The following is a 57,098-nucleotide window of genomic DNA, read 5'->3' on the forward strand; positions in this document are numbered from 1 at the left end:
CCACTTACAGGGCCAACTGGTCGCCGTGCATCCCGCTTGCGACGACTTATTCGATGATTTCGCGCCTGTTGAGCTACACGGCAAGCCGCAAGAGCGTACCGAGTGGGCCATTGAGCAGCTAAAACTGGCTGCCAAAGCCAGCCAACGGCTTGGCTTAACGGCCCACGCGACGTTCTCCGGGGCGCTGCTATGGCCCTTTGTTTACCCCTGGCCCCAACGTCCTGATGGGCTAGTCGAAGAAGGTTTTAACGAGCTGGCCCGGCGGTGGCGGCCAATTCTGGATGCCTTTGACGAGGCAGGCGTTGACCTGTGCTTTGAAATTCACCCTGGCGAGGATCTTCACGACGGCGCGTCCTTCGAGCGGTTCCTGGCGGCAGTGGACAACCATCCACGGGCGAAAATTCTTTATGACCCCAGCCACTTACTGCTGCAGCAGTTGGATTATCTCGAGTTTATCGACCGCTACCACGAGCGTATCGGCATGTTTCACGTTAAAGACGCTGAATTTAACCCCAATGGCCGCAGCGGCGTTTATGGCGGTTACCAAGGCTGGGTAGAACGACCCGGCCGCTTCCGTTCATTAGGCGATGGGCAGATTGATTTCAACGGGATTTTTAGCCGCCTGACGCAGTACGGATTTGATGGCTGGGCGGTGCTTGAGTGGGAGTGCTGCATTAAAGACGCCGCCCAGGGTGCTGCAGAGGGCGCTCCCTTTATCGAGGCACATCTGATTCAACCCGCCGGTCGCGCTTTTGATGATTTTGCCGGTGTCACCGCCAGCCCTTCACGCAACCGCCGAATTCTTGGCCTTCCTTCACACCGCTAATTGACGGTTTTAAATCAAGACAGCAATCACCAACACACAACCACAACAAAGGATCACGTCATGGCTATGATACGCACACGACTCAGCATCATGATGTTATTGCAGTTCTTTATTTGGGGCGGCTGGTTTGTCACCCTGGGCACCTTCCTGGCCAACAACCTCAACGCCAGCGGTGGCCAGATTGGCATGGCATTCTCCACCCAGTCCTGGGGAGCGATTATTGCCCCTTTCATTATTGGCTTGATCGCTGACCGTTATTTCAACGCCGAGCGCATTCTCGGTGTTCTGCACTTGGCGGGCGCTGCGTTAATGTACGGCCTGTATGTCGCCAGCGACTTCAGTACGTTTTACCCGTTGGTGTTGATGTATATGATTATTTATATGCCAACACTGGCGCTGGTTAACTCAGTCTCCTTCCGCCAAATGAGCGACCCAGGCCAGGAGTTCGCTAAAATCCGCGTATGGGGAACCATTGGCTGGATTATCGCCGGTCTGGGGATCAGCTACTTATTCGCCTGGGACTCTTCGCAAGGCATCGCCGACGGTATGCTGCGTAACACCTTCTTGATGTGCGCCATCGCGTCTTTAGCCCTTGGCCTGTATAGCTTTAGCCTTCCCGCGACGCCGCCTAAAGCAGACGGCCCGGTGGGCTTAAAAGAAGTGCTAGGGCTAGATGCGCTGGCCCTGCTAAAAGACCGCAACTACGCCATCTTCTTTATCGCCTCTATTCTGATTTGTATTCCGCTGGCGTTTTATTACCAAAACGCCAACCCCTTCCTCGCCGAGATCGGCGTGACCAATCCAACTGGTAAAATGACCCTGGGTCAGGTATCAGAAGTGCTATTTATGCTGCTGCTACCGGTCTTTATTCACCGCTTTGGTATCAAGAAAACCTTGCTAATCGGCATGCTCGCCTGGGCGTTGCGCTACGCGCTGTTTGCGTTCGGTAACGCCGATGAAATGGTGTTTATGCTCTTGATCGGTATTGCACTGCATGGCGTGTGCTACGACTTCTTCTTCGTGACCGGCCAAATCTACACCGATGCCCGTGCGGGAGAGAAATTCAAAAGCTCTGCCCAGGGCATGATCACACTGGCCACTTACGGGGTAGGCATGCTGATAGGCTTCTGGGTCGCGGGTCAGATTACCGATCACTTCTCCACCAACGGCGCGCACGACTGGCAAGGCATCTGGATGTTCCCAGCCGTATTTGCTATCGCGGTGCTGGTGTTGTTCTACCTCACCTTTAAAAACGATAAAAACGTAACGGCTAAGCCTGAACTGTAAGGGTATAGAGCATAAAAAATAGCCGGGTGTGTGGGCGGCGCCCGGTTTACTAAGCTTTGTACGAAAACTGTCCTAGCAGATACAGCGCCAACACAATTAACGCAAGCAAGCCCACTACTGCACACCAAGTGCCGTCGGCTCGACTCCTGTGATCATCGAGATATATCACTTTAGAAGCCGAAGGATATTTTCCCAAAGTAACTAGCCTGCAGATTGGCCAGCCAACCCAGTAACAAATTGTTCTGAAGAATATCTCTGCCAGTATGTAACCTATTCCCCTAAAAAACCCCCTGCCTATATCTTCAAAAAAGCCGTCCATAAAACTCCTTTTCGGTTAAACGTAACAAGGTTGTAGAGCAAACGCATAATGCACGTAAGTCAGCGCTTGCCGCGTCTTCTACCATATTTCGATAGTCGGGTTGAACTGCCCTGGCTTACCGGAATGACTTGTACGCATATGGATTCTGGATGGGACAAAGCTATTCCCCTTATATTCAGGCTCGGCATTTAAGTTGTCTATGAGCCCCTCTTCAACAAACCTGATCAATGTGCCAATAATTTGTGTTTGAATGTCTCGTGTTTCAGGTGGCACATAAACCGTGTTCTGTGAAGCTTCTGGGCCACCAAGCTCTGCGGGAAACAATAGAATGGGCACGAGTCTACCTTCTTCCACTAGCCTTATTGCCTTCTCTTTCGAATCAACGTCCGTAAAGTTATGTGGATTTTCAGCAAACGCCATGGCAACTCCCAGAAGGCTAAATAATAGGATTATAAATTGCTTCATTGAAGTTTCTCACTTTAGATGTAACGCCATTACCGATGATACAACGGTAGTGAAGCGGAGATTGCGCATTGGTTGCTTGGCCTGTTTATAATCCAATGTACCTAAAGGCCACATCAGCTTCACTATAATCTCGAATCGACTGAGGGCTAGAAATGCGATTTCCGACTGAGACGAAATTGTACCCCAGAGTTTCAGATGCTTTCTGATCCCAAGGCCCGTCTCCAAAATAGGTTATAGAGTCGTAATGACCGTTCCCCGCACGCCTTTCTGCAAATCGCATAATCTCTATCCTGCTAAAGTGATCCGAAGACGAAGCCAATGGTATAGACGAAAATTTGATACCTGCAGCTTCAAGTTTCATCCTCGCGGATTCACTCCAGCCACCAGTAGCAAATGCTACCGAGACATCCTGACGAGCAACGAGCTGCGATAAAAACTCATAAGCTCCAAAGATAGGGAGTACATCGTGAAATGAGATGTAATCCGCTACTCGACTTACGAACCGCGCCTTCACCTCCTTCGTGATTCTCTCGCTGTCACTTTGAAGATGCAGTTCTTCAATCACCTCAGCGAGAATCCCAGAATCAGTTACATGATTATAGCGGCTCCAATCAGGGCCAACGGTCACACCCAATATATCCTTGGTTGCTGCTTGAAAGCATTCTGTATCGAAATCGTATGACTGGACTAGCGTTCCATCTATGTCGAATAAGACTAGGTGCACAATCGCCCCCTTGGCTTATAAAAGTAATTATACCGCGCATCTAATTATTGAATAATGGGGGTGATTAATTTTACCTAATAGTATTGTATGGAAAAGCAACGTACAAAAAACTAACCCGAGATGAAACGTCAACAGGCCCTAGTGACAACATCTATAACGCAAAAAAACCCAGCCCCCGATACTGTCTAGCATCAAAAGACTGGGCTTGCTCGCTTTGGGTACTTAAAAGCGTTTTGCTATAACTCTCTTACCCAGACGTTTCGAAAGCTGACGTCCGCATCGTGATCTTGCAGGTAAATGGGGGCGCAGCCGTGGGCTTCTTCGTAATTGGGTTCGCCAATCCACTCGGTGGTGCCTTGCACTTCAGCATGGTGCTGAACCACGACACCGTTATGCAGCACGGTGATGTAGGCAGGCGATTCAAGGGCGCCTTCACCATCAAAACGCGGTGCAGTGTAGAGGATATTATAGCTCTGCCACTCACCGGGCTGGCGCGATGCATTGACGAGTGGGATATGCTGTTTATAGATGGAAGCCGCCTGGCCGTTGGGATAGGTCGGGTTATCGTAGGAATCCAGCACCTGAACTTCATAACGCTCCTGCAGGAAGACGCCGCTATTGCCACGATCTTGGCCATCCATGCCATCGATATCGGCCGGTGATCGCCACTCCAAGTAGAGCTGCACGTCGCAGAAATCCTGACGTGTGCGTATACCGCCCGCGCCGCGATTCACCGTCATCACGCCGTCTTCCACGTGCCATTCAGCCTGCCCGCCCTCTTCGGCTTCCCACGCGCCTAAATCGGTGCCATCGAATAGCACGATGGCATCGGAGGGAACGCCTGTATCAGGCACTGAAACCGAAGGGGGCACAGGCTCCCAGACTTCAGTTTTGGCGGATTGCTGTTCGGGTGTCAGCGCCTCGTTCGAGGCACTTTCCTGTGCCACGCTGTCGAATGCCAGCAGACTGCCGCAGGTCAATAGGCAAAGTGTCTGAGCACAGGAACGCAACTTTAGTCCACGTATGTGTTGAGTCGTCATAGATGCTTTCCTTTCCATTATGTGGCCCATGCAGGTTCGCCGTTGTATGGCGCGCAGCCCTCGTAGCGGCCTGGCACCGCTTCGTAACGCAAGACTTCCGTCGCGCCAACTTCTGAGGTGAAGAAGCCGAACAGCGTTAACTGCTTCATCATGGTGAAGTAGTGTGGAAGCGCTTCATCGCTATTCGCGTGCTCCTGTGATGACTGGGTTTCCGCCGTTTGATTTTGCGCGGTCTGGGTCTCTGCAGTCAGTGCTTCAGCAGGGGTTGGCTGCTCTCTGCTAGCATGTTGCTGGGCGTGCGCCATCGCTTCGCGATCCAACTCGGTTATAAGCGCTAATCGCTGCTCGCCATTTAACGCCATAAAATCGCGCCCATAAGCAGCCCGGCTGCGCGCTTCAAGTTGGGCTAAACCAAAATAAAACACCTCTCTTTCTGAGGGCGTATAGCAGTCGCTGACGAACAGGGCCATAAACTCCCCGACACCAGCATCTTTGGCGCCTGGGGTATCGGTTCTGGGCAGAATGGTTTCGGCAAGTTCGTCCAGTCGCTCTACATCGCGGCTGCTAAAGGGATGGTTTGACTGGCCAGCATCGCTAAAGGCAAATAGGGATTTACCTCCAATCATCGCGGTACCGGTCGTCAGGGCGATCATTTTGAGTAATTCGCGACGATTCATGACAAATTCCCCCGCTTGAGCTCTTCCACGGCATAGTCCACCGCCCGAGCGGTAAGCGCCATATAGGTCAGAGAAGGGTTCACGCAAGAGGATGACGTCATGCAGGCGCCATCGGTAACGAAAACGTTGGGCGCATCCCATACTTGGTTATGGCTATTCAGCACTGACGTTTTCGGGTCACGGCCCATACGTGCAGTGCCCATTTCATGGATCCCCATGCCCGGCGCGTAATCGCCTACCTCGCCTTTGACGTTCTTCACGCCCGCGGCCTCAAGTAAATCGACCGCATCTTGAACCATGTCCCGACGCATATCGCGCTCGTTTTGCTTGAGTTCAACGTCGATCGATAGCACCGGCAGCCCCCATTTATCGCGAACGCTGTGGTCAAGGGAGATGCGGTTATCGTGATCGGGCAGCATTTCGCCGAAGCCTGTCATACCGATCGTCCAACCGCCTGGCTGGCTAAGTGCTTGCTTTAAATCAGTGCCGATATTGAGCTCAGCAATTTCGCGATCCCAGCCCTCGCGGCTCGCCGCTCCTTGATAACCAAACCCGCGCACGTAGCTTCGCTGCTCATCGCCTACGTTGCGAAAGCGCGGAATGTAAAAGCCCGCAGGACGACGTCCGAAGTAGTATTTGTCGAGATAGCCTTCCACTTCGCCACTGGCACCGCAGCGGAAGTGGTGATCCATCACGTTGTGACCCAGTTCGCCACTGCTACTGCCCAAGCCCCCTTCCCAGACATCGGTAGCGGAGTTCATCAAAATCCAGGTAGTGTTGAACGTAGACGCATTGAGGAAGATGACATCAGCGGTGTACTCATGGACTTCATGGGTCTCAGCGTCAATCACCTCAACGCCCCGCGCCCGCTGGCGGTCTTTGTCATACAGCACCTGGCTGACAATCGAGAATGGCCGCAGGGTCAAGTTGCCAGTAGCCACTGCAGCCGGCAAAGTAGCTGATTGGGTACTGAAATAGGCGCCAAAAGGACAACCCAGCCAGCACTTATTGCGGTATTGGCAGTTGACGCGATTTTGTTCCGGCTTTGGCTGGGTAATATTGGCCACCCGGCTGTGGATAAGATGGCGCTGCCCACCAAAGGCCTCATTAATACGCTTGGCGGCATCTTTTTCCACACAGTTAAGCGGTATCGGCGGCAGAAACTCACCATCGGGAAGAATATCTAGCCCTTCCTGGGTGCCTGCAATACCGGCAAAGCGCTCTACATAGTCATACCACGGGGCGATATCTTCATAGCGAATCGGCCAGTCGATGGCGATGCCTTCACGCTGGTTGGCCTCGAAGTCCATGGGGCTGAGCCGATAGCTTTGCCGACCCCAAAGCAATGAGCGCCCCCCTACGTGATAGCCGCGAAACCAGTCAAAGCGCTTCTCTTCTACGTAGGGATTGGCCTGCTCATCCGCCCACATGCCCATGGTGGCTTCATTAAGGGGGTAGTCGCGCTTGAGCACGGGGTGTTTAGCGATCATCTCCTGGGTCGGCTCATTGCGGTGGGGATAATCCCACGCCTCTTTATTGGCATTGTGGTAATCCTTCACGTGCTCAATATTGCGCCCACGCTCAAGCAGTAAAACCTTCAAGCCTTTTTCAGTGAGCTCTTTAGCGGCCCAGCCACCGCTAATGCCTGAGCCAACCACGATGGCATCGTAGTGATTATCTGGCATGGTCATTTTCCTTATTGTGTTGTTGTTCGCGCCGAATCACACATCGCAGCGCTGAATAGCCGCTTGTAGTGATTCTATTTTTGCCTGTTGGCTAGTACGGTCAGGGAGAAATTCTTGGGCGATATAGCCCTGAAAGCCGGTATCTCGAATAGCGCGGCAAATTGCGGGGTAGTTAAGTTCTTGGGTGTCGTCTATTTCATGGCGCCCGGGCACACCAGCAGTATGGTAATGGCCGAAAAAGCGATGGTTTTCACGGATAGTGCGAATAACATCGCCTTCACTAATCTGCATGTGATAGATGTCATAGAGCAGTTTGAAGTTGGGCGAATCGAGGCGACGGCAAAGCTCGATCCCCCATGCAGAGTTGTCGCAAAGGTAATCAGGGTGGTCGATTTTGCTGTTGAACAGCTCCATCTGTAGCACCACGCCTTTTGCCTCTGCCTGGGCAAGAATCTGCTTTAGTCCCGTTTCGGCATTTTGCAAACCCTGTTCAGGGTTCATACCTCGGGCATTGCCGCTAAAACAGATGAGATTGGTGTAACCCGCTTGGCTGACCAGATCGATATGTTGAAGGTATCGCTCAATCAGCGCTGAGTGAAAGCGGGTATCGCCCCAGCCATCTTCAAGACTCAACTCAGCGCCATTACACATGGAGGAGTCGAGTCCATACCGCTGAAGCACAGGCCACTCTTCTGGCCCCACCAAATCAATCGCCGTAATGCCCAGCTCGGTTGAAAGCTGGCAAAGCTCTTCCAGAGACAGAAAATCAAATGTCCAACGGGCGACCGAATGATGAATATTGCCTTTTAGTGCCTGCTGAGCAGGCGCATCGTCAGCTAGGGCTCGAGATCCAAGCTGAGGTAGCGCCGCCAGACCAATAGCACCGGTAACGCTGTGGCGCAGCAGGCTACGCCGATCAAGAAGGTAGCGCTTCATAAAGTATCCTCGCGTTCGTCACCTAAATGAGATGGCCTAGGCGTGCATTACTCTTCTCGAAGCGCTGTCAGTTTTTCCTGCAAGAAGCTGTTGCCCTCGGTAATCACCGCTTCTGCGTCGAGTGGCATATCGTGTTCGATGATGTACCACTCAACATCAGCGGCCTCGGTGGCGGGCAAGATGGCATCCCAATCCAGTACACCTTCCCCGAGTGTCGCGAAACCGCCCTCTTCTTCAGCGGTGCCTTCTGGAGCATTATCTTTGGCGTGAACGGCAAACAGTTGCCCATCGAAGCGCGAGACATACTCAACCGGGTCAAACCCGCCACGTGCCACCCAGGCGATATCCAACTCTGCCAGCAGATCAGATCCAGCCGCATCAAACAGATGCTCTAACGCGGTTTTACCGTCATACACTTCCATCTCGAAATCATGGTTGTGGTACGCCAACCGGAAACCTTCGGTATCGAGCTCAGCGGCAATCTCACCTAACTCTTCACCCAGCGCCTGCCAGCCCTCGACATCGCTAGGCCGTGCATCCTCGGCTAGATAAGGCACTGTTAAGGTGTCATTACCCACCGCCTGATTAAACTCCACCGTTTCATCTAAGCGATTGCGCAAATCGTCTAGCTGTACATGACTTGAGATCACCTCAAGCGCGTGTTCTTCTAACAAAGCGTTGAGTTCTTCGGCTGATACTTCCTGGGTTCCGACCGTCTCAATGGCAGAGATTCCCGCCCGATTTACGGCGGCTAACTGCTCCTCCAAATTGCCAAAATCACGCAGCGTATACATTTGAACAGCAATGGGTAATTCTGCTGTGCTGCTTTGTTGAGCTTGAGCAACGCCAGGCATACTCAGCACTGACAGCGTCACTGCGCTAGCAGCCAGCAGAGCCTGTGTGCCCAAACGTTTTGGGCGTAGCGGGGTATCCATATCCACCTCATTGTTGTTGGCTTGTTATGCGTTGTAAAAGTGCCGACGCCAAAAATGTAATCGGTTACATTTTTTTAGAGCATCACCGAAACATATGCAAGAAAAGGCTGATTTATTGGTCTTCGATGAGTGGATGATAACGTTATTAAAACGTCAATTAAGGAGTAAATTATTGATTATAAAGTTTTAAATATTGTTAAAAAGAAACTTTAAACTTTGGTATGACGCACTACAACAACACAGTGGAACCGTAGTGTTTTGCATTATTTTTGCAGTCACCCGAGCTGCTATAATGAGCATCTTTTTTCATCTAGCCATGGATATCACCGTGCCACTACGCGACCTGTTGTTAGGCCTATTTGTCATCGCCATTTGGGCGCTGAATATTATTGTCATAAAGGTGGGGGTGGCGGAGCTACCGCCACTACTAATGACTACCCTGCGCTTTGCGCTGGTCGCTGTCCTATTGGTGCCTTTCTACCCTGTCGCTCGCGCTCAGCTGCCTTTTTTGCTCTTACTCTCTTTCACGTTTGGCAGCCTGCATTTTGCGCTGCTGTTTATCGGTTTAGGCCAAGCAGAAGCAGGCACTGGTGCACTGTTGGTACAGATGGGTATGCCGTTTGCCACGCTACTGGCAGTGGTATTTCTTAAAGAAAAACTGGGAGCAAAGCGCATCGCGGGGCTGCTGTTCTCTTTCGCGGGCATCATTGTGCTCGCAGGCGGGCCAACGTTGCCCTCGCCACTGCCGCTGACGATTCTTTTGTTAAGCGCGTTTGGCTGGGCAGTTTCCCAACTGTTGATTAAGCGCGGTCCGCCTATCGCTCCCTTAGCACTGGCAGGCTGGGTAGCGCTGTTTGCGGTTCCTCAGGTCGCGTTAGGGTCTTGGCTATTTGAAACAGGCCAGTGGCAGGCCATTCAGCAAGCAAGCTGGCGCGGATGGGGAGCGATGATTTACACCGCGGTAATGTCATCAATTGTTGCTTATGGCATTTGGTATGCCTTACTACGCCGTCATCCTGTGAATCGCGTGGTACCAATGACCTTACTGGTACCGGTACTTGCTGTTGGCTTGGGCGTGCTATTGATGGGCGACAGCTTAGGAATCCATAAGCTGGCAGGCGGGGGGCTTGTGGTAGCCGGTATTGCTCTGATCGTGCTCAACGTTGGTAAGCGTCGTCCAGCAAAGCCATTGTAGTACGCCGGTGTCGGCGTACTGTTTCTAAGTGCCTGTTATAAGTGCTATGCATCAGGGCGGCAAAACCCAGCCAAAGCAGGGACTGATACACAGTCGCCCACCTGGATACCACGCTCAGCGAAGTAGCCTGCGTTAACTTCCAGCGCAGCATGATAAGACGCACCTGCGGGGTATGCGGGGCACTCACGAGGGCTATCGGACGCGCAGGGTTGCATGGTGTTGATCGCCACAATCCGCCCTTCGCCGTTGATAAAAGCAATATCCAAGGGGATTAACGTGCGGTACATCCAAAAGGCGTTGCCAGCGGGCTGTTCGCTCTCGAACCGGAACAGCATGCCACGCGCTTCCGGCAGGTGCTCGCGTTCCATTAAGCCGCGCTGTCGCTGAGCGGCGGTCTCGGCAACTTCAACGTCTAATCGATGAGGGCCTTCCTGGCTGTGAACCGCTAATGGCAATGTCGAGGCTTGGCGAGATTCATCAGCCCAAGCGCTCAACAGCGGCAACGGTAAGCTCGCCGCTAGTGAAACTCCCAAAGACGTCTTCAGTAGCTGACGGCGAGTAACAGTCATGGCAGGTTCCTTTTATGGTGAGAGGGCATGTTATTAGCGGACTGGTTATTTGAAGCTAGGTTATTTGAGGATATATGGCGTGACGACATAGCCACATGTTTTCCTGACATAATATGAATGCCTTCAGCAAGCAGCGACACATATACCGGCTCCCCCAGTGCTAGCTGGTTGCGCCTAGCAGCATGGGTGGCAATATCGAAACGTAGCATATCGCCATGCAAAACGCGCAGCGAGATTGAGGTGATACCGCCGAGAACGATCATTTCATGCACAATAGCGGCCACCGGGTTTTCACGCTCACCCTGTGAAGGCCGACCACGGCGATGCAACACAATATCGGAAGGCGGTAAGTACCACGTCACTCTCTCACCCAGCGGCAGACCAGAGAGGCCTGCGGCAACCTCTAAGTATCGATCCCCCCACTGCAGCCGTTTGTGACCATTAACACTGGTTACTTCACCCTCAAAAATATTGTGGCGATCTAAAAGCCTTGCCACCAGCGGCGAAGCAGGCCGCCGAAATAGTGCTTCCGGGCTCCCCTGCTGAAGACTTACGCCGTTATGCAGCACGCAGATTTGATCTGCTAGCGCAGTGGCTTCTTCTAAATCGTGGGTAACCAAGATAATGGGAATCGATATTTGCTGACGCAACAGCGCCAGTTCTCGCTGCAATCGGCGTCGGGTCACCTGATCAACGGCTGAGAAGGGTTCATCTAGCAACAATACCTGCGGTTCACGAGCTAAGGCGCGTGCCAGCGCCACTCGTTGGCGCTGGCCGCCAGAAAGCTCGTTAGGAAAGCGCTTTTCCAGCCCCTCCAAACGCACATTGGCAAGCCACTGCTGCGCACGGAGCGGACGTTCAGAATAAGGAAGATGTCCCAGGGCAAGCTGGACATTCGCTAGCGCACTGAGATGGGGAAACAGCGCATAATCTTGAAATACGATGCCGATTTTTCGCTGCTGGGGGGTAAGCGAGTAGCGCCGCTCCGTTGCTAACCAAGTGCTGCCCAAACATGCCACATGGCCCTGCTCTGGCTGATACAGGCCAGCGATAGTACGCAGTAACGTGGTTTTGCCACTGCCGGACGGGCCTACCAGTGCTAGAAGTTCGCCCGCAGGACAGCTAAATGTCGCATCCAGCGGTATCGGACCGCACTGCTTAGCCATTACCTCCAGCCCACTGCCCGTATTCACTTTAGCCACGTCCCCACCTGCGCTTGCCTGCAAGCCCGTATACCAGACCTAGGGTCGTTAACGACACCAATAACAACAGCGCTGACATACGTGCGGCCCCCTGCTCATCGAACGCCTGGACCCGATCATAGATAGCAATCGCTAGCGTGCGGGTTTCCCCATCAATCGCACCACCGACCATTAAAATCACCCCAAACTCTCCCAACGTATGGGCGAATGTTAATGCGAGAGCGGAAAGAATGCCCGGCCATACCAGCGGTAGTTCAATGCGCAAAAATGTTTGCCAAGGGCTCAGCCCGCTGCACCAGGCAGCTTCACGCAGATTAGTTGGCACATTCTCAAACGCACGCTGAATAGGCTGAATTGCAAAAGGTAAATTAGCGATTAGTGAGGCGAGCAAGATACCGCTAAAAGTAAAGTTGAGCCCGCCTCCTGTTAACAAAGCCCAAACACTTCCCAGGGGAGCGTCACGGCCAAATTGTTGTAGCAAGTAAAAGCCAAGCACGGTGGGTGGCAACACTAACGGTAACGCCACTAGCGCTTCGCATAGCCCTTTGCCGCGAAAATGTGCGGTAGCCAATGCACGGCCTAGCCACACCCCAACGGGCAGCAAAAAAAGACAGGTCAAGCCTGCTAAGTGCAGCGATACCGAGAGCGCTGTCCAGTCCATTAATCTGTATTAAAACCGTACTGTTGGAAAATAGCCTGCGCGTCTGCTTGCTGAAGCCATGCATAAAAAGCCTGAGCCACCTCTCCTGCCTGAGGTGTAAGTACCATACGTTGACGCAACGGTGTGTGCCACGCTTCGGGAATCAATACAAACTCACTTCGCTCGCTGAGGGTTGGAGCCAGCACTAATGAGTACGCTACTAACCCACCCCGGGCATCATCCGACAGAGCAAACTGCAGCGTTTGCGATACATTTTCGCCTTGAATGCGCAATGGCTCGCTAGCTTCCCACAGCCCAGCCTGTAGCAATACCTCTTGAGCAGCAACTCCGTAAGGCGCGTGCTCAGGGCTGGCAATCGCGATACGCTGACGCTGCCCCTCCTCAAGTGCGGCAATAGCTTCATAAACACCAGCAAGCGGCGTGTGTGCCTCAGGTGGTGGGTACTTTCCTTTAGGCTGCGCCCACGCTAGCCGACCACGAGCGTAAATAACGCCCTCGTTATCGACGTGGCCTTGTTGATAAAGCGCTTGTACAAAAGATTCGTTCGCCGAGAGAAATAGCTCAAAGGGAGCCCCTTGAGCAATTTGGCGGCGAAAATTTCCGGAGGAACCAAAATTGAGGCGCAGGGCATGGCCCGTTTGCTGGGTAAAGCGTTGCGCAGCCTCTTCCAGTGCAAACTGCAGATTAGAAGCTGCTGCAATAATAGGTGCGCCTGCAAACACAGGCGCAGTAACAAACAGTAAATACGTTAATAGCAGGATTCGCATCAATCAGCGCTGCGCTTGCTCAATATGCTGTTCGGTAATTGCCATGATCTTCATGGTATTAGTGCCGCCATGAGCGTTCATATGATCACCTCGAGTCAGTATCACATGATCGCCAAGCTTAACAACACCCTGCTTAACCAACAGCGTCAGTGCTTCGTCATTCAACTCTGTGGCGCTCATTGCTGAGGTATCAAACGGCAGTGATACAACACCACGATAAAGCGCCATACGGCGTTGAGCAATGGGGGTGTGGGCAAGTCCTACGATAGGTAAGCCTGAACGAATACGCGAGGCAATTAGCGGCGTATAACCCGAAGAGGTCATACAGGCAATCGCAGTCACGCCTTTCATATGGTTAGCAGCATACATTGCCGAAAGTGCAATGGTTTCGTCTGGCCGTGAGAAACCTTCATGAATACGGTGTCCTGACTCTTGGGCAGTTTTCTCACGCTCGGCGCCTAAGCATACTCGTGCCATCGCCTCAACGGTTTCCAGTGGGTAATCACCTGCAGCCGTTTCGGCGGAAAGCATTACCGCATCACTGCCATCCAGCACCGCGTTGGCAACGTCGAATACCTCTGCACGGGTAGGCAGCGGCGCAGAAATCATGCTTTCCATCATTTGCGTGGCGGTAATCACAGCGCGGTTAAGCGAACGTGCGCGCTTGATCATGCGCTTCTGCACGCCGACCAACTTGGCATCGCCAATCTCGACCCCTAAATCACCACGCGCCACCATGACCGCTTCTGATGCTTCAATAATGCCGTCAAGGGTTGTCTCATCCGCTACGGCTTCAGCACGTTCCACCTTGGCAACTAAGCCAATATCTTTACCTGCTTCACCGAGTAGACGGCGCGCCTCTAACATATCTTCCGCATGACGAGGGAATGAGATAGCAAGGTAGTCGACACCAATCTCAACAGCGGTTTTTAGGTCAATTTTATCTTTCTCGGTCAACGCGGGAGCAGAAAGCCCACCGCCCTGTTTGTTAATACCCTTATGGTTGGAGAGCTTACCGCCCACCACCACGTCGGTGTGTACCTGTTGGCCATCTACTCGTGTGACATCCAGTACCACACGACCATCATCTAGCAGTAGGCGGTCACCGGCCGTCACATCTTGCGCCAAGGTTTTGTAGTCGCAGCCCACTTGGTGCACATCGCCCGCATCACCATCAAGCGCCATATCGAGAATAAACGGCTGGCCCTCTTGAAGAACCACAGCGCCCTCTTTGAAGCGCGCGATACGAATTTTAGGGCCTTGAAGGTCACCCAGCGCTGCGACACTTCGGCCCAGCTGAGCAGCAATCTCGCGCACGCGCATTAAGCGTCGACGATGATCATCCGCGGTGCCATGCGAGAAATTTAAACGCACCACATCAACACCCGCCGCTAACATGGCTTCTAAGACACCTTCCCGGTCGCTGGCGGGGCCCAGGGTGGCGACAATTTTAGTACGACGGATCGAAGAGAAGTGCAGTGCGTTCATAATTTTCCTAATTATTAATAGAATGAGAATAAAAACTTAATAAGCGTTCATCAGCGTGGGGACGACTACCTCTGGCGCGTCACCACTCACAGGGTAACTACTGTGCCAACGCCTGCTGGATGAACAGCTCGCAATGCTGCCGTGCAGGACGGTTTTGCAGCCCCGCCCAGTAATGTTCGAATTCAGGACGGCGTGGAAGAGTTCCAAACTGCATTCCCCATCCAATGTGGGAACCGACATAAACATCGGCGGCGCTAAAAGCATCACCAGCGATGTAGCGGCGTCCATTAACGGCCGCAGCCAGAACCTCAATCACCGTCGCAAAGTCGCCAGAACCTAGCCGCATACGCTGCTCTGCATCAGGTTGGAAGCCCAAGCTATTAAGCGAGGCAGCGGCTTCTAGCGGCCCAGCAGCGAAGAATAACCAGCGATAATAGTCGCCTCTTGCTGAAAGCGGCGGTGCCAAACCAGCCTCGGGGAAAGCATCGGCAAGATAAGCACAGATAGCGGCAGCCTCCGTGACCACTCGCTCACCGTGGCGAATAGCTGGTACCTTGCCCATCGGGTTGATGGCTAAATAGTCTGGCGAATGCATTGTGGACCCATACTCCAGGACCACTAAGCGATAAGGCACACCAAGCTCTTCAAGCATCCAGTGCACAATGCCTCCCCGCGAAAGGGGATGCGTATAGAAAACCAGTTCGTCAGACCGTTCGGCGGCTGGCTCACTGAGCGTTGGGGGAGGTAATTGAGCGCTAGGCGGGAGAACATAGCCTTGGCCTGGTTCACTAACAATCTCGACCCCAACGGCTCTAAGCACAGCAATATCTTTGTAGAGAACACTCAGCGGTATACCTAGCGCTTCAGCCAGATCCGCACCGCTGACTGGGTCGTCGTAGTGACGCAGCATTTTGAGTAGTTTTGGCAAACGGTGGGCTTGTGACATGCTGGTCTCCTACGCGCAATGTGCGCTCTATTTTTCTCGTTCAGTCAAAAGCTAACCTGAGCAAGATGACAACCGTATGCTGTTAGCGCAAGTTATTCGCCTAGAGTAACGGTAATATCAAGCGAATACTCATCGCAGTTATTGCCATCACCTCCCCTATCTACCACTAAAAACTCGCCCTCACGCTCAAGCACCGACTGAATAGCATGCCAAGTGCCTGCCCGGTAATTGACGCCCTGACGGCCATCAGTAACGAACGCGCGTACATCTGCAGCGTTAATGGTGTCACCAGGGGGGGCTACCACCACAATAAAGCGCTCTTGATGCAGCGGCATAAAGGCTTGGCTACCCTGAGGGTGACGCTCTAAAAAGGTTAATTCCAACGGTAGCGTAATCGGCTGGCTGACAAAAATATTAATCAGCGCATGGGCGTTGTCGCCTAATGTCTCAACGCTCGCCAGATCATGATGGCGCTGGGTACGACCAGCATTAATGGGAAACGACGCTGATGTGCGGGCATCTATCACATCGCCAAAAGGCGCAAACGCCTCGGCTGTTAGTGGTTCGGCTATCAATTTAATCATTATAAAATCCTAAAATAGGCTGCTTCTCCGAATAACAACACAGCGAAGCAGCCAACGCCGGAACTTATATACCAGAACTTGTATACCAGAACTTAAACGCCTGAGCTCAATGCTAGAGCTTGAGTGCGGCGTGGCGGTTGACGTCTTTGTACAGTAAGTAGCGGAATGGCCCCGGACCACCGGCGTAACACGCTTGAGGGCAGAATGCGCGAAGCCACATAAAGTCGCCTGCCTCTACCTCAACCCATTGCTGGTTAAGGTGATACACCGCCTTCCCTTCCAACACATAAAGCCCATGCTCCATCACGTGAGTTTCATCAAAAGGAATCACGCCACCTGGCTGAAAAGTCACGATATTGACGTGCATGTCGTGGCGCACATCAGCAGGATCGACAAAGCGCGTGGTTGCCCAGCGACCTTCGGTTCCCGGCATTTCGAGGGGAGCAATGTCTTGCTCATTGGTGACAAAAGCCTTCGGTACGTCTAGTCCCTCTACAAACTGATACGCTTTACGCACCCAGTGAAAACGTACGGGCGCAGATGACTCATTGCGCACTTGCCAGTGGCTACCTGGGGGAAGAAACGCATAGCCACCGGGGCGCATCGTGTGGCGCTCACCCGCCAGAGTAAGCGTTAACTCACCTTCCACAATGAACAGTACGCCTTCGGCCTGGGGGTCTAACTCCGGCTTTTCACTGCCGCCCTCAGGCTGTACTTCCATAATGTATTGCGAGAACGTTTCAGCAAAGCCTGAAAGCGGACGCGCCAGCACCCATAACCGAGTGCCTTCCCAGAAAGGTAAGTTGCTGGTGACGATATCGCGCATCACGCCTTTGGGAATCAACGCATACGCTTCTGTGAACACGGCACGGTCAGCGGTTAGCTGTGTTTGTGGCGGATGCCCCCCGGTAGGGGCGTAGTAGTTAGCTGGCATTTTAGAACCTATATGACTTAGTGAAGACACAATACTCTCATATTGTATACAAGATTAACGAGCCACAATAAAGCGATTTAACGAAATACTTATGAAACAATTCTCCCAAGAGTAAATTATTTGGCAACTTTCGTTTCATAAATCTAAAACTATACGGATATGCCCATATACAGCAACTTTGGTCGACCTGCTCGTTGCTTCCACAGACCATGTCGTTGCTCCAGGTAAGTATTAATAACAATAGCCGTCATCTATGGCGGTCTTATAACGCGAGGCATAACATGTCCCAACGTCCCCTCTCTTCGTCTTCCTCTGATAGCCCTGCGGCTAAAAAAAGCTGGTGTCGGATCCCTGATATTTACGTGGTTCTGTTCATTTTTATCGGCTTAGCAGCAATAGCGACGCATTTTGTGCCTGCCGGGCAGTTCGAGCGTGTTCCTGGCCCCAATGGTCGTATCACTATTGACCCGACCTCTTATGAACAGATCGCCTCCTCACCGATTGGTATCATCGACTTTATGCTGGCGATCCCGAATGGCTTGATGAGTGCCGGTGAAGTCGTCTTTTTCACCTTCATGATTGGCGGTATGTTCATGGTGCTAAGGCGCACCGGTATTATTGAAATAGGCGTTGATAAGCTGACGCGTCGCTTTGCACGACAGAGCCTGCTCACTATCCCCGTATTAATGACGGTATTTGCACTGATCGCGACGGTTATCGGTACCCAGGAGTTGGCGCTGGTCTATGTGCCGGTTATCTTGCCGCTAATGATTGCCTTACGTTTCGATTCAGTCACTGCAGCGGCAGTGGCACTTTGTGCCACCACCGTCGGTTTCACGACAGGGGTACTCAACCCAATCAATACCGGCCTCGGGCAGCAACTCTCAGATCTTCCTCTCTACTCCGGCTATGGCTTGCGCGTCATGGCGTTTGTGGTGATGTTAGCCGCGGCCATTTTCTTCGTTATGCGTTATGCCCGCAGGGTGCACCAGACTCCTTCGCTTAGCCTGCTGAGCAGTGACACTAGCGAATCCGAAAAACGTACGCTTTACCAGCATGCTGACAATAGCCCTGCCTTAATCGCCACCGCTCGCCAGAAACTGGCTGCCGTTGCCACCTTCGCCTTCTTCGCGGTACTCGTCTATGGCGTGCTGCAGCAAGGCTGGTTCATGATGGAGATGGCAGGCCTATTTATCATCATGGGGATTGTAGTGGGCCTAATCGCAGGCCTCGATACCGACGAAATATGCGCTGGCTTCAACCAGGGCTTCCGCGATGTACTAGTTGGGGCCATGATCGCCGGCGTCGCGCGGGGTGTTGCGGTGATGCTGGAAGATGGCCAAATCATGGACACGCTGGTGTTTGGGCTTGGCAACCTCGTCGGAGGCCTGCCCACCCTGCTCTCAGCGATTGGCATGTTCTTCGCCCAGCTAGGCTTCAATTTCATTGTCCCCTCCGGCAGCGGTCAAGCGCTGGTCACCATGCCGCTGATGGCACCGCTCTCCGACATCATCGGCGTGACCCGCCAAACGGCGGTGCTGGCGTTCCAGTTGGGTGACGGTATCGGTAATATCATTTACCCAACCTCGGGCTACTTTATGGCGACCCTGGCGCTGGCGGGTGTACCGTGGCAAAAGTGGGTCAAATTCTTCTTCCCACTTTTTTGCGTCTGGATAGCGATTGCCCTGGGCTTTCTTATTTTCGCTCAGGCAACACAGTGGACAGGTTAGCGCACGGCAGAGATGGGTTTGTAAGTGAGCATTTTGATCGGACTCGCGCACGAGGCTATTTTTAACGCCATATTGTCGAGCGCAGACAGTTTTCGTGCAAAGCCTACTGGGCGCCCCAGTCCACGCTGGTGGGCGCTTCCAACTCACTAAGCTCAGCGTAAACATCGCTGATCGCGCTGATGCGCTCTCGCCCTTCTGCAAGGCGCCGATGCAGTACGCCGTTGGCGATCAAGCAGATCAGGCTATTGGCGGCGGCGTAGCTATCGAAAGCGGAGAGACTTTCCAGCGGCGCTTCAAAAAACCAAGTTACCTGTGAGGCAAAATTGATCGCGGTGGGGTCAGCCAGTAAGGCTACCTTGGCAGGTGTTCGCTCAAGTGCATCAATTAGCGAAGCAAATGCCGCTGGGCGGCGGCGAAAACCAAATAGCACCACCACGTCTTGCTCGGTGAGATCAACAATCTCTTCCGCTAACGACTGATTTGGGTGAGGAACCACCCGCACCTGGGTACGCGCCTGAATCAACTGCTGGCGAAAATGCAGCGCTAGCGGGTAGCTGTTACGAAAGCCGATCACGACCACATGACGCGCGCTATCCAACCGCTCTACCAGTGCCGCAAATTGATCCGCCTCAATGCCGTTTAAGCAGCGCTGTAGATTATCCTGCTCCCGCTGCAAATGGCGCTGAAACGGTGCCCCGGCCTCTTCCTGCATGGCGTTGGGGTCGATCACCAAAGGCACGCCCAAGTTACGTAGCTGGCGGGCGTGGTCTTTAACGGTGCGGTAGCTCTCAAACCCCAGCCGCTTGAATAGGCGGCTAACCGTCGATTTGGACACCCCAGTCAAACGCGCCAAATCAGCGGCGCTATACACCGCCAGATCATCAAAGTGATCGAGGATAAAACTCGCCACCCGCTGCTCCTGGGCAGTTAGCGCGTCAAACTGGGCGGTAATCCGCTGTCCGATATGCGGCGTCATAGCATCCTATTAAGCTGCTTAATTAACGAGTTGCAGGGTGATGTTCCGCCCAGTGACGGGCGATATCAACCCGCCGGGCCACCCAAACACGGTCGTGGCTTTCGATGTAATCCAAGAAGCGCTGTAGGGCGCGGAAACGCCCAGGGCGACCCAATAAGCGGCAGTGCATGCCCACCGAGAGCATTTTGGGCGCCTCCTCTCCTTCTGCGTAAAGTACATCAAAGGCATCGCGCAGGTAGGTAAAGAAGTGATCCGCAGTGTTGAAACCTTGCGGCGCGGCAAAGCGCATATCATTGCTGTCCAGCGTGTAGGGCACAATCAGGTGGTTGTGGTCACTTCCCTGACTATCGGTCACCTGCGTCCAGAAAGGCAAGTCGTCGCCGTAGTAGTCGCTATCATAAAGGAAACCGCCTTCGTCTAGCACTAAGCGCCGGGTGTTGGGGCTATCGCGCCCGGTGTACCAGCCTTGTGGCTTCTCACCGTAAAGACGCTGGAAAACCTCCATGGCTTTCTGCAAGTGCTCTCGCTCAACGTGCTCGGGCACTTCCTGATAGTGAATCCAGCGGTAGCCGTGACAGGCAATCTCGTGACCTAACTCTTTAAATGCCTGGGCGACATCAGGGTTACGCTCCAGCGCCATGGCAACGCCAAACACCGTGAGAGGCAAATCACGCTTTTCAAATTCACGCAGAATGCGCCACACCCCGGCGCGGGAGCCGTACTCGTAGATAGACTCCATGCTCAAGTGGCGATCCGGGTAAGCCGGTGCGCCGATGATTTCCGACAGGAACTGCTCTGACCCTGCGTCGCCGTGAAGGACGCAGTTCTCCCCGCCCTCTTCATAATTCAGCACAAACTGAACAGCAATTTTCGCCTTGCCTGGCCAATTAGCATGAGGGGGAGTGCGACCATATCCCACCAGGTCGCGAGAGTAAGCATTCGATGGTCGATTAGATGAATGAGGCATTCAACGGCTCCTTTTATACGATTGTAGATAGCTGGTTGCAGAGCATTTTATTGAAATTAAAGATCTACAATACAGAAAATAATTGTATACAAAATAGCGACTTTATAGAACAACCGCAATCCAACAACCGCTTAATTAGCTGAGATGGCTAGCATTTTAAAGTAGGCAAGTCGCTAACCTGTTGAAACTTGAACATTTGGTCAAGCGACGCCGATACTTTAAGCGCATAAAAAGGCTTGCGATCCACGCAAAACCGCCCTATTTTCGTATACAATATGCTCAATTTTGTCTACCAGCGAGCGATTCAACATGCATATACGCATTATCAATCCAAACACAACAGCCTCAATGACGGCTGCCATTCATCAAGCCGCCCAGCGGCAGGCAGCGGAATCGACAACGGTTACCGCCACCCAGCCCGATGCGGGGCCGGTGTCCATCGAGAGTCATTTTGACGAGGCCATTAGCGCGGTAGGCGTTGCCGAAGAAGTTCTTAAAGGAGAGCGTGAAGGCGGCATCGATGCTTACGTGGTGGCCTGCTTTGGCGATCCTGGCTTACTCGCAGCCCGAGAGTTAACCCGCGCCCCCGTCATCGGCATTGCGGAAGCCGCCTTTCATTTAGCCACGCTGGTCAGCACCCGCTTCTCGATTGTAACGACGTTAGGACGCACTGGCATTATTGCAGAACACTTGCTGGAGCAGTATGGGTTCCGCCACCACTGCCGCCGCATACGCGCTGCAGAAATTCCGGTTCTCGATCTTGAACATCACCCTGATGCCGCCTTTACCCGCATTGTCGAAGAGTGCTGCCGCGCCCGCGATGAAGACGGCATTGGTGCCATCGTTTTAGGGTGTGGCGGAATGGCGAATTTGACTGAAGAAATCACCCGCGAGGTTGGCTTACCGGTGATAGAGGGCGTTAGCGCCGCATTAAAACTTGCCGAATCGTTGGTTAGCCTAGGTCTCCACACCAGCAAACATGGCGACCTGGACTACCCGCGCCCGAAAGCATTTACCGGCAAGTTCTCTGCACTCTCCGACCTTCACCTCCCCTTACCAAGGTAAATATCACTAAAAAACACGTAGTAGCCATGACTTAAAAGATTGGCCTTAAAAACAGGTCTTAAAAACAGGCCTTAAAAACAATAACTTCAAAAATAACTGTACTCCCGTTAGCACGCCATGCCGCAAGCATCGCTTGGGCGCGTAATGCGCTCAGGCTGCCAATAACACCGATAATCTTGCGAGGACGGAAACATGAGCAACTCCAACCCTGCTCTTACGTCAGAAGAACCATCCGTTGCGAACACCGCAATAGCTGACAAAGCCATCGGCGCAGAAAGCCTAGCACCGCAAAGCACGCGAATCATGGGGCGAACGTCCTACTTTTTAGCCTGGTTTGGTGGATGCGTCTCAATTGGTACCTTTGCCATGGGCTCAAGCGTGGTGGGCACCTTAAACCTACTACAGGCAACACTCGCGATAGCGATTGGCTGCTTTGTGATCGGTATTGCGCTGGCAGTTAATGGCGCAGCTGGCTACAAATATGGCATTCCCTTTATGGTGCAAGCGCGTAGTGCCTTTGGCTTTAGTGGCACCCGCATTCCTGGCTTGGTAAGGGCTGTGCCAGCGGTGGTGTGGTACGGCTTTCAAAGCTGGATTGGCGCAGGCGCGCTAAATATGGTGTCTGCCACATTGTTCGGTTTCGATAATCTGATTTTCTACTTTATTACCTTCCAATTTTTGCAGATTGGTTTGTCAGTGCTGGGCTTTCAGGGGATTAAATGGCTTGAGAATATAGGCAGCGTCTTTATTTTGCTTTCGCTGATGTATATGTTCTACGCCACGGTGCAACGCTACGGCGATGAGCTGTCGGCCAGCATCTTGACCATGGAAGGCTCTTGGGGCTTGCCGTTCTGGAGCGCTACCATGCTGTTTCTGGGCATCTATAGCACCATGATGCTGAATGTTAGCGACTATTCACGAGAGCACAAGAAAGGCACCCGCCAGAGCTTATTAACGACGATCTATGCCATGTCTATTCTGCCCTGTACGCTGTTTATGGGCTTGATTGGCTACATGGTGTCAGAGGCGACAGGCACAGCAGACCCCATTCAGGTATTTGCTAACGCTGTAGACAACACGCCACTGCTAATGACCACGCTGCTATTCATCGCCTTTGCACAGGTAACCACGAACGTACTTAATAATGTGGTGCCCCCCACCTACGTATTAATGGACGTATTCAAACTTAAGTTTCCGGTCGCCACCGTTATTGTAGGCCTACTGGCATTTGCCACTTTCCCATGGAAACTTGTTCAGCCTGAGTCGGCTGCTGGTCTGCAGCTATTCGTACAAACGTACTCAGCGTTTCTTGGGCCTATCTTTGCCATTCTCGTCGTCGATTACTACATCATCCGCCGCCGCACACTGGACATTAGTAAACTATACGACCCTTCTGGCCCCTATCAAGGCGTCAACAAAGCCGCCTTAATTGCCACGGTAGTCGGCATTGTGGCCGCGCTGACATTCTCTTCGATCTCATGGTACTCCAGCCTTATTCCTGCCGGGTTGACCTATTACCTACTGATGAAGCATTGGCCTGCCTGCCAACGTTTTACCCAGTAACCATGATGCGTGTCTGCCTGCTCACGGTGCGTGGCAGGCAATCGTTTCCGACAAGAGAGCGTTAACCATGAATAAGCAGCCGTCCAGCAGTGATCTCGATATAAAGCAAATTGATCCCACTCTTTACAATGAAGACCTTGCGCCCTTAAAGCCCCAAGACCGTAACTGGGGCGCGTTTGAAATCTTCAACGTGTGGTCGAATGATATTCAAAGCCTGTTTGGCTACACCTTAGCGGCATCGCTGTTTCTGTCCTACGGCCTGAATGGCTGGGCAGTGATGGCAGCCATCATTCTTGCCGGTGTCATTGTCATGTTCCTGGTCAACCTAACCGGCAAACCAAGCGTCAAATACGGCATCCCTTTTCCTGTTATGGTTCGCGCCAGCATGGGGGTACGGGGAGCTAACCTGCCAGCGTTGTTACGCGCAATCGTTGGTATTTTTTGGTACGGCGTACAGACTTACTTTGCCTCAACGGCTGTGGCGCTGCTCATCACAGCCCTGTTTGGGGCTGGCAATGGCAGCACTTTTCTGGGCCTTTCAGGGGTCGCTTGGCTGTCTTTCGTGATTGTTTGGTTATTTCAAATCGCCATTTTCTGGCAGGGCATTGAGCGCATCAAACACTTTCTAAACTGGGCTGGGCCGCTGGTTTATGTGGTGATGGTCGTACTGATGATCATTGTATGGTTCCAGGCCGGAAGTGAACTGCTACCCGCAGTGAGCACTATTTTTAGCGGTAGCGGTGAGCAAAGTGGCAGTAGTCTTGGGGCGTTTCTGGCAATTGTTGGCACCATGGTGGCCTACTTTGCAGCGGTAGTGATTAACTTTGGCGATTTCACGCGTTTTGTCAAAACCGAGCGCCAAATGAAACTTGGCAACTTGCTGGGATTGCCATTAAACGTCGCCTTTTTCTCGTTTATTGCGTTAATCATTACGGCTGGCACATTGGTACTGTTTGGCGATGCACTGACCAATCCCGCCGACATTGTTGAGCGTGTTGATTCACTACCATTGACCATTGTGGCTGCCCTCACCTTCTTCGCGGCCACCGTAGGCATCAACTTGGTCGCTAACTTTATTCCACCGGCTTACGACTTGGCCAACCTGTTTCCCAGCAAAATTAGTTTTAAAATGGGTGGCCTGATTACCGCAGTGATTGCGTTCTTTGTCGGTGCGCTATGGATTTCAGTGATCAGCCAAATCGGCGTACCCGGCTTCGTGAACGCCTTAGGTGCCATAGTAGCGCCGTTTTACGGCATCATTGTGGTGGATTACTATCTGATCAAACGCCAACACCTCAATATGCAAGAGCTATTCTCCTCAGCGCCCAGCAGCGCTTACTACTACGTTAATGGCTGGAATAGCCGCGCCTTGATTGCTTTCGGCGGTGCAGCGTTATTCTCGCTCTCTACGGTCATCGTGCCCGCGTTCGAAAGCCTTGGCGGCTATGGTTGGCTGATTGGCGCAGGATTAGGTGGGCTGCTCTATTATGGTTTAATGCGCCAGTTTAAGGCCGTCCCAGCACCTGCGGTGTAAGCACTCACACAGCATTTAACTTCCTACCTTCACAAAAAAGCCCAGGCCTTTAGGCCTGGCTTTTTCACTGCTTATATTTCACTACTTAACCTGCTTAACCACCAAAAATCTGCTGCAGGTCTGGCACATTCTCTTCTTCTTCAACCATCGAAAGTGAGGCTTCAATCGCTTTGAGATGGCGGCTCATAAACGCTTTCGCACGCTCGCCATTGCCCGCTTCCAGATAGCCGATCAAATCATCGTGATCGTGGGATTCGCAGCCTAAGTGACCACGATGACCGTAAACCGCCAGAATCAACGACGAGCGTGAGCACAGACGCTCAACAAACTCCGCAAGCGTTGCGTTACCCGAAAGCTGGGCAAGGCGCACGTGAAAGTCAGCAGACAGGCGGATAGCGATGCTCTGTTGGCCATTGCGCAGCGCTTGACGCTCTTGACGAGCCATTTCCCGTAGTTCAGCGGCTTCTTTCTCTCCAATCCGCTTTGCTACATCAGGCATCAGCCCACACTCAATCATCTGGCGTGCGTCGAACACATCCTTGGCCTCTTCGGCAGTCGGCCGTGTTACGCTGGCTCCCCGCCGTGGCGTGAGCGTCACCAACTGTTCTAATGCTAAGCGCTGCAAGATTTTACGAATACCGGTACGGCTGATACCAAAGACGTCTGACAAGGCGTCTTCGCGCAGCCGAGCACCCGGTTTTAGCCGCTGCTCTACAATGGCGTCGCTAACCGCGCGATAGATTGACTCGTGACGCTCCTCGCCTTCTTTTTCTACGGGTCTTTGCTTTAACGCCGCCTGCGCATCACTCATAGGGTCTCCTGTCTGCGACTTTAATCACTCCTCCCACGCGGCAATAATATCGCGCTCTTCATCACTCATGTTGGTGATGTTGCCAAGTGGCATATATCGACTCGCGACAACTTGCTTAATTTGCGCTTGATGTCCCAGGATTTCATCCCAAGTATCAAACGCGTAGCCTGCAGGCGGTGCTGAAAAACCGGCATGCTCAGGGTTGCGAGCATGGCATTGACTACAATGCTGATCAATTAACCCTGAAATTTGGGCTTGGCTGGGCGCACCAGACGCGCTCGCATTACCAGCACTAGGGCTTGGTGCGGCTACCCAAAACGCTAATAGAATAAGCCCTATCCCTACGGCAGGATAGGCTGGCTGTGTTTTCCCTGCGTGCATTAATACAAAGAATTGCCTAATAAGGGCACCGGCAAAAATAAACAGTACCATGACCACCCAGGAAAGCTCATGGGAGTAGATGAAAGAGTAGTGGTTACTCACCATCAACAGTACTACCGGCAACGTAAAGTAGGTGTTATGTACCGAACGCTGCTTGCCTCGCTTGCCATCCAATGGATTAGGCGCTTCGCCTGCCTTCATGGCTTTCACCATGCGGCGCTGGCCGGGAATAATCCAAAAGAACACGTTAGCTGACATGGCAGTGGCCATCACAGCCCCGGTTAATAGAAAGGCGGCACGCCCTGTGAACATCTGGGTGCTTAAATAGGCGACCACTATCATCATCACCGCAACGGCAATGCTTAGAAGACCGTCGCGGTCCATGTTAGGGCTTATGCGTTTACAGAGCTCGTTATAAACCACCCAACCACCGAGCAAGAAGGCCAGCGCCAGTAGATTGGCCTGCCAGCCTGTCATACTCGCCGCCCACGCCCAGTTGCTGTTGGGGTTAACTAGATAGAAGCCCGGGTTTGCCATATACAGAATAACGAACAAGGCAAAACCCGATAGCCACGTCGTATAGGCTTTCCAGAACGACCAATGAAGATCATTCGGCAGCTTGGCAGGCGCAGTAGCATACTTTTGATTATGGTAGAAACCACCGCCATGCACGGCCCACATCTCTCCAAATACGCCTTTTTCACGATCTTCGGCTGCTTTCGGCGTTCTTAAGCCATTATCCAGCATAACAAAATAGATCGACTCACCGATCCAGGCAATGGCTGCTATGACGTGCAGCCAGCGTAACAATAAGTTAGCAAAATCAATAATATATGCTTGCATAAACAAGTCCTAGCAGGTTTACCTGGTAACTCAGCGAGCGAACGTCAGGCTAGGCAAAAATCGGCGAAAAGATAGCCAAGCTCTAGCTACCGCGGTAGGTAGAGTAACTATAAGGGGATAGCAGTAACGGCACATGGTAGTGCTGGCTGGCATCTGCAACGCCAAAACGTAAAGGAATCACGTCCAAAAAGCGCGGCTCTTGAGAAGCGATGCCTTGGGCGCGCAAGTAGTCACCCGCGTGGAAAACCAGCTCGTACTCGCCTACCGTGAGGGCATCACCCTCTAAGATAGGCGCATCACAACGACCGTCGCTGTTGGTAATCACACTGCCCAAGTGTTCGCGCGTGGTGCCTGCTAGGCGGAACACGTCAATGGTAATCCCCTGGCCAGGCTGTCCTTTAGCGGTATCGAGTACGTGAGTCGTTAACCGTCCCATAGCAACTCCTTAATAATCACAGTTGTTGTTGACTGTTGTTGATAATAGTTGTTGGTAACTGCTGTTGATAGCAGTTGACCGACTTAACCTATCGGTCAAAGAGTACCGTTGATACCATTTATTGTATACAGTATTCCCATGATTAAACATACTGGAGAAATTTAGTGGCTACCTCAACATCACTTACCCTTTCACCCGCTCCTAGCACATGCAGCTTAGAAAGCTTTACCCAACATTACGGCGATGTATATGAGCACTCTCCCTGGGTGGCGGAAGCTGCCTGGAAAGAAGGGTTAAGTAATGCGCATGACGCGCCGGATGCGCTAGCTGACCTGATGGGACTTATGCTGCAGCGGGCCACACCTGAACAGCAAATTGCGGTTATTCAGGCCCACCCTGACTTAGCAGGCAAAGCGGCGATGTCGGGTGAGCTGACCCAAGACTCTACACGCGAGCAAGCAGGCGCTGGGCTAGATCAATGTACGCCTGAAGAGTTTGCCCGCTTCGAACAACTTAACGCCGCTTACAAAGAAAAATTTGGCTTCCCCTTCGTCATTGCGGTGAAGGGGCTTGATCGCCACGCCATTTTGGCGGCGTTTGAAGCACGCTTACACAATGGTTTAGCTGAAGAGCGTGAAACAGCAATTAAGGAGATTATTCGTATCGCCCGCTTCAGGCTGAACGTCCGGGCTGAACAGCCGTTGTAACGGGCAATCACCACGAAAACGCCAGCGCTACAGCCTAATGCCAGTCAGTTAAGGCTGACTGGCTTTTTTCTTTCTGAACGCAAAAAAAACCGCCGATTGGCTTTGTTTAATAAGTGCCTGACGATGACTCCACCCCAGCCCTCCGAGCCGCCCTCGTCATTCCCGCATGCCCTTAGCGGGAATCCATGTTGACCTGGGATTTCGGGCTGCTGCGGGCCAAGGTCAAGGTCAAGGTCAAGGTCAAGGTCAAGGTCAAGGTCAAGGCCAAGATCAAGGTCAAGGTGGATTCCCGATAACCCCACTCGGGAATGACGGTGCGGTGACTCGGGAATGACACTTTCCGTTCTGTCATTCCCGCATGCCCTGCCACTTCGTCATTCCCGCAGGCCCTTAGCGGGAATCCATGTTGACCTGGGATTTCGGGCTGCTGCGGGCCAAGGTCAAGGTGGATTCCCGATAACCCCACTCGGGAATGACGTGCGGTGACTCGGGAATGACGTGCGGTGTACGCCTTGGGAGGTGGCCGCTTTGCTATATGGGGCTAGGGGGCAATACTAGTCAGCCTTAACTGACTAGTATTACAGCGCTACAGCCACTCTTTTTTGCTTGCAGAAATAACGTCTTACAACGCGTTAAATGCATATAGACAAAAAATGCCGCACCTAACGGTGCGGCATTTCATCGATCAATTAACAGTGTCTGATCGTTTACTATCAATCATTTACCTAATGAAAAATAGGTTACTGCTTAGCGGTTTCCACGGCTTTCTTAGTGGTCTCTTCCGCCATTTTCTGGCTCTCTTGCATAAAGTTTTGGCTAATGGAGGTGACTTTTTCAGAGTCTCCTTTCATACGCTCCATTAGGTCAGAGGCTGTTTTTTGCTGGCTTTCCATGGCTTTTTTAAAGCTGTCGGCATCTTTAACGTCTAACCATGTGCGTGCTTGAGCAACCGTCATGTCAGAGTATGCACGTGCTGCATCCATTTGCGCGCTGACGACTTGCTGATAATAATCAAGCGCTGCCAGGGTATAAGAGCGCATTGGCGATACAAAGACAGACTCAAACTGCTGGGTGGATTTCTCTGCGGCCTTGTTCATCACATAATCTCCTTAAGTGAGCTAGCGATTCGACACGCATCGATAAGCGGTCGATGATCAGGCGGTTGCCTTTACTAACAACAAAGCTAGCAGCGCCTTTTGTGCAGCGCAACATTATTTTTTTAATAATATTGCTGCTAGCGATTGAAGGCGGCAACCTCATCAACCAATCAGTGACTACTTAGCGATTGCCAGACAAGTAGTTACGTGCCTGCTCATCTATTTCTCCCCCCGCCTGCAGATTGACGTCTTCGATCAAAGAATAAAAAAGTTTAGCTTCTTCAAGCATGATGGAGATTTTGTGGCCATTGGGAGTTGTCCAGTAATACAGATCAATCATTGCCATCTCCTCTCACACATACGACATAAGTCGTTTGTGTGGCTTTCCTCGTACATACGATGGATACAGGCGGCATTATTGCCGCCTGACACATTATAGATCACGAATAGTAATGGCCTTACCCGCGACCGCTTCGTGCACCTCCAGCATACGCTTAAACCACTCATCAACCGGATCATTAGCGTCAACTAATGGCTCAAGTGACACTGTATATGCCCACATCATGCTGCCAAATAGTAGGTAATCTGCTCCACTGGGTGCTTCGCCATCTAAAAATGGGCTACTCCGAAGCTGATCACGCACAGGAGCCAACAGTTTTTTCAGCTGTGCTCGCCCCTGCTCTGGATTATTGACGTCCTCTAAACGCATACCAAAACGGGCTTCGCGGGTCTCTCTGAAGTAGGCACGGTCGTCAGGATGTATGGCCGCTAATAAATCCAGCGCGACCGTGCGAAAAAGTGCCGGGGTCACGCTACGCTCAATATAGAGCTTAAAAAAGTGGACTCGTTGATAGCTCACCCCCTCTCCCAATACTGGATTGGCAGGGTAGGCCTTATCTAAGTAGCGCATGATCTCGAAGCTATCAGTGACAACCGTGTCACCATCGGTTAACACCGGCACTTTGTCGTAGTCGGCAAAAGCAAGTGCCTCTTTATCAAGAAAACGCCAAGGAACAGTCGTATATTCCAACCCTTTGTGTGCCAGTGCCATACGAACGCGCCAGCAATAGGGAGAAAAGCGTAAGCGCTCATCGCGTCCGCATAAGTCATAAAGAGTTATTGCCACTGTGACGGCCTCCTTGTAATTAGAAACGTGGTTAAAACCAAACACACGCTGACAACAATGGGCTTAAGCCACCAAGGACGCAAGTAACGGGTTTTACTTGCTCTGAACCCACCCCGAAGGTCTTCATATCAGCTAAGTAAGCGAGCGACTTTTGCTCCATTCATTTGCCCTGTACTGCCTTTTCAGATGGAAACTGTACTGTCTATTAGTCTAATGGGTTGCAGGCAGCCCTACTGCATTGTGGAAATTTAAAAGCAAATAAAAACAATTCGTTAAATTTAAAAGAGTGGTTCAACGCCTATACATACAACCACTCTTAATTGGTCTTACCAATTATCCAATATAGCCATTTTTCCTACCTAACCGTATCTTTCGCACTGATCCAACCAGCATTGCCACGACCGCTGGCATCTGCCGAGCACACCAAATCAATAACAAGGGGCCATTCCTAAAATGAATGAAACTACACTTGCACTTCTGGCATTTCTGCCGCTGCTGCTTGCCGGTATTTTGCTCATTGGTTTTAAAATACCCGCAAAAATAGCGATGCCGATTGTTTTCCTGACCGCAGCCGTCATTGGTCTGACCGCTTGGGATATGTCGTTTAGCCGCGTTGCCGCGTCTACCATTCAAGGGCTGATTCAAACAGCAGGCCTTTTATGGATAATTTTTGGCGCCATCTTGCTGCTAAATACGCTTAAGCATTCTGGCGGCATCACTGCGATTCGTAACGGTTTTTCAGGCATTAGCCCTGACCGTCGCGTTCAGGCGCTAATTGTTGCTTGGTTATTCGGCTGCTTCATTGAAGGGGCTTCTGGCTTTGGTACCCCCGCAGCAGTAGCCGCACCGCTCATGGTAGCGCTTGGCTTCCCTGCACTGGCAGCCGTTGTTGTCGGCATGATGATTCAGTCCACTCCGGTCTCTTTTGGCGCCGTCGGCACCCCAGTTGTAGTGGGTGTCGGTAGCGGGCTGGATCGCGCTGGCATCACTGCCCAGTTGGAAGCTAGCGGCTCTACGTGGGACGTTTTTTTCCAGCAAATTACTAGCTCTGTGGCTATTACTCACGGCATCGTAGGCATATTAATGCCTCTGATTTTGGTATTGATCATGGTGCGCTTCTTCGGTGCGAACCGCTCCTGGAAAGAAGGTCTATCCATTGCACCCTTTGCGATCTTTACTGGCATTTCGTTCGTCGTGCCTTACATGCTGGTCGGCGTTCTCTTAGGTCCAGAATTCCCGTCAATGATTGGGGCAATGGTGGGCTTAGCGATTGTAGTACCCGCTGCTCGCAAAGGCTTCTTGCTACCGAAAGACACCTGGGACTTTCCTGAATCAACGTCTTGGCCAGACGAATGGATCGGCAACCTGCAAATCAAGCTAGATGACGTTGCTGGTAAAGCGCCAATGTCGACCTTCAAGGGCTGGATTCCTTACGTCCTACTCGCGGTATTCTTGGTTGCTTCACGCATCGTTGAACCGCTGAAAGCTGCGCTGACCTCCGTTAACCTAAGCTGGAGCAACATTTTAGGCGAAGCCGGTATCAGTGGCGGCGTACAGCCGCTGTATTTGCCAGGCGGCATCATTATCGCGGTGGTTATTGTCACCTACTTCTTGCACCGCATGAACCCGCAGAAAATCAGCGCTGCCGTGTCTGAATCTACTAAAACCATCTTCGGTGCTGGCTTTGTCTTGATCTTCACCGTTCCCATGGTGCGCATCCTGATTAACTCTGGCGTGAATGGTGCTGATCTTGTGTCAATGCCCGTCATGATGGCCCAGGCGGTAGCTAACAGCGTGGGGGGTATCTATCCCTTCTTTGCACCTGCGGTTGGGGCTATGGGTGCCTTTATTGCCGGTTCAAATACCGTTTCTAATCTGATGCTAGCGGAATTCCAATTTAGCGTTGCCGAAACACTTGGGCTGTCCACCGCGATGATGGTCGCGCTACAAGCCGTTGGTGCCGCAGCGGGTAACATGATTGCGATTCACAATGTTGTCGCCGCATCAGCGACGGTGGGCCTACTGGGTCGCGAAGGTACAACGATTCGTAAAACAATTATTCCCACGATCTACTATCTGATCTTTACTGGGATCATTGCCCTTATTGCCTTTTATGTGATTGGCATTACCGACCCACTGATGTAACGGGAAAACGTTAATCAAAAGTGAGTCACCCCTGCTGGGTAGCCTAAGGGCAACCCAGCAGGCCGCTTCACAAGGAATTGCTGCCCGACAGCCTCAGCAGAACCAGTAAATCACCAACGCGTTATTAGCATTTTCACTGTATGCAAAAGTTTTCCAGCACTGAACTGGTTATTTATGGAAAGATTTTTCATAAAGTGATTAGATAATTTTCTGCTCTCCTCACCCACAGGAGCTAACATGAACTTTCTTTTCGATGAACGCCTCGATGGCGAATTCATTCACCGCGATAAAGCAGATGTTTTAGATGATCTGCAAAACGCAGTGCCGTCTTTAACGCTGCTGCACCGTGAAGAGGACTTGCATCCCTTTGAGTGCGACGGCCTTGCCGCTTATCGCATCCTGCCGATGCTGATTGCATTACCCGAGACGCTGGAACAGGTAGAAGGCCTTTTAAAACGCTGCCACGCCTTGGGTGTTCCGGTGGTTACTCGCGGCGCAGGCACGGGGCTTTCAGGCGGTGCTTTACCGCTTGAACGAGGCGTTTTGCTAGTGATGTCGCGCTTCAACACGATTATCAATGTTGACCCGGATGCTCGTCTTGCACGTGTACAGCCAGGCGTGCGCAACTTAGCTATTTCTGAAGCCGCGGCCCCTTACGGGCTTTATTATGCACCCGATCCATCGTCACAGATCGCTTGCTCCATTGGTGGCAACGTGGCGGAAAATGCGGGTGGCGTGCACTGCCTCAAGTATGGTCTCACCGTTCATAACGTGATGCGTGTTGATGTCATGACGATTGAAGGCGAGCGTATGACGCTGGGATCCGAAGCGCTGGATGCACCAGGCTTTGACCTCCTCGCGTTGATGAATGGCTCTGAAGGCATGTTGGGTGTGGTCACTGAAATCACCGTAAAGCTGCTGCCCAAACCTGAAACCGCCAAGGTACTCATGGCCAGCTTTGACGACGTAGAAAAAGCGGGCCGTGCTGTTGGTGACATTATTGCTGCGGGGATCATTCCTGGCGGATTAGAAATGATGGATAAGCTGGCCATCAAGGCTGCTGAAGATTTCATCAAGGCAGGTTACCCCGTTGAAGCAGAAGCCATTCTTCTGTGTGAGCTAGATGGCGTTGAAGCCGATGTGGACGACGATTGCCAAACCGTTCGCCGCGTCTTAGAAAAAGCGGGGGCGACCGACATTCAACAGGCTCGCGATGAGGCTGAGCGGGCCAAATTCTGGGCAGGGCGAAAAAATGCTTTCCCCGCGGTGGGGCGCATGTCGCCTGACTACTACTGCATGGATGGCACCATCCCTCGCCGCGAACTCCCTCGCGTTCTCAAAGGTATTGCCGCCCTGTCGGAAGAGAGTGGCTTGGCGATTGCCAACGTCTTCCATGCCGGTGACGGCAATATGCACCCGCTGATTCTATTTGATGCCAATAAAGAGGGAGAGCTGGCTCTTGCAGAGGACGTCGGCGGAAAAATTCTCGAGCTATGCGTCGCGGCGGGCGGCTCCATCACTGGCGAACATGGTGTCGGCCGCGAAAAAATTAATCAGATGTGCAGTCAGTTTCAAGCCGATGAGCTAACGGTATTCCATGCCTTGAAAGCCGCTTTTGACCCACAGCGCTTACTCAACCCAGGAAAAAATATTCCTACCCTGGCGCGCTGTGCTGAGTTTGGCGCGATGCATGTGCACAACAACGAACTACCGCATCCGGAACTACCACGCTTCTGATGCGACTCCTAGTCGACTAACCACTAGGAAGCATAATGATTAGGAATCACCATGACTGAACTAGCGATACATGCTGCCGATCAAGATATCGCTGACGACCTGTGCGAACAGGTGCGCAGCGCCTATGCCAACCGCACGCCACTGCGCATAGTTGGTGGCGATACCCGCGCTTTTTACGGCCGAGCGGTAGAAGGCAACGCCTTAAACATGTCGCCCCATAGCGGCATTATCTCTTATGACCCGGTAGAGCTTGTAATTACTGTTCGTGCCGGTACGCGGTTAAGCGCACTCAACGCAGCTCTAGCCGAAGAAAATCAAATGCTGGCCTTTGAACCACCCGCATTCAGCGATGCCAGCACCATTGGCGGTGCTGTTGCCACCGGCATGTCCGGCCCACGCCGCCCATGGGCTGGCGCAGCAAGAGACTTTGTCTTGGGCACACGCGTGATCACCCAAGAAGGCAAGTTGTTGCGTTTTGGCGGTGAAGTCATGAAAAACGTCGCCGGATACGACCTCTCACGCTTAATGGCAGGTGCTCAGGGGACGCTAGGCGTGCTAGCGGATATCTCGTTTAAAGTCCTGCCTATTCCTACTGCCACTCACAGCCTACGCCTAAGCATGAGTCTTGAAGATGCCTTGGCTAAGCTCGCCGAACTAGGGCGACAGCCGCTGCCCATTACCGCAGCCGGATGGCACGCAGGCGAGCTATTTATTCGTTTAGAAGGCGGCGCAAGTTCCGTTAATGCGACCAAGGAACGCCTGGGTGGTGAATCACTTTCCAGCGATTTCTGGCAGCAACTGCGCGACCATCAGCATCCTTTTTTCAGTCTGAATGAAGGGCAAGCACTGTGGCGCTTATCATTACCCCCCAATACGCCGCCGCTAGCCTTGGATATCCCCCAAAGCGATATCTTCTATGACTGGGGTGGCAGCCAGCGGTGGATAAAAACCAGCGCGGCAGCTGATACGTTGCGCACGGCTTGCCAGCAGGCAGGTGGTCATGCCACTTGCTTTACCCCCTACGCCCAAGGTGGAGCAGAGTCACCCTTCACTCCGCTCAACCCCGTGGTCGAAAAGTATCATCGCAACCTGAAGGCCGAGTTGGATGCCTACGGCATTTTCAACCCAGGCCGTCTTTATGCGGCGTTTTAATCAGGAGAGTAGACATGCAGACGCACTTTACCGATGCTGATCGCCAAAAACCGCATATTCAGGAGGCCGAGCGCATTCTGCGCACCTGCGTACACTGCGGCTTTTGTAATGCCACCTGCCCCACCTATCAACTGCTAGGCGACGAGCGGGACGGACCACGCGGGCGCATCTATTTAATGAAAGAGCTGCTGGAAAGCCGCGATGATAATGATCAGGTCACCGAAGAGACACGCCTGCATTTAGACCGCTGCTTGACCTGTCGCAATTGTGAGACCACCTGCCCTTCAGGTGTGGAATATCACAAACTTTTGGATATCGGTCGTGCAGAAATTGACCGCAGGGTTCCTCGTTCCATGGCCGAACGCGCCCAACGCTATGCGCTGCGTAAGATGCTGGTAGATCCTAAGCGCTTCAAAGCACTTCTGTCCTTAGGGCAAACCTTCAAACCCCTGGTGCCTGGCAAGCTACGCAGTAAGATGCCACCGGCACCAGTCGACGCAGGCCAACGCCCGGATAGCCAACGTCATTCTCGCAAGGTGCTAATATTAGAAGGATGCGTTCAACCAGGTCTATCGCCGAACACCAATGCAGCGACTGCTCGACTGCTCGACCGGCTTGGGATTAGCGTGACACCCATCAGCGAAGCAGGTTGTTGTGGGGCCATTGATTTTCACCTGAATGCCCAGGACGATGGTCGCGCTCGTATGCGTGCCAATATCGATGCTTGGTGGCCACAGATCGAACAAGGGGCTGAAGCCATTGTTCAAACGGCCAGCGGCTGCGGCGCTTTTGTCAAAGAGTATGGCGACATGCTCAAAGATGACCCAGCCTATGCCCAGAAAGCGCAAAAAGTCAGCGCACTGGCGAAAGATATTGTCGAAATACTGCGCGAAGAGCCCGTAGAGAAACTCGAGCTGAAAGAGCACCAACGTCTGGCGTTTCACTGCCCTTGCACACTGCAGCACGCCCAGAAGCTCAATGGTGCGGTTGAAGGCGTGCTCAGCAAGCTGGGGTTTTCGCTAACGCCGGTACAAGATGCGCATCTATGCTGTGGCTCAGCTGGCACCTACTCGGTTACCCAGCCAGCGCTTGCCACACAGCTGCGCGACAATAAACTCAATGCGCTGGAAGCTAGCAACCCAGAGGTTATCGTCACTGCCAATATTGGCTGCCAAACCCACCTTGCTAGTGCCAATCGCACCCCGGTACGCCACTGGGTGGAAGTGGTGGATGCTGCCCTGGTATAAACACTAATTCACTTTGCCGCGCTAACAAGCTTTGACAAGCAATCCATAGCGCGGCACTTTACTCCCCTTGATCAAAAGGAAAGTTTGATGCAAAGCAAAGCTGTTCTCGGCCAAGCCGATGTCATTCAGGTACTAGATGCTGCTCAAAAAGAAGCCGATAACAACGGCTGGCCAGTCACCATTGCCGTAACGGATGATGGCGGGCATCTACTCGCTCTGCGCCGCTTAGACGGTGCTGCGCCCTTCAGTGCCGATGTGGCAACACATAAAGCGCGCAGTGCAGCACTAGGCCGTAAAGAGACCCAAGTGTTTGAAGAGATGATTAACGGTGGGCGCACGGCATTTGTTTCTGCGCCGCTGCAAGGCCTGCTGTCAGGTGGTGTTCCTATCATCGTCGATGGCAACGTCGTGGGTGCTGTCGGCATCTCAGGCGTAAAGCCTGACCAGGACGTACAGATCGCCAAAGCGGGGGTAAGCGCTATCGCCTAATATTATCGTGCAGCTTTATGGCTGCACGTTATGGCGCTAGAGAATGAGTCTAGAGAGATAAATTATACGCAACAAAAAGCCCAGATCATTGATCTGGGCTTTTTTAGAATTCGTTCGACTAAAGCTTTTAGTCGATGAGTGCTTAAATGGCGGACCGGACGAGACTCGAACTCGCGACCTCCGGCGTGACAGGCCGGCATTCTAACCGACTGAACTACCGGTCCACTTTAAGGCACTTATTTCTAACCATAAAACCAGCTATTTAAAAGCGGTTCAGGGGCGCTTAAAAACATTCAGTTAAATGGTGGGTGGTACTGGGTTCGAACCAGTGACCCCCAGCTTGTAAGGCTGGTGCTCTCCCAACTGAGCTAACCACCCAGGGCATTTAAAGCAATGGTGCTTTAAATGGTACAACTTGATAAGTTATCGTGGCGGACCGGACGAGACTCGAACTCGCGACCTCCGGCGTGACAGGCCGGCATTCTAACCAACTGAACTACCGGTCCACTTAATGCATCAATTGCTACTGCTTCACGTTTCCAAACGACCAAATAAATGGTGGGTGGTACTGGGTTCGAACCAGTGACCCCCAGCTTGTAAGGCTGGTGCTCTCCCAACTGAGCTAACCACCCAGGGCATTTAAAGCAATGGTGCTTTAAATGGTACAACTTGATAAGTTATCGTGGCGGACCGGACGAGACTCGAACTCGCGACCTCCGGCGTGACAGGCCGGCATTCTAACCAACTGAACTACCGGTCCGAATAGCGATAACTTTTATGCGGTAATAACTGATGATGGCGGACCGGACGAGACTCGAACTCGCGACCTCCGGCGTGACAGGCCGGCATTCTAACCGACTGAACTACCGGTCCACTTTAAGGCACTTATTTCTAACCATAAAACCAGCTATTTAAAAGCGGTTCAGGGGCGCTTAAAAACATTCAGTTAAATGGTGGGTGGTACTGGGTTCGAACCAGTGACCCCCAGCTTGTAAGGCTGGTGCTCTCCCAACTGAGCTAACCACCCGCTGGTCACGTGGCGCTGCATTCTACAGGAACTTAGTGAGATGTCAACACGGCGCGTTCAAATTTTCGATTCAAACCAGCGTATTGCCACTCCTCACACATACCGTGCTTGGTGAGCGCGGACGAAGGATGCCGCAAGTATGGCCGCTTCGTCAATCAAAACTTGCTGATTTAATCCAGAAACACGTCTAGGTTTAAAATCATGATCGCCATCAGCAAGCCAAGCAACGTTAATATTATTAGGCAGGTTATAGCCTGAAACCTCATCTACATTGCCAAAGGGATCTCGTTCCCCCTGGAGAATCTGCACGGGGCAACGAATAGCGGGAAAATGTTCCAAACGGGTTTTGTCTGGTTTTCTGGGTGGATGAAATGGATAGCCTGCGACAATAACGCCAGGGCCATGCACGTCATTGGCGAGCATTTCACTGGCAAATAAAGTGGCAACACGCCCACCCATCGATTTACCGCCCACCCACAAGGGCTGATCGCTCAAAGGCGTCAGTAGCGCGTACCATGAGGCAAAGCTAGCCACCGTTTGCTTGATGGGGGGTGGCGGACGGCGCTTCCCCTGCTCGTTAATCTGCTGCATGTAGGGAAAATCAATTGCCAACACCTGCATGCCTTGCGCCGCTAACGTCGCGGCAAATTGCCGCATAAATACAGAGCAATGACCCGCCCCAGCGCCATGAGCAAGTAGTATTCGGCCCACCTTAGGCGATCCTAAAACCGAAAGCGGGCCGTGCCCAGTCACTATAAACCGCTGTACGCTGGGGTTAGCTAACGCATCGTTTAAAGCTGCTGGGTGTATATCGACGAACCCAGAACCCGCGTAGTAAGACAAGATTAACTCCTAATAATTCAGTGTTACTTCTATTGGCGTGTTCAGCTTAGGGCGCGGCTGCGATAGAATCTCTCTCGGATCTTGACCTGCATCATCAAGCGGGTGGCCGCACCCGGGCAAAATGCTAATGCAAAATGCTGCGGGTTACCCCCTAACCGCGTTCGATGGGAACATGAAATGAACACAGCACTGGAACACCCGACCTACAACTACAAGGTAGTTCGGCAGTTCGCGATCATGACCGTTGTGTGGGGCATTGTAGGTATGACGCTTGGCGTTATCCTTGCCTCCCAGCTAGTTTGGCCGCAACTGAACCTTGGCTTACCTTGGACTAGCTTTGGACGCCTGCGTCCTCTTCATACCAATGCCGTTATCTTCGCCTTTGGCGGTTCGGCGCTCATTGCCACGTCGTACTACGTTGTTCAGCGCACCTGCCAGACACGGCTTTTCTCTGACAAGTTGGCGGCTTTTACGTTCTGGGGCTGGCAAGCAGTCATTATCTCAGCAGTCGTGACGCTACCTCTGGGTCACACCACGACCAAAGAGTACGCTGAGCTGGAGTGGCCGATTAATATTTTGCTCGCGGTCGTATGGATCAGCTATGCCGTCGTCTTCCTAATGACGATTAAAAAGCGCACCACGTCTCATATTTATGTGGCGAACTGGTTCTACGCCGCGTTTATTTTGACCATTGCGGTGCTGCACATCGTTAATAACGCGGCGATCCCCGTTACCCCGATGTACTCTATCTCAGTTTACGCCGGAGCAGTGGATGCGATGGTGCAGTGGTGGTACGGCCACAATGCGGTCGGCTTCTTCCTTACGGCAGGCTTCCTGGGCATGATGTACTACTTCGTGCCGAAACAGGCTGAACGCCCGATCTATTCCTACCGTCTCTCCATCGTCCACTTCTGGGCGTTAATCATGATCTACATGTGGGTCGGCCCGCACCACCTGCACTACACAGCGCTGCCCGACTGGGTACAGTCGCTGGGTATGATTATGTCTATCATTCTGCTTGCACCTTCCTGGGGCGGTATGATCAACGGCATGATGACCCTGTCTGGCGCTTGGCATAAACTGCGCACCGATCCAACACTTCGCTTCCTGGTGGTGGCGCTGTCGTTCTACGGCATGTCGACGTTTGAAGGGCCAATGATGGCCATTAAGACCGTCAACGCGCTGTCACATTACACCGACTGGACCATTGGTCACGTGCACGCTGGTGCACTAGGTTGGGTAGCGATGATTACCATTGGCTCAATGTACCATATGATCCCGCGGGTCTTTGGGCGTACCGAGATGTACTCCGTCAATCTAATTGCGGTGCATTTCTGGTTAGCCACCATTGGTACTGTGTTGTATATCGCCGCCATGTGGGTCAACGGTATTATGCAAGGCTTGATGTGGCGGGCGATTAATGCTGATGGCACCTTGATGTACACCTTTATTGAAGCCGTTGAAGCTAGCGCACCAGGCTACTTTGTACGCTTGATCGGCGGCCTTTTCTGGGTTACGGGTATGTTAATTATGGCGCTCAACGTTTACTTGACCGTCAAGCGTCGTGAGACCCTTAGCCAGCCAACGCCGCAAGCCGCTTAACACGGGGAAGTTGAGACCAATGAAACACGAGATTATCGAAAAGAACGTTGGCCTACTTGCCATATTGATCCTTGTCGTGATCAGTTTCGCCGGCTTGGCTCAGATCGTTCCACTTTTCTTCCAAAAGAAGATCACCGAGCCGGTTGATGGCTTAGAGCCGCTCTCTGCACTGGAGCTGGAAGGTCGCGGTATCTATCGCCGTGAAGGCTGCGTGGGCTGCCACTCCCAGATGGTTCGCCCCTTCAGGGCAGAAACCGAACGCTATGGCCACTATAACGTGGCTGGGGAGCTGGTCTATGAGCACAACTTCCTGTGGGGGTCCAAGCGCACTGGGCCGGACCTTGCCCGCGTCGGTGGCCGTTATAGCGACGACTGGCATCGTGCTCACCTCTACAACCCCCGCGATGTAGTGCCCGAATCAATTATGCCAGCCTACCCCTGGCTATTTGAAAACACCCTCGATGGTGACGCCACTCCTGACAAGATGCGCACGTTGCGTCAATTAGGTGTGCCGTATACCGACGAAGATATCGCCACTGCGACAGAAGACGTTCGCGGCACCCAGGAAATTACCGCACTGGTGGCCTACTTGCAGCAGTTAGGCACCGTGCTTGAGGGCACTCGTTAAGCTATGGACATGGGAACATTTAGCGGCCTTATCACGCTGATACTGATTTTCGTTTTTATTGGCATTGGCCTGTGGGCATACTCCAAGCGACGCAGACCAGACTTCGACGAAGCTGCTAACCTGCCTTTCGCCGATGACGATGATAAGCAACCAACCCGTGACAAGCATGCTTCGTCTGAGCACGAAGTGGATTCCCGCCACGACAGGGGAGATAAAAATACATGAATAATTTATGGGGTGACTCCCTATCCAGCTTCTGGAGCGCCTGGATTATTGTCATCACGTTGGGCACCATCGCGCTAACCGTTTGGATATTATTTGCCAACCGCCGTACCGATAAAACGCCCGACGCTGATGGCAATGTAGAAACCACTGGCCACGCGGCCGACGGAATTGAAGAGTACGACAACGCACTACCCCAGTGGTGGTTCAAGCTGTTTATCCTCACCGTTATTTTTGCCTTGGGCTACTTAGTACTTTACCCAGGCCTAGGTAACTATGCAGGCATTTTGGGCTGGTCCCAAGAAGGCCAGTGGGAAGAAGAAGTTGCGAGTGCTGAAGAGCGCTTCACACCGATTTTTGCTCAGTATCAGGAAATACCTATTCCTGAACTGGCAAAAGACGCTGAAGCAATGCGGGTAGCAGAGCGTGTTTTCCTGAACAACTGTGCGGTATGTCACGGCTCTAACGCCCAAGGTGGTTACGGCTTCCCGAACCTCACCGATGACGACTGGCTGTATGGCGGTGAGCCGGAAAACATCATGACGACGTTGAATAATGGTCGTAATGGATTAATGCCTGCCTGGCAGCAGCTTGGCGAGAACAACATTGAGAACCTCACTCAGTACGTTCTCTCAATGTCTGGCGAAGAGCATGATGCAGACCGTGCAGCCAGTGGCGAAAGCACTTTCCTAGCAGCGTGCGCGGCATGTCATACACCCAGTGGAACGGGAAATACCGCGCTTGGCGCACCTAACCTTACTGATGATGTATGGCTCTATTTGGCACCGGGACAAAGCGTTGCCGATTCTGTCCGCCAAACACTGCGCAATGGTCGTAACGGCCACATGCCAGCACAAGCGGCTTATATCGGTGAAGAGCGTGTTCATCTAGTAGCCGCTTATGTCTACAGCCTACGCTTCAACGACTAATCGCTTAGTTAGTCGCAACCGCTTGTAGGTAGTATCACGAGGGTGCGGTTTCATACCGCACCCTTTCTTCATCCACCGTCCGTCCAGATACCCTTTCTATCCGTTACACTATTATTTAGCGACACGGCATACAGTTGTGTTATCTAGCGTCGCAGGTTTAACGCCACGATATCCATGCTGCCGCCCATTCCCGCCTTAGTGAGCTGCGATCATCGCCATGGAAAAAATACCTAGCCAAGATATTACGCCGCCGCCCGTTGGGCACCATCCCCCTGGGGAAAGTACAACTCAGAGCATGTATGCTAAGCGCCGACATATTTATGTGCGCGAAATTAAAGGGCTCTTCCAGAAAGTAAGGCGCAGCACCAACTGGGCGCTTATGCTGGGCTTTTTTCTGCTTCCATGGCTGAACTGGGGCGACCGCCCTGCTATCTGGTTTGACCTTCCAGGCCGAGAGTTTCATATTTTTGCTGCCACATTTTATCCCCAAGAGTTCGTATTACTTTCGTGGCTGCTTATTATCTGTGCCTTTGGGCTATTTTTTATTACTGTTTTTGCTGGACGTGTTTGGTGTGGCTATACCTGCCCACAAAGCGTCTGGACATTCTTATTTATTTGGCTTGAGCACCGCATAGAGGGATCTAGAAACCACCGTATTAAGCTAGACAAGCAGCCAATGAATGCTGACAAAGCGTGGCGGAAAGGAGCTAAACATTCCGCTTGGTTACTGATTTCTTTGGCTACTGGCATCACTTTTGTGGGTTACTTCACCCCCATCCGCACGCTAGTGACGGAACTGCCTACGCTAGAAGCCCATGGCTGGTCCTATTTTTGGGTTGGCTTCTTTTTAGTATTTACCTATTTAAATGCAGGCTGGCTGCGCGAGCAGGTGTGCATTTACATGTGCCCCTACGCGCGCTTCCAATCAGTCATGTTTGATCGCGACACACTGATCGTGTCGTACGACGAAGCACGCGGCGAGCCAAGAGGTCGGCGGAAGAAGTCACTTAGCCATACTCAGGCGAGAGAAGCTGGCTTTGGCGACTGTGTAGACTGCGAGCTATGCGTTCAGGTTTGCCCAACAGGCATTGATATTCGTGATGGGCTCCAGTACGAGTGCATTACCTGTGCAGCCTGCATTGATGCCTGTGACAGCGTCATGGACAAAATGGGCTACCCCAAAGGGCTTATTCGCTATACAACGGAAAATGCGCTAGAAGGCAAGAAAAGCCACATTTTACGGCCTCGACTGCTGAGCTACTTTGCCGCGCTGATTATTATGGTCGTTGCGTTTGCCTGGACGGTTAACGACCGCATTCCACTTAGTTTCGACACCGAGCGTGAGCGCACACAGCTGTATCAAATGACCCGAGAAGGGCAAATCAGCAATGTTTACAGCCTCACGGTGCGTAACCTTGATAACCAGCCACACACTTACCAAATCAGTGTGTTAGGCCTTCCCAGCTTAACGCTAGATAGCGCGTCGATTAGCGTGCCGGCAGGCGAATCTCGCATTCAGGTCGTCACCGTACTGGCAAACCCTCAAGATCTAAGCCAGCCCAGCCACCCCATTACTTTTGTGCTACAAGCACAACAAGATGAGCAAATCCGTCAGGAGCGTGAAGCCCGCTTCTTAGGTAACGCCAGGAGATAAATGCGTTATGTCAGACCCTACGATTACGCCTTGGTACAAACAGTTCTGGCCATGGTTTTTGTTAGGCTTGTTGTTTTCCTCCATTATTGTCAGCACAACCTTTGCGGTTATGTCGGTCAAAAGCTACGACGGTATGGTGGTACAAGAAGATTACTACGAGCACGGCAAAGCAATTAACATGGTATTCGCCAAGCAAGAGCAAGCGCGCACTTTAAATTTAAGTGCCGAGTTACGCATTGATCCGCTTACCAGCGATATTGTTGTTGATCTTGCTGGTGATGCTCGCCCAGACAAGCTCTATCTAGATCTTATTTTTCCTACCGAAGACGATCGTGACCAGTCGTTTGTACTAGAGCATGTGCGCGAAGGTCGCTATATCACTCAAGGACCTGACAATCTGCGCTATCGCTGGTATCTACAGCTGCAGCCAGAGCAAGGCGATGAATCAGAATGGCGCCTTATCGGAGAAGCACGCTTTCCTGACGAAAACACCATTGCACTACTACCTGGCGGGCGCTCGGAGAACGAATGACCACGACCACCCTTAGCTGCTACCACTGCGGCAACCCGGTGCCCGAAGGGGCACCGTGGCGAATTAACATTGACGACACATCCAAATCACTATGCTGCCCAGGTTGCGAAGCCGTCGCCCATGCCATCGTCGATGGCGGGTTGGAAAGCTATTATCGCTATCGCACAGAAATGCCAGAGCGCCCTGACGAGCGCCAAGCTGCCAAAGCAGAAACCTGGTCGGTATTTGATGACCCAGGGCTACAAGCGCAGTTTGTTCACCCAGAGGGTGACGAAGGACAAGTACGCGCCACACTCGCAATAGACGGCATCACCTGTGCAGCCTGCGCCTGGCTCATTGAACACCGTTTGAATGCACTTGATGGCGTTACTTCTAGCGCGGTCAACCTTACCCATCATCGCCTACGTGTGAGCTGGGACCCCGCCGTCATCAACCTCTCACAGCTGTTCGCTGAACTAGCGGCCATTGGCTACAATGCGCAGCCCTATGAACCTGACCAAGCCCAAACGCGCTTGCAACATGAAGAACGCATGAATGTGCGCCGCCTGATTGTCGCGGCCGTCGGGATGATGCAGGTCATGATGTTCTCCATTCCCATTTATGTGTCGGGGCCTGGTGAGCTTAGCGAAGACTTTTACACTCTGTTTCACTGGCTATCGTTTGCCCTGGCCACGCCCGTGGTATTTTTCTCAGCGCAACCTTTTTTCCGTAACGCATTGCGTGATCTAAAAACCGGCGTTCTTGGCATGGATGTGCCGGTCTCGCTAGCCATTGGCGGCGCCTATTTGGCGAGCAGTTATGCAGTGCTGTTTAACGTTGGCGATGTTTATTTCGACTCGGTCGCCATGTTTACCTTTTTCTTGCTATTTGGCCGTTATGTAGAAGGTAGGGCCAGACGGCGCAGCGGCCACAGTGGCAATGCGCTGAGCGGCGTTTTGCCAGTGTCCGCTATTCGCCTTGAAGCTGATGGCAGTGAACGCATTCTGCCTGCCAGTGAACTTAAAGAAGGCGACCGCGTGCTCATCAAGCCCGGTCATGGCGTTCCCGCTGATGGCATTATCGAAGACGGCGAATCCAGCCTTGATGAGTCGATGCTGACCGGTGAGTATTTGCCAGTGACTCGACGGGTAGGCGAAAGCGTGGTGGGTGGCAGCCAAAACATGGAAAACCCGCTCACCATAAAGGTAACCCATGCTGGCAATAGCGCCAGAGTGGCCGGTATTGTCGATTTAACCGATCGCGCCTTTGCAAGTCGCCCACGACTTGCCCAGATGGCGGCGCGTATGGCGCACCTGTTTGTATTACGGCTGCTGATCGTTACCGCGTGTGTCACTGTAGCATGGTGGTTTATTGATCCGTCTCGTGTGCTATGGGTGCTACTCTCGGTATTAGTAGTCACCTGCCCTTGTGCACTGGCACTGGCCACCCCTACTGCGCTGACAGCAGGACATGGCCAATTGCGCCAGCGAGGCGTACTCATTACACGTGCTGACGCGATCGAATCACTCTCCAACGTCACCCGCGTGATTTTTGATAAGACCGGTACGCTGACCCGCGGCGAAATGCAGCTAACCCAAACGTATCCTATTGACCAACAGCATCTCGCCCACAGCGAGACGACGCTCAGTGAAGAGCGTGCCCAAGCCATCGCAGCGGCGCTAGAGGCACACTCTGAACACCCCATTGCCAGGGCTTTTCGCCCATTTCGGGATGCCACTCTGCAGGCACGCAACGTCAAAAGTGTGACCGGAAGCGGGCTAGAAGGCACTTTGAACGGCGCAACATGGCGATTAGGTAAACCCGATTTTGCGACGACAACCGCGCTGCCCCAGCCAGGCACCGGCCAGTGGCTTTTGCTCAGTGAAAACAACGCACCACGTGCCTGGTTCAAGCTGCACGATGGCGTTCGTGAAGATGCGGCTCAAACCGTTGCCGCACTTCAAGCCCGTGGACTGAAAGTAGAACTACTTTCTGGTGACACGCAAGAAGCGGTAGAAAGCTTGGCAGAACAGCTCAATATTACCACGTGGCACGCTGGCAGATCGCCTGAGGGCAAGCTGGCGCGATTACGTGAGTTACAAGCCAGCGGTGAGCGTGTCGTGATGATCGGTGACGGTATCAATGATGTGCCGGTATTGGCTGGCGCTGACGTTGCCATTGCTATGAATGGCGCCACAGATCTTGCCCGGACCCGCGCCGACGCGATACTGCTCAGTCCACGCCTAATGCGTATTTTTGAGGCGATTGATATTTCCTGCGCCACACGCCGAATTATGCGTCAAAATATGCTGTGGTCGGTTTGCTACAATTTTTCGGCACTGCCTTTAGCAGCAATGGGCTTAATTCCCCCCTGGCTCGCTGCGATTGGCATGTCGCTAAGCTCCCTGGTTGTGGTAGGTAACGCGCTGCGTCTCACTCGCTGGCGTACGCCGCCCGCCCCTCAGATTGCCCTATCAACACCGGTGATGGCATGACGATTTTATACTTACTGATTCCCCTTTCACTCACTCTTCTGGGCCTCGCGGTGTGGGCGTTTTTTTGGGCCGTGAAACACGGCCAATTTGACGATTTGGAAGGCCCAGCCCACCGCATCCTATTCGACGATGATGAGAATGACCTGACTCCCGAGCAGCGTGCCGCGCGTAAAAAAAGTGGCTCTTCTTCTCAAGATAACCAAGAGCCACCTGCATGAATCCTACGGGACTTGATTTACCGCCCCTGCTAGCCGCGTTTGTATTTGGCTTAATGGGCGGCGCCCACTGTATCGGCATGTGTGGCGGCATTATGAGCGCGCTGACCTTTGCCGTACCGCCTAGCATGCGACACCCTGCCCGCATGGGTGGGCTGCTGATTAGCTATAACGCCGGACGCATTCTCAGCTATATGGTGGCGGGTGCCATTGTTGCTGCACTTGGCACACTTATCTCACTTTCACCGTCTGCACGTGTTGCACTGCAGGCTTTCGCCGCATTGATGCTCATCCTAATGGCGCTCTATATCGCCAACTGGTGGAAAGGACTGCTGAAAGTAGAAGCGGTGGGAAGACACCTTTGGCGTTATATAGAGCCAGTAGGTAGACGCCTGATGCCTGTCGTGCATCTTCCTCAAGCCTTCGCCCTAGGGACGCTGTGGGGCTGGCTGCCCTGTGGTTTGGTTTACTCCATGCTAGCCTGGAGCTTAGCGATTGCAGACCCACTCGATGGCGCGCTGCTAATGGGTGCTTTTGGACTGGGTACACTCCCCGCTCTGCTGGCAACAGGACTTGCAGCACAGCAGTTAAGCCATTTAATTCGCCACCCTGCCACTCGCAGCGTCGCTGCACTGTCGATTATCAGTTTCGCCCTTTGGCAACTATGGACGCTTATCTCCCTAACAGCGCATTAGTCAGACCCTCCTATAGTTTGATATAGCTCAACGCATTCCAAGTGACACCGACGTAGCATGCCGAGAGAACACTGAGCGACGGCGCTCAGTCACTCCTTTTGTTTACTTCTCACTTCGGAGCGCTCGCCATGCCCGTTCATGCCACTGCTGCCTTCTCACCTACCAACACGGAAGTGTCTGGGGCTAATGCCTGGGATGAAGCGCTACTGCGTCGCTATGACAAAAGTGGCCCACGTTACACATCCTACCCAACAGCTCTCGCGTTTCATGAGCAGTTCAGCGCCGATGACTTTACTCAGGCGCTAGCGCGCAGTAACGAGAGCCACCGTCCGCTATCCCTATATGTGCATGTGCCCTTTTGTCGAAAAATTTGCTTCTACTGTGCTTGCAATAAAATCGCAACGAAGAATACCGCCCTTGCGGAACCTTACCTTTCTCGGCTAGATCGGGAAATGGTGCTCACTGCCCGCCATTTAGACACTTCACGCCCGGTGCAACAGTTACACTGGGGAGGTGGTACGCCCACATTTCTAACCTTGGCACAGATGGGAGACCTGATTGATCGCCTAGATGCCCGTTTTGGTTTATCTAGCTCAGCCGATCGCGATTACGCTATTGAAATAGACCCTCGCGAAGCAGACGTATTTACTTTGCGCCACCTACAATCTCTCGGCTTTAATCGACTAAGCCTTGGCGTACAGGATTTAAACCTGCAGGTACAAAAAGCTATCAACCGCGTACAACCCCGGGTACTCACCGAAACGTTAATGGAAGAAGCTCACCGTCTTGGTTTTCGCTCACTCAATCTTGATTTGATTTATGGGCTGCCATTTCAAACCGAAAAAAGCTTTGCCGAGACGCTAAACCAAGTCATCGAACTCAACCCCGCACGGCTGTCGGTATTTAATTATGCGCACATGCCCACCCGCTTTGCGCCACAGCGACGCATTAACGAAACGGACCTTCCCAGCGCTGATGAAAAGCTGGCTATTTTGCATACCACCATAGAAATGCTGACTAATGCAGGCTATGTGCATATTGGCATGGATCACTTTGCACGACCTGACGATAGCCTAGCGATTGCACAGCGCAACGGCACCTTACAACGCAATTTTCAGGGCTACTCTAGCCATGCACAGTGCGATTTAGTTGGCTTAGGCGTATCCGCTATATCACGGGTTGACGACGTTTACGCACAAAACCCGACTCAGCTTGGCCAATATGAAGCAGCCTTAGATCAAGGTAAGCTGGCAACCGTCAAAGGATTAAGGTTAAATAAGGATGACCTAATACGAAGAGACGTGATTGAACGGCTAATGTGCGACATGCACATTGATCTAGCGGCAGTTGGAAGGCGTTGGCACATCGATGCTAGTGATTATTTTTCCACCGCAATTGAGCAATTGAAGACAGCTGAGCAAGACGGTTTAATCACTCGCCATCGGCAAGTTATTAGCGCCACCCCCACTGGGCGGCTGCTGATTCGCCATTTGGCGATGGCCTTTGATGCTCGCATAGCTGACCAGCCGACTCAGCGCTACTCTAAGATTGTATAAGCTTGTTGAGACGTCTTGCCTCTGGGCCTATGATGGCTAACGAGAAAGGGAGAATGATATGCCACACCCCGCCAGCCAACGACGCTCACTACTGCAAGAGGCGCGCTGTCAGACCTGTAGCCTAAGCTCGCTGTGTCTGCCGCTTGCCTTAGAGCTTGAGGATATGGGCCAGTTTGATGCCATCATTCGCCGCCGCGCACCGCTCAAAAAAGGCGAGCCCCTGTTTCGCCAGGGCGATCACTTCACCAGTGTGTATGCCGTCCGCTCAGGCAGCCTGAAACAGGTGACCAGCGAAGGGAACGGCAATGATCAGCTGACAAATTTCTACCTTCCCAGCGAACTAGTGGGATTGGACGGAATTGATGAAGAGCACTACCCCGGTAGCGTCATTGCACTGGAAACCACAACGGTATGTGAAATTCCATTTGATCGCTTGGACCTGCTTTCCGAAGAACTGCCCGAACTACGTGGCCAGCTTTATCGGAGCATGAGCAAAGAATTGCGGGATGACCGGCGCATGATGCGCTTGCTATCGCGTAAGACGGCCGATCAACGACTAGCCAGCTTTTTAGTCACCCTTTCAGACCGTTTTCGTCGACGTGGATACTCGCCTTATAGCTTCAGACTCTCCATGTCCCGCGCCGACATCGGCAATTACTTAGGCTTGGCGGTAGAGACGGTCAGCCGTATTCTTAGCCGCTTTCAACAGCAAGAGGTGGTGGCTGTTTCAGGGCGCGAGGTTAATATTTTAGATATGCGGCGCCTCATCACGCTAACTGAAGAGGAAGAACAGTCGGCTAGTCCACGCTAAGCGCCTGAATACGCCCTTCCATCAACGCCGCTTGTTTGGCTTCAAGGCCAGCAAAGTCAAATAAACGGCGGTCTGCTAGCTGGGAAGGCGCTACATTGGTCACCGCTTTAAACATGCTCTCTAGACGTCCTGGATGTTTTTTATCCCACTCAGCCAACATATCTTTGACAACTTGACGCTGGAGATTGGGCTGAGAGCCACATAAGTTGCAGGGAATAATCGGGAATTCCATTAGCCGAGCAAACTCTGCAATATCAGCCTCTTTGCAGTAGGCAAGGGGGCGAATGACAATATTCTTGCCATCGTCAGATAAAAGCTTGGGAGGCATTGCTTTCAAAGTGCCACCAAAGAACATGTTAAGAAATAACGTTTCTAAAATATCTTCACGATGATGCCCTAGGGCAATTTTCGTAGCCCCAATTTCCTCGGCAAACCCATAAAGAGAGCCACGTCTTAGTCGTGAGCAGAGCGCGCAGGTCGTTTTTCCTTCCGGGGTTTTCTCTTTCACCACCGAGTAGGTGTCACGCTCTAGAATGTGGTATTCAACCCCCATTTTATTTAGGTATTGGGGCAACACATGCTCCGGGAAGCCTGGCTGTTTTTGATCCATATTGACGGCGACCAGAGAGAAATTAACCGGCGCGTTGCGCTGCAGGTTAAGCAGTATCTCCAGCATCGTATAGCTATCTTTGCCGCCAGACAGGCACACCATCACCTTGTCACCTTCACCAATCATTTGATAATCAATGATGGCGTTGCCAACCTCTCGCCGTAAGCGCTTTTGTAGCTTATTAAATTCACGCTTCTGTTTAGCGGCGTGATGCTCGGATGGTGTCTGTGCGCTATTAACAGCAGGGCTGTCAACAGAAACAGTATCAGGCGCTGCGGGGTCAAAATAGTCAGGTTGTAGCATGGTGTAGGCACTGCCGATGGTAGAAGAAGCAGCGGGCATTCTAACAAGACTCACCACGTCCACCCAAGATAAACCCGTGGATTCATCCCATGAGGGTAGTAACGACTATCCCTGCTGGGCGATCTCGCGCTGCAAACGCAGATATAAAAGCGCGCTTGCGGTTGCATCCCCCAGCACTCCCATCCACTGAAGAGCGGGCATTTGCCAACGAGCGAGCGCTTCCGTCAAGTGGCCGTTCGTCTCACACTGCGGATGTAAGCGACGCAGTTGGCGATAGTGTAGCTTACCAACATCGACCTGGGCATTGGGCAAACCAAATCCCAACCCTGCTTTAAACAAAAGATTAAGGTGTTCCACCGAGCGGCCTAACTGCCAACCAATTAGCGGCCGATTACCGATGAATTCAGCTAGCGCCCCAAGATGCTCAGCGTTAGGCGCCAGCACCGTGTCCGTCGCATACAGCTGATGATGTCGCCGCAGCGCGGGGGCGTTGTTGTTCTGCTCTTCTGCCAGGGTAGCCACCCAGGCTCGGCTGGTCTGCACTCTCCCTGGGCTTAAGACAACAGCAGCGACGCTGACCACCGGCGCTTGGCCTGGGCTAGCCTGGCAGGCAAGCGCCACCATTTCCTCCCCCATGTAGGGCTGAAACAGCCATGCGTAGGGGGAATCTGCCCAGCGTCGGCGGTCGCTTTCGCGCTGCATTAATGTACGCAGCGAGCCACTGAGTAGTGACATATGCCGGTCTAACAAGCGCATTCCGCTCACGAATACTCCAAATGATAACGATGGGAGAGCCGCTGCTTAAAATCTTTTACGATATGCAGCGCCTCACGCAGCAGATCACGCTCAAGGGACGAGAGTTCTTGCACCACCACACGGTTGCTGCGCTGCTGAGTCGACGCTTCTGCTGTCTGCAACTGCTGCTTTAAACGTAGTTCGGTAAACAGCGCCAGCGCCTCGCCCAGGTCATCCGCAAAACGGCGATCAAGACGACCATCTTCTGCTAAAGCGTCCAGGCGATCTAAGGTGGAAGTAGCATTAATGCGTCGCTCGAGGGCCATTGTGCGCACCCCATGAACAATGGGAAAAATACCGCCTTTTTTAATATCGATCCCATGCTGGGGCTTTTTTAAGGAGCCAAATAGCGTTAGCGGTGTTGAGAAACGCAGTGCAGCGCGCGCAAAGTAGGACAGCAATAGCTCATCCCGTGAGCAGCGTTCAAACAGCTCCGCACGCACGCTGTCTAGCAATTGCGGATTACCAGCCACACCATGGGCATCCAGTAAAATCGCCAGCTTCATTAGGCTATCGCCATCTCTTGCACTCACCCATTTAGCAATGTTGTTTTTCCATTGCGACACAGTGCCAACCCATTCAGGATTAGACACCATGATATTACCTGGGCATGGTGGGTAGCCGAGCTGAATCAGCGTTTGGGTAAGCGCATTCATGTCTTCGGCAAGCGAAGGCCATTGGCTGTCATCGGCTAAAATCAGGCCATTATCTTGATCTGTTTTAAGAATTTGTTCGCCGCGCCCTTCACTACCCATCACCATTAGGCAACTTTGGGAGTGATACTGCTCAGGAATAACAAATGACCACGCTTTATTGATGATTCGGCCATTCAACGCGGCCAGTAGGTCCATGGCAAAACGTAGTTTGACCCCTTGCGCCATAAGCGCATTCACCAATTCTGGCGTACGTTGGCTGGCAGCCGCCAATGCTTCTAAGCTACTTGCCTGCTCCACCTGCAGACTAACGACATAGCTACGGCTCGAAAAATAGCTAAGGACATCCGTTAGCTCCACCACCCCTTTCAGGGCGCCCTGTTCCATCACCACCACCCGCGTTACTTTATGCCGCGTCATCAGCACGAGCGCTTCAAATAAGTATTGATGGGGGGTAACGGTTACCAACGAGAAATGGGCCACATCCTCAACGGGCGCTGTATGCTCAAAGTTGTTCAGCACCACACCATTGAGCAAATCGGTTTTGGTGACAATGCCAAACTCCCCCTGGGTTTTGACTAGCAAACTATCTGCATGGCTATCGTTGAGCTGACGCACCGCGCTGGCAATATCTGTCGATGCATCCATGATAAGAGGTTCACGCATACATTCGCTGACTTTAGCCAACATAAAGCCGGCCATGGTCACGCCGCCTTCGGCACGCTTTTCAGTCATTAACCGCGCTTTGTGAGATAGCGACTGTTTGAAGAAATTTTCGAAGTCGGGATGATGACGGCATAGTTTTATAAATAGCGCCTTCGGCATCACATAGCACAAGCATTCTTGCTCAGCTTGGAAGCGATAGCGGCTTTTACCATTCAGAATACTAATGGCACCAAACAGATCACCAGCCGTGTAGTGCCCAATCCGTGCACTGGACGCTGGCAGGGTAGGATCCAGTTCAGCAACTTCGCCCTTGTGAATCAAAAATACCGATTCACCCGCTTGCCCCATCTCGATAATAATTTCATCACGATCAAAATAGGCGATGTCCATACCACGACGAACGTGGTCACGCCCTTCATCATCAATTAATGTGAAGGGCAATTGGGAAAGATCAACGTCAATCATGAGTGACCCCAGTTAATCGCGATGAAGAACACAATGGCTTAAGATTTGATTGCTTTTTAACCAACGCCTTTATTATACCTTTTGCTATACCGCTAACGTCGTAAAGACGTTCGTTTAGCGACCAAAGTAGCGACATGAATTAGCAAACTTGGCCATTTAATATACCACCTATTAAAAGTAGCAAACATTGCTTTTAAGCGACCCATAGACCATCGTCCTATCACCCAGGAAGAGAAACTAAAAAAATATCAAAAACAAGTATTTATTTTAAAAAACAAACATCACAATACGTACTGAAAGCTCATTGATACCAAAGTCTGGGATTTATTTTTTGCAATTATTGCCCACTATTAACAACGGGCTATACAGGATGTTCACGTGGCACTTGTTAAACACTTATCAAGGCACTGAAGAAAACCTTGCCAAACCATTAACCAGCAGAGCAACTTAACCAACAAGGTGATATGCGTCTAATCGCACTAAATCATCGCAGACAACTAAAAGAGCGGTTTTCTATGAAGGATTGCCCTAATGGATCACACGCTATCCTGAGTTAACTTTCCAACCCTAAAAATCACAACTGGAGAGCACCACAATGGCAGATGACAAATCCAATGCTGCTGAATACTGGAAAGCCAACGTCCGATTAATCTTTGGATGCTTGGCCGTTTGGGCGTTCGTTTCTTATGGATGTGCCATCCTCTTTCGTCCGCTGTTAGCGGGCATTCCCGTTGGTGGGACTGACTTGGGCTTTTGGTTCGCTCAACAGGGCTCCATCCTCACCTTCATCGTACTGATCTTCTTCTATGCCTGGAGAATGAACAAACTCGATGCAAAATTCGGCCTTGGGGAGTAAGCCAGTATGAGCCAGTTTGCCATTAACTTACTGTTTGTCGGCGCGTCGTTTGCGCTCTATATCGGGATTGCGATATGGGCACGAGCCGGGTCGACTAAAGACTTCTACGTTGCTGGTGGTGGCGTTCACCCTATCACCAACGGTATGGCGACTGCCGCTGACTGGATGTCAGCGGCATCGTTTATTTCAATGGCCGGTCTGCTAGCGTCTGGCGGATACGCTAACTCCACCTTCTTGATGGGCTGGACAGGTGGTTACGTTATCCTGGCAATGCTGCTAGCGCCTTACCTGCGTAAGTTTGGCAAGTTTACAGTGCCTGACTTTATTGGTGACCGTTTCTACAGCAACACTGCGCGCTTCGTCGCGATTGTGTGTTTGATCGTTGCCTCTGTTACTTACGTTATCGGTCAAATGACCGGTGCTGGTGTTGCTTTCTCGCGCTTCTTGGAAGTGAGCAACACCTGGGGTATCTGGATCGCAGCGCTGATTGTGTTCCTGTATGCCGTTTTTGGCGGCATGAAAGGCATTACCTACACGCAGGTCGCTCAGTACGTAGTGCTTATCATCGCCTACACTATTCCGGCGGTGTTCATTGCCATGCAACTAACCGGCAACCCGATTCCGATGTTTGGTATGTTCAGTACTCATACGGAGTCTGGTATTCCGCTACTGACCAAGCTGGACGAAGTGGTCAATGCACTTGGTTTCCGCGACTATACCGCCGACGTCGATAATAAGCTGAACATGGTGCTGTTTACCCTGTCGCTAATGGTGGGTACTGCTGGTTTACCCCATGTTATTATTCGCTTTTTCACTGTGCCGAAAGTTGCTGACGCGCGCTGGTCCGCTGGTTGGGCACTCGTGTTTATTGCGCTGCTGTATCTCACCGCTCCTGCGGTTGGTTCCATGGCGCGCCTGAACTTGGCTACCACCGTCTATCCAGAGATGGCAGGACAAGTAGAGAATTACGAAGAAGCCGCCCGCAATCCGATTCTCTATGAAGATCGTCCTGAGTGGGTGCGCACGTGGGAAGAAACCGGGCTTATCGCCTTCAACGATCTTAACAATGACGGCCGCATCCAAATGTACAATGATGCTACCGACTATTCTGATCGTGGCTGGGAAGGTAACGAGCTGACCGTTAATAATGACATTCTGGTATTAGCAAACCCAGAAATTGCCAACTTGCCAGGCTGGGTTATCGGCCTGATTGCAGCAGGCGGTATTGCTGCGGCCCTCTCAACAGCAGCAGGTCTACTATTGGCCATCTCGTCAGCCATTAGTCACGATTTGATCAAAACAATGATCAATCCGAAGATCTCTGAAAAGGGTGAAATGCTGGCAGCACGTATTTCAATGGGCGGCGCGATTCTTCTGGCTACCTATCTTGGGCTTAATCCGCCCGGGTTCGCAGCGCAGACGGTTGCACTTGCCTTTGGTATCGCTGGTGCCTCACTGTTCCCAGCGCTGATGATGGGCATTTTCTCCAAGCGCATGAACAGCAAAGGCGCGATTTGCGGCATGCTGGCAGGTCTAATCTGCACCCTGCTCTACATCTTCACCTATCTCGGTTGGTTCTTCGTCCCCGGCACCAACATGCTGGCCAACACGCCAGATAATTGGATTCTGGGCATTTCACCGCTCTCCTTCGGTGCAGTAGGTGCGATGATTAACTTTGCAACTGCGTTTGCTGTCTCTAGCGCAACGGAAGAGCCTCCGCAGGAGATTCAAGACCTGGTAGAAAGCGTTCGTTATCCGAAAGGTGCTGGTGTCGCGGTCGACCACTAAGTCATAATCGGCTCCTCCTCTTTGGCACACTGCCATTAGATTCGGAATCGATACTTATCATCGGGCTTCCTTAGGGGAGCCCGATGTCATTTAGAAAGGATATTTTATGATCTGGCATCTTGTTGCCGCTGTATTTGCAGGGCTTGCCGCCGCAGGGATAGGTCTATTACTTAGAACGCTTAGCCGTAAACGGCTGCCTAAATGGATTGTGCCCGTTTTTGGTGGCCTGGGTATGCTGGGGTATCAGGTCTCAACCGAATACAGCTGGTTTGAACACAAGCGCTCTCAACTACCTGAAACTGCCATCGTCATTTCCAGCGATACGTCTAGTGCCGTGTGGCGACCATGGACCTTTGTGTTCCCGATGACGACTAAATTCAGCATCGTTGATAGCGACAATGTGCGCGCTCGTCACATTGACGATGAGTTAATTGCTGAATTTATTCTCTATCAATTCGAACGCCGCCATACCGATATACTGACCACCCAGCCTTATGTCTTGAACTGTACTCACCGCGAGATAGTCCC

53 protein-coding genes, 7 tRNA genes and 1 pseudogene (2 of these 61 cut by a window edge) are annotated in these 57,098 nt (G+C 52.3%); 27 read left to right on the forward strand and 34 right to left on the reverse strand.

The features are described 5' to 3' along the window. Positions 1-826, forward strand: partial view of a sugar phosphate isomerase/epimerase family protein gene (locus tag INT19_RS18530; protein WP_193061813.1) — the 3' portion only. The gene continues 251 nt to the left of window position 1, outside the view; 826 of the gene's 1,077 nt are visible here — the last part of the coding sequence; its start codon lies off the left edge, out of view; it ends in the stop codon at positions 824-826. 60 nt (positions 827-886) lie between these two features. Then, positions 887-2,113, forward strand: a complete 1,227-nt coding sequence (locus tag INT19_RS18535) for a nucleoside permease (protein ID WP_193061814.1) — start codon at positions 887-889, stop codon at positions 2,111-2,113. A 397-nt stretch (positions 2,114-2,510) separates the two neighbouring features. Here the strand turns inward: INT19_RS18535 and INT19_RS18540 are convergent, their stop codons facing one another. The 7 genes from INT19_RS18540 to INT19_RS18570 form a co-directional block, all read right to left on the reverse strand. Then, positions 2,511-2,852 carry a hypothetical protein gene (locus INT19_RS18540; RefSeq protein ID WP_193061815.1) on the reverse strand — a complete coding sequence of 114 codons (342 nt, stop codon included), beginning with the start codon at positions 2,850-2,852 and terminating at the stop codon, positions 2,511-2,513. Between the two features lie 130 nt (positions 2,853-2,982). Next, positions 2,983-3,621, reverse strand: coding sequence for an HAD family hydrolase (locus INT19_RS18545; RefSeq protein ID WP_193061816.1), 639 nt, complete (start codon positions 3,619-3,621; stop codon positions 2,983-2,985). A gap of 236 nt (positions 3,622-3,857) precedes the next feature. Then, positions 3,858-4,661, reverse strand: coding sequence for a 3-keto-disaccharide hydrolase (locus INT19_RS18550; protein ID WP_193061817.1), 804 nt, complete (start codon positions 4,659-4,661; stop codon positions 3,858-3,860). Positions 4,662-4,678: 17 nt separating this feature from the next. Beyond that, positions 4,679-5,338, reverse strand: coding sequence for a gluconate 2-dehydrogenase subunit 3 family protein (locus INT19_RS18555; protein WP_193061818.1), 660 nt, complete (start codon positions 5,336-5,338; stop codon positions 4,679-4,681). Further along, positions 5,335-7,023, reverse strand: coding sequence for a GMC oxidoreductase (locus tag INT19_RS18560; RefSeq protein ID WP_193061819.1), 1,689 nt, complete (start codon positions 7,021-7,023; stop codon positions 5,335-5,337). The genes INT19_RS18555 and INT19_RS18560 overlap by 4 nt, the downstream gene beginning before the upstream one ends. A gap of 36 nt (positions 7,024-7,059) precedes the next feature. Next, on the reverse strand, positions 7,060-7,959 hold the full coding sequence (locus INT19_RS18565) for a hydroxypyruvate isomerase family protein (RefSeq protein WP_193061820.1): 900 nt from the start codon (positions 7,957-7,959) through the stop codon (positions 7,060-7,062). A gap of 47 nt (positions 7,960-8,006) precedes the next feature. Then, a complete protein-coding gene (locus INT19_RS18570) occupies positions 8,007-8,894 on the reverse strand; it encodes a sugar phosphate isomerase/epimerase family protein (protein WP_193061821.1) in 888 nt (295 codons plus the stop codon). A 328-nt stretch (positions 8,895-9,222) separates the two neighbouring features. On the opposite strand from INT19_RS18570, the gene INT19_RS18575 reads away from it, so the two are divergent. Then, positions 9,223-10,089, forward strand: coding sequence for a DMT family transporter (locus INT19_RS18575; protein WP_193061865.1), 867 nt, complete (start codon positions 9,223-9,225; stop codon positions 10,087-10,089). A 44-nt stretch (positions 10,090-10,133) separates the two neighbouring features. Here the strand turns inward: INT19_RS18575 and INT19_RS18580 are convergent, their stop codons facing one another. The 8 genes from INT19_RS18580 to INT19_RS18615 form a co-directional block, all read right to left on the reverse strand. After that, positions 10,134-10,658, reverse strand: a complete 525-nt coding sequence (locus INT19_RS18580; protein ID WP_125751138.1) for a DUF192 domain-containing protein — start codon at positions 10,656-10,658, stop codon at positions 10,134-10,136. Next, complete coding sequence (locus INT19_RS18585) at positions 10,655-11,860, reverse strand: ABC transporter ATP-binding protein (RefSeq protein ID WP_268763025.1); 1,206 nt, start codon at positions 11,858-11,860, stop codon at positions 10,655-10,657. The genes INT19_RS18580 and INT19_RS18585 overlap by 4 nt, the downstream gene beginning before the upstream one ends. Further along, positions 11,853-12,521 carry a molybdate ABC transporter permease subunit gene (gene modB / locus INT19_RS18590; RefSeq protein WP_193061822.1) on the reverse strand — a complete coding sequence of 223 codons (669 nt, stop codon included), beginning with the start codon at positions 12,519-12,521 and terminating at the stop codon, positions 11,853-11,855. Before modB ends, INT19_RS18585 begins: the two co-directional genes overlap by 8 nt. After that, complete coding sequence (modA, locus tag INT19_RS18595) at positions 12,521-13,288, reverse strand: molybdate ABC transporter substrate-binding protein (protein ID WP_125751145.1); 768 nt, start codon at positions 13,286-13,288, stop codon at positions 12,521-12,523. The genes modB and modA overlap by 1 nt, the downstream gene beginning before the upstream one ends. Before the next feature lie 3 nt (positions 13,289-13,291). Next, positions 13,292-14,776 carry a pyruvate kinase gene (pyk, locus tag INT19_RS18600; RefSeq protein WP_193061823.1) on the reverse strand — a complete coding sequence of 495 codons (1,485 nt, stop codon included), beginning with the start codon at positions 14,774-14,776 and terminating at the stop codon, positions 13,292-13,294. A 97-nt stretch (positions 14,777-14,873) separates the two neighbouring features. Further along, complete coding sequence (locus tag INT19_RS18605; protein ID WP_089039710.1) at positions 14,874-15,722, reverse strand: glutathione S-transferase N-terminal domain-containing protein; 849 nt, start codon at positions 15,720-15,722, stop codon at positions 14,874-14,876. A 92-nt stretch (positions 15,723-15,814) separates the two neighbouring features. Further along, positions 15,815-16,306: an ureidoglycolate lyase gene (locus INT19_RS18610; protein WP_089039711.1), complete on the reverse strand. Its 492-nt coding sequence runs from the start codon at positions 16,304-16,306 to the stop codon at positions 15,815-15,817. Positions 16,307-16,418: 112 nt separating this feature from the next. Beyond that, on the reverse strand, positions 16,419-17,240 hold the full coding sequence (locus tag INT19_RS18615) for a bifunctional allantoicase/(S)-ureidoglycine aminohydrolase (RefSeq protein ID WP_193061824.1): 822 nt from the start codon (positions 17,238-17,240) through the stop codon (positions 16,419-16,421). Positions 17,241-17,521: 281 nt separating this feature from the next. On the opposite strand from INT19_RS18615, the gene INT19_RS18620 reads away from it, so the two are divergent. Further along, positions 17,522-18,970 carry a YfcC family protein gene (locus INT19_RS18620; protein ID WP_193061825.1) on the forward strand — a complete coding sequence of 483 codons (1,449 nt, stop codon included), beginning with the start codon at positions 17,522-17,524 and terminating at the stop codon, positions 18,968-18,970. Positions 18,971-19,073: 103 nt separating this feature from the next. Here the strand turns inward: INT19_RS18620 and INT19_RS18625 are convergent, their stop codons facing one another. Then, complete coding sequence (locus INT19_RS18625; protein ID WP_193061826.1) at positions 19,074-19,946, reverse strand: MurR/RpiR family transcriptional regulator; 873 nt, start codon at positions 19,944-19,946, stop codon at positions 19,074-19,076. Between the two features lie 22 nt (positions 19,947-19,968). Further along, on the reverse strand, positions 19,969-20,913 hold the full coding sequence (puuE, locus tag INT19_RS18630; RefSeq protein ID WP_193061827.1) for an allantoinase PuuE: 945 nt from the start codon (positions 20,911-20,913) through the stop codon (positions 19,969-19,971). 309 nt (positions 20,914-21,222) lie between these two features. Between puuE and INT19_RS18635 the strand changes: the two genes are divergently transcribed. The 3 genes from INT19_RS18635 (at position 21,223) to INT19_RS18645 (ending at position 25,075) form a co-directional block, all read left to right on the forward strand. Further along, positions 21,223-21,978 (forward strand): aspartate/glutamate racemase family protein, encoded by a 756-nt coding sequence (locus tag INT19_RS18635; protein WP_193061828.1) that lies wholly within the window; start codon positions 21,223-21,225, stop codon positions 21,976-21,978. 192 nt (positions 21,979-22,170) lie between these two features. Next, positions 22,171-23,541: an NCS1 family transporter gene (locus INT19_RS18640; RefSeq protein WP_193061829.1), complete on the forward strand. Its 1,371-nt coding sequence runs from the start codon at positions 22,171-22,173 to the stop codon at positions 23,539-23,541. A gap of 67 nt (positions 23,542-23,608) precedes the next feature. Continuing rightward, a complete protein-coding gene (locus INT19_RS18645; RefSeq protein WP_193061830.1) occupies positions 23,609-25,075 on the forward strand; it encodes an NCS1 family nucleobase:cation symporter-1 in 1,467 nt (488 codons plus the stop codon). A gap of 94 nt (positions 25,076-25,169) precedes the next feature. Here INT19_RS18645 and INT19_RS18650 read toward each other — a convergent pair whose 3' ends face one another. The 3 genes from INT19_RS18650 to uraH form a co-directional block, all read right to left on the reverse strand. Next, positions 25,170-25,886: a GntR family transcriptional regulator gene (locus INT19_RS18650; protein ID WP_089039719.1), complete on the reverse strand. Its 717-nt coding sequence runs from the start codon at positions 25,884-25,886 to the stop codon at positions 25,170-25,172. A gap of 24 nt (positions 25,887-25,910) precedes the next feature. Next, the gene (locus tag INT19_RS18655; protein ID WP_193061831.1) at positions 25,911-27,110 is read right to left on the reverse strand and encodes a urate hydroxylase PuuD; all 1,200 of its coding nucleotides are present in this window, start codon (positions 27,108-27,110) and stop codon (positions 25,911-25,913) included. Positions 27,111-27,192: 82 nt separating this feature from the next. Beyond that, positions 27,193-27,546 carry a hydroxyisourate hydrolase gene (uraH, locus tag INT19_RS18660; RefSeq protein WP_095604053.1) on the reverse strand — a complete coding sequence of 118 codons (354 nt, stop codon included), beginning with the start codon at positions 27,544-27,546 and terminating at the stop codon, positions 27,193-27,195. 164 nt (positions 27,547-27,710) lie between these two features. On the opposite strand from uraH, the gene uraD reads away from it, so the two are divergent. Then, entirely contained in the window at positions 27,711-28,253 is a 543-nt protein-coding gene (uraD, locus tag INT19_RS18665; RefSeq protein ID WP_038477902.1) for a 2-oxo-4-hydroxy-4-carboxy-5-ureidoimidazoline decarboxylase, read from the forward strand. Between the two features lie 740 nt (positions 28,254-28,993). Here uraD and INT19_RS18670 read toward each other — a convergent pair. The 3 genes and pseudogenes from INT19_RS18670 to INT19_RS18680 all read right to left on the reverse strand — a co-directional run bounded on the left by INT19_RS18670 (position 28,994) and on the right by INT19_RS18680 (position 30,476). Next, positions 28,994-29,350, reverse strand: coding sequence for a phasin family protein (locus INT19_RS18670; RefSeq protein ID WP_038477905.1), 357 nt, complete (start codon positions 29,348-29,350; stop codon positions 28,994-28,996). 261 nt (positions 29,351-29,611) lie between these two features. Next, positions 29,612-29,690: pseudogene (locus INT19_RS19705) on the reverse strand (thiol:disulfide oxidoreductase); the annotation flags it as partial. 93 nt (positions 29,691-29,783) lie between these two features. After that, a complete protein-coding gene (locus INT19_RS18680) occupies positions 29,784-30,476 on the reverse strand; it encodes a glutathione S-transferase family protein (RefSeq protein WP_193061832.1) in 693 nt (230 codons plus the stop codon). Positions 30,477-30,929: 453 nt separating this feature from the next. On the opposite strand from INT19_RS18680, the gene INT19_RS18685 reads away from it, so the two are divergent. From INT19_RS18685 to INT19_RS18705, 5 genes are all read left to right on the forward strand, one after another. Further along, positions 30,930-32,621: an L-lactate permease gene (locus INT19_RS18685; RefSeq protein WP_193061833.1), complete on the forward strand. Its 1,692-nt coding sequence runs from the start codon at positions 30,930-30,932 to the stop codon at positions 32,619-32,621. Positions 32,622-32,858: 237 nt separating this feature from the next. Further along, on the forward strand, positions 32,859-34,358 hold the full coding sequence (glcD, locus tag INT19_RS18690) for a glycolate oxidase subunit GlcD (protein ID WP_193061834.1): 1,500 nt from the start codon (positions 32,859-32,861) through the stop codon (positions 34,356-34,358). Positions 34,359-34,409: 51 nt separating this feature from the next. Further along, a complete protein-coding gene (gene glcE, locus INT19_RS18695; protein WP_193061835.1) occupies positions 34,410-35,510 on the forward strand; it encodes a glycolate oxidase subunit GlcE in 1,101 nt (366 codons plus the stop codon). A gap of 14 nt (positions 35,511-35,524) precedes the next feature. Beyond that, positions 35,525-36,757 (forward strand): glycolate oxidase subunit GlcF, encoded by a 1,233-nt coding sequence (glcF, locus tag INT19_RS18700; protein WP_089039728.1) that lies wholly within the window; start codon positions 35,525-35,527, stop codon positions 36,755-36,757. Between the two features lie 87 nt (positions 36,758-36,844). Further along, positions 36,845-37,246: a GlcG/HbpS family heme-binding protein gene (locus INT19_RS18705; protein WP_125751197.1), complete on the forward strand. Its 402-nt coding sequence runs from the start codon at positions 36,845-36,847 to the stop codon at positions 37,244-37,246. 147 nt (positions 37,247-37,393) lie between these two features. Here INT19_RS18705 and INT19_RS18710 read toward each other — a convergent pair. The 8 genes from INT19_RS18710 to INT19_RS18745 all read right to left on the reverse strand — a co-directional run bounded on the left by INT19_RS18710 (position 37,394) and on the right by INT19_RS18745 (position 39,116). Beyond that, positions 37,394-37,470 (reverse strand) — tRNA-Asp (locus tag INT19_RS18710). Positions 37,471-37,548: 78 nt separating this feature from the next. Further along, a tRNA-Val gene (locus tag INT19_RS18715) sits at positions 37,549-37,624 on the reverse strand. A gap of 51 nt (positions 37,625-37,675) precedes the next feature. Beyond that, positions 37,676-37,752 (reverse strand) — tRNA-Asp (locus tag INT19_RS18720). 50 nt (positions 37,753-37,802) lie between these two features. Beyond that, positions 37,803-37,878: transfer RNA gene (locus INT19_RS18725), tRNA-Val, on the reverse strand. Between the two features lie 51 nt (positions 37,879-37,929). Continuing rightward, a tRNA-Asp gene (locus INT19_RS18730) sits at positions 37,930-38,006 on the reverse strand. 36 nt (positions 38,007-38,042) lie between these two features. Next, positions 38,043-38,119 (reverse strand) — tRNA-Asp (locus INT19_RS18735). Positions 38,120-38,197: 78 nt separating this feature from the next. Then, positions 38,198-38,273: transfer RNA gene (locus INT19_RS18740), tRNA-Val, on the reverse strand. A gap of 93 nt (positions 38,274-38,366) precedes the next feature. Next, positions 38,367-39,116, reverse strand: coding sequence for an alpha/beta fold hydrolase (locus INT19_RS18745; protein WP_193061836.1), 750 nt, complete (start codon positions 39,114-39,116; stop codon positions 38,367-38,369). Positions 39,117-39,293: 177 nt separating this feature from the next. On the opposite strand from INT19_RS18745, the gene ccoN reads away from it, so the two are divergent. The 11 genes from ccoN (at position 39,294) to fnr (ending at position 50,434) form a co-directional block, all read left to right on the forward strand. After that, positions 39,294-40,718: a cytochrome-c oxidase, cbb3-type subunit I gene (gene ccoN, locus INT19_RS18750; RefSeq protein ID WP_193061837.1), complete on the forward strand. Its 1,425-nt coding sequence runs from the start codon at positions 39,294-39,296 to the stop codon at positions 40,716-40,718. 19 nt (positions 40,719-40,737) lie between these two features. Continuing rightward, positions 40,738-41,346 carry a cytochrome-c oxidase, cbb3-type subunit II gene (gene ccoO / locus INT19_RS18755; protein ID WP_193061838.1) on the forward strand — a complete coding sequence of 203 codons (609 nt, stop codon included), beginning with the start codon at positions 40,738-40,740 and terminating at the stop codon, positions 41,344-41,346. A gap of 3 nt (positions 41,347-41,349) precedes the next feature. Then, positions 41,350-41,571, forward strand: coding sequence for a cbb3-type cytochrome oxidase subunit 3 (locus tag INT19_RS18760; protein WP_193061839.1), 222 nt, complete (start codon positions 41,350-41,352; stop codon positions 41,569-41,571). After that, positions 41,568-42,497, forward strand: coding sequence for a cytochrome-c oxidase, cbb3-type subunit III (gene ccoP, locus INT19_RS18765; RefSeq protein WP_193061840.1), 930 nt, complete (start codon positions 41,568-41,570; stop codon positions 42,495-42,497). Before INT19_RS18760 ends, ccoP begins: the two co-directional genes overlap by 4 nt. A gap of 217 nt (positions 42,498-42,714) precedes the next feature. After that, positions 42,715-44,151, forward strand: coding sequence for a cytochrome c oxidase accessory protein CcoG (gene ccoG, locus INT19_RS18770; protein ID WP_193061841.1), 1,437 nt, complete (start codon positions 42,715-42,717; stop codon positions 44,149-44,151). A 7-nt stretch (positions 44,152-44,158) separates the two neighbouring features. After that, positions 44,159-44,683 (forward strand): FixH family protein, encoded by a 525-nt coding sequence (locus INT19_RS18775; protein WP_193061842.1) that lies wholly within the window; start codon positions 44,159-44,161, stop codon positions 44,681-44,683. Next, positions 44,680-47,157, forward strand: a complete 2,478-nt coding sequence (locus INT19_RS18780) for a heavy metal translocating P-type ATPase (protein ID WP_193061843.1) — start codon at positions 44,680-44,682, stop codon at positions 47,155-47,157. The genes INT19_RS18775 and INT19_RS18780 overlap by 4 nt, the downstream gene beginning before the upstream one ends. Next, positions 47,154-47,375, forward strand: a complete 222-nt coding sequence (gene ccoS, locus INT19_RS18785) for a cbb3-type cytochrome oxidase assembly protein CcoS (protein ID WP_193061844.1) — start codon at positions 47,154-47,156, stop codon at positions 47,373-47,375. Before INT19_RS18780 ends, ccoS begins: the two co-directional genes overlap by 4 nt. After that, on the forward strand, positions 47,372-48,067 hold the full coding sequence (locus tag INT19_RS18790; RefSeq protein ID WP_193061845.1) for a sulfite exporter TauE/SafE family protein: 696 nt from the start codon (positions 47,372-47,374) through the stop codon (positions 48,065-48,067). Before ccoS ends, INT19_RS18790 begins: the two co-directional genes overlap by 4 nt. A 128-nt stretch (positions 48,068-48,195) precedes the next feature. Then, positions 48,196-49,623, forward strand: a complete 1,428-nt coding sequence (gene hemN, locus INT19_RS18795) for an oxygen-independent coproporphyrinogen III oxidase (RefSeq protein ID WP_193061846.1) — start codon at positions 48,196-48,198, stop codon at positions 49,621-49,623. Positions 49,624-49,681: 58 nt separating this feature from the next. Beyond that, positions 49,682-50,434, forward strand: a complete 753-nt coding sequence (gene fnr / locus INT19_RS18800) for a fumarate/nitrate reduction transcriptional regulator Fnr (RefSeq protein WP_193061847.1) — start codon at positions 49,682-49,684, stop codon at positions 50,432-50,434. On the opposite strand, the gene ttcA is transcribed toward fnr, so the two are convergent. From ttcA to INT19_RS18815, 3 genes are all read right to left on the reverse strand, one after another. After that, a complete protein-coding gene (gene ttcA, locus INT19_RS18805; RefSeq protein ID WP_193061867.1) occupies positions 50,421-51,386 on the reverse strand; it encodes a tRNA 2-thiocytidine(32) synthetase TtcA in 966 nt (321 codons plus the stop codon). The two genes, fnr and ttcA, sit on opposite strands and share 14 nt — an antisense overlap. Positions 51,387-51,452: 66 nt before the next feature. Further along, positions 51,453-52,103, reverse strand: a complete 651-nt coding sequence (locus INT19_RS18810) for a DNA polymerase III subunit epsilon (protein ID WP_193061868.1) — start codon at positions 52,101-52,103, stop codon at positions 51,453-51,455. 5 nt (positions 52,104-52,108) lie between these two features. Continuing rightward, on the reverse strand, positions 52,109-53,926 hold the full coding sequence (locus tag INT19_RS18815) for a putative nucleotidyltransferase substrate binding domain-containing protein (RefSeq protein ID WP_193061848.1): 1,818 nt from the start codon (positions 53,924-53,926) through the stop codon (positions 52,109-52,111). A gap of 595 nt (positions 53,927-54,521) precedes the next feature. Here INT19_RS18815 and INT19_RS18820 point away from each other — a divergent pair. From INT19_RS18820 to INT19_RS18830, 3 genes are all read left to right on the forward strand, one after another. Beyond that, the gene (locus INT19_RS18820; protein ID WP_038477966.1) at positions 54,522-54,782 is read left to right on the forward strand and encodes a DUF4212 domain-containing protein; all 261 of its coding nucleotides are present in this window, start codon (positions 54,522-54,524) and stop codon (positions 54,780-54,782) included. Between the two features lie 6 nt (positions 54,783-54,788). Continuing rightward, positions 54,789-56,570 carry a sodium:solute symporter family protein gene (locus INT19_RS18825; protein ID WP_193061849.1) on the forward strand — a complete coding sequence of 594 codons (1,782 nt, stop codon included), beginning with the start codon at positions 54,789-54,791 and terminating at the stop codon, positions 56,568-56,570. Between the two features lie 106 nt (positions 56,571-56,676). After that, positions 56,677-57,098: the 5' portion of a hypothetical protein gene (locus INT19_RS18830; protein ID WP_193061850.1), read on the forward strand. The gene runs 109 nt beyond the window's last position; 422 of the gene's 531 nt are visible here — the first part of the coding sequence; it begins with the start codon at positions 56,677-56,679; its stop codon lies beyond the right edge, outside the window.

Source organism: Halomonas sp. 3A7M (genome assembly GCF_014897875.1).
Taxonomy (GTDB): Bacteria; Pseudomonadota; Gammaproteobacteria; order Pseudomonadales; family Halomonadaceae; genus Vreelandella.

What these genes read in the sequence shown, in the direction of transcription:
- INT19_RS18565 (WP_193061820.1), bottom strand. Translation starts at nt 7,959, where the DNA reads ATGAAGCGCTACCTTCTTGATCGGCGTAGCCTGCTGCGCCACAGCGTT.
- INT19_RS18775 (WP_193061842.1), top strand. Translation starts at nt 44,159, where the DNA reads ATGTCAGACCCTACGATTACGCCTTGGTACAAACAGTTCTGGCCATGG.
- INT19_RS18625 (WP_193061826.1), bottom strand. Translation starts at nt 19,946, where the DNA reads ATGACGCCGCATATCGGACAGCGGATTACCGCCCAGTTTGACGCGCTA.
- INT19_RS18645 (WP_193061830.1), top strand. Translation starts at nt 23,609, where the DNA reads ATGAATAAGCAGCCGTCCAGCAGTGATCTCGATATAAAGCAAATTGAT.
- ccoP (WP_193061840.1), top strand. Translation starts at nt 41,568, where the DNA reads ATGAATAATTTATGGGGTGACTCCCTATCCAGCTTCTGGAGCGCCTGG.
- ccoO (WP_193061838.1), top strand. Translation starts at nt 40,738, where the DNA reads ATGAAACACGAGATTATCGAAAAGAACGTTGGCCTACTTGCCATATTG.
- INT19_RS18560 (WP_193061819.1), bottom strand. Translation starts at nt 7,023, where the DNA reads ATGCCAGATAATCACTACGATGCCATCGTGGTTGGCTCAGGCATTAGC.
- INT19_RS18825 (WP_193061849.1), top strand. Translation starts at nt 54,789, where the DNA reads ATGAGCCAGTTTGCCATTAACTTACTGTTTGTCGGCGCGTCGTTTGCG.
- INT19_RS18540 (WP_193061815.1), bottom strand. Translation starts at nt 2,852, where the DNA reads ATGGCGTTTGCTGAAAATCCACATAACTTTACGGACGTTGATTCGAAA.
- hemN (WP_193061846.1), top strand. Translation starts at nt 48,196, where the DNA reads ATGCCCGTTCATGCCACTGCTGCCTTCTCACCTACCAACACGGAAGTG.
- glcD (WP_193061834.1), top strand. Translation starts at nt 32,859, where the DNA reads ATGAACTTTCTTTTCGATGAACGCCTCGATGGCGAATTCATTCACCGC.
- pyk (WP_193061823.1), bottom strand. Translation starts at nt 14,776, where the DNA reads ATGAACGCACTGCACTTCTCTTCGATCCGTCGTACTAAAATTGTCGCC.
- INT19_RS18780 (WP_193061843.1), top strand. Translation starts at nt 44,680, where the DNA reads ATGACCACGACCACCCTTAGCTGCTACCACTGCGGCAACCCGGTGCCC.
- INT19_RS18550 (WP_193061817.1), bottom strand. Translation starts at nt 4,661, where the DNA reads ATGACGACTCAACACATACGTGGACTAAAGTTGCGTTCCTGTGCTCAG.
- INT19_RS18610 (WP_089039711.1), bottom strand. Translation starts at nt 16,306, where the DNA reads ATGATTAAATTGATAGCCGAACCACTAACAGCCGAGGCGTTTGCGCCT.
- INT19_RS18650 (WP_089039719.1), bottom strand. Translation starts at nt 25,886, where the DNA reads ATGAGTGATGCGCAGGCGGCGTTAAAGCAAAGACCCGTAGAAAAAGAA.
- ttcA (WP_193061867.1), bottom strand. Translation starts at nt 51,386, where the DNA reads ATGCCCGCTGCTTCTTCTACCATCGGCAGTGCCTACACCATGCTACAA.
- modA (WP_125751145.1), bottom strand. Translation starts at nt 13,288, where the DNA reads ATGCGAATCCTGCTATTAACGTATTTACTGTTTGTTACTGCGCCTGTG.
- INT19_RS18620 (WP_193061825.1), top strand. Translation starts at nt 17,522, where the DNA reads ATGTCCCAACGTCCCCTCTCTTCGTCTTCCTCTGATAGCCCTGCGGCT.
- INT19_RS18640 (WP_193061829.1), top strand. Translation starts at nt 22,171, where the DNA reads ATGAGCAACTCCAACCCTGCTCTTACGTCAGAAGAACCATCCGTTGCG.
- ccoG (WP_193061841.1), top strand. Translation starts at nt 42,715, where the DNA reads ATGGAAAAAATACCTAGCCAAGATATTACGCCGCCGCCCGTTGGGCAC.
- fnr (WP_193061847.1), top strand. Translation starts at nt 49,682, where the DNA reads ATGCCACACCCCGCCAGCCAACGACGCTCACTACTGCAAGAGGCGCGC.
- INT19_RS18670 (WP_038477905.1), bottom strand. Translation starts at nt 29,350, where the DNA reads ATGAACAAGGCCGCAGAGAAATCCACCCAGCAGTTTGAGTCTGTCTTT.
- INT19_RS18655 (WP_193061831.1), bottom strand. Translation starts at nt 27,110, where the DNA reads ATGCAAGCATATATTATTGATTTTGCTAACTTATTGTTACGCTGGCTG.
- puuE (WP_193061827.1), bottom strand. Translation starts at nt 20,913, where the DNA reads ATGCCTCATTCATCTAATCGACCATCGAATGCTTACTCTCGCGACCTG.
- INT19_RS18635 (WP_193061828.1), top strand. Translation starts at nt 21,223, where the DNA reads ATGCATATACGCATTATCAATCCAAACACAACAGCCTCAATGACGGCT.
- INT19_RS18820 (WP_038477966.1), top strand. Translation starts at nt 54,522, where the DNA reads ATGGCAGATGACAAATCCAATGCTGCTGAATACTGGAAAGCCAACGTC.
- glcE (WP_193061835.1), top strand. Translation starts at nt 34,410, where the DNA reads ATGACTGAACTAGCGATACATGCTGCCGATCAAGATATCGCTGACGAC.
- INT19_RS18790 (WP_193061845.1), top strand. Translation starts at nt 47,372, where the DNA reads ATGAATCCTACGGGACTTGATTTACCGCCCCTGCTAGCCGCGTTTGTA.
- INT19_RS18615 (WP_193061824.1), bottom strand. Translation starts at nt 17,240, where the DNA reads ATGCCAGCTAACTACTACGCCCCTACCGGGGGGCATCCGCCACAAACA.
- INT19_RS18580 (WP_125751138.1), bottom strand. Translation starts at nt 10,658, where the DNA reads ATGACTGTTACTCGCCGTCAGCTACTGAAGACGTCTTTGGGAGTTTCA.
- INT19_RS18705 (WP_125751197.1), top strand. Translation starts at nt 36,845, where the DNA reads ATGCAAAGCAAAGCTGTTCTCGGCCAAGCCGATGTCATTCAGGTACTA.
- modB (WP_193061822.1), bottom strand. Translation starts at nt 12,521, where the DNA reads ATGGACTGGACAGCGCTCTCGGTATCGCTGCACTTAGCAGGCTTGACC.
- INT19_RS18685 (WP_193061833.1), top strand. Translation starts at nt 30,930, where the DNA reads ATGAATGAAACTACACTTGCACTTCTGGCATTTCTGCCGCTGCTGCTT.
- INT19_RS18570 (WP_193061821.1), bottom strand. Translation starts at nt 8,894, where the DNA reads ATGGATACCCCGCTACGCCCAAAACGTTTGGGCACACAGGCTCTGCTG.
- INT19_RS18815 (WP_193061848.1), bottom strand. Translation starts at nt 53,926, where the DNA reads ATGATTGACGTTGATCTTTCCCAATTGCCCTTCACATTAATTGATGAT.
- ccoN (WP_193061837.1), top strand. Translation starts at nt 39,294, where the DNA reads ATGAACACAGCACTGGAACACCCGACCTACAACTACAAGGTAGTTCGG.
- INT19_RS18555 (WP_193061818.1), bottom strand. Translation starts at nt 5,338, where the DNA reads ATGAATCGTCGCGAATTACTCAAAATGATCGCCCTGACGACCGGTACC.
- INT19_RS18760 (WP_193061839.1), top strand. Translation starts at nt 41,350, where the DNA reads ATGGACATGGGAACATTTAGCGGCCTTATCACGCTGATACTGATTTTC.
- uraH (WP_095604053.1), bottom strand. Translation starts at nt 27,546, where the DNA reads ATGGGACGGTTAACGACTCACGTACTCGATACCGCTAAAGGACAGCCT.
- INT19_RS18535 (WP_193061814.1), top strand. Translation starts at nt 887, where the DNA reads ATGGCTATGATACGCACACGACTCAGCATCATGATGTTATTGCAGTTC.
- ccoS (WP_193061844.1), top strand. Translation starts at nt 47,154, where the DNA reads ATGACGATTTTATACTTACTGATTCCCCTTTCACTCACTCTTCTGGGC.
- INT19_RS18605 (WP_089039710.1), bottom strand. Translation starts at nt 15,722, where the DNA reads ATGTCACAAGCCCACCGTTTGCCAAAACTACTCAAAATGCTGCGTCAC.
- glcF (WP_089039728.1), top strand. Translation starts at nt 35,525, where the DNA reads ATGCAGACGCACTTTACCGATGCTGATCGCCAAAAACCGCATATTCAG.
- INT19_RS18810 (WP_193061868.1), bottom strand. Translation starts at nt 52,103, where the DNA reads ATGCGCTTGTTAGACCGGCATATGTCACTACTCAGTGGCTCGCTGCGT.